The organism is Microbacterium sp. (assembly GCF_036823965.1).
Taxonomy (GTDB): Bacteria; Actinomycetota; Actinomycetes; order Actinomycetales; family Microbacteriaceae; genus Microbacterium.
The window spans coordinates 397,587-452,790 of the sequence record NZ_DAITBE010000001.1 but is presented as its reverse complement, the minus strand read 5'-3'; the positions used below and the strand labels follow the sequence as shown (position 1 = coordinate 452,790).

Annotated in this window: 56 protein-coding genes, 1 tRNA gene and 1 other RNA gene (2 of these 58 only partly in view); 21 read left to right on the top strand and 37 right to left on the bottom strand. The window is 67.3% G+C overall.

Annotated elements, in window-relative coordinates; translation table 11 throughout:
* Positions 1–776: the 5' portion of a CoA transferase subunit A gene (locus V7Z82_RS02135; protein ID WP_334147507.1), read on the bottom strand. The gene continues 13 nt to the left of window position 1, outside the view; only the first 776 of its 789 coding nucleotides appear in the window; the start codon lies at positions 774–776; its stop codon lies off the left edge, out of view.
* 102 nt (positions 777–878) lie between these two features.
* On the opposite strand from V7Z82_RS02135, the gene V7Z82_RS02130 reads away from it, so the two are divergent.
* The 6 genes from V7Z82_RS02130 to V7Z82_RS02105 all read left to right on the top strand — a co-directional run bounded on the left by V7Z82_RS02130 (position 879) and on the right by V7Z82_RS02105 (position 7,874).
* Positions 879–1,664: an IclR family transcriptional regulator gene (locus V7Z82_RS02130; RefSeq protein WP_334147505.1), complete on the top strand. Its 786-nt coding sequence runs from the start codon at positions 879–881 to the stop codon at positions 1,662–1,664.
* Positions 1,665–1,720: 56 nt separating this feature from the next.
* Positions 1,721–2,158, top strand: coding sequence for a MarR family winged helix-turn-helix transcriptional regulator (locus V7Z82_RS02125; RefSeq protein ID WP_334147503.1), 438 nt, complete (start codon positions 1,721–1,723; stop codon positions 2,156–2,158).
* Positions 2,155–3,384 carry an MFS transporter gene (locus tag V7Z82_RS02120; RefSeq protein WP_334147501.1) on the top strand — a complete coding sequence of 410 codons (1,230 nt, stop codon included), beginning with the start codon at positions 2,155–2,157 and terminating at the stop codon, positions 3,382–3,384. Before V7Z82_RS02125 ends, V7Z82_RS02120 begins: the two co-directional genes overlap by 4 nt.
* A gap of 99 nt (positions 3,385–3,483) precedes the next feature.
* Positions 3,484–3,556, top strand: a tRNA-Lys gene (locus V7Z82_RS02115).
* Between the two features lie 285 nt (positions 3,557–3,841).
* Positions 3,842–6,835 (top strand): SIR2 family protein, encoded by a 2,994-nt coding sequence (locus tag V7Z82_RS02110; protein ID WP_334147499.1) that lies wholly within the window; start codon positions 3,842–3,844, stop codon positions 6,833–6,835.
* Positions 6,836–7,031: 196 nt separating this feature from the next.
* Positions 7,032–7,874 carry a hypothetical protein gene (locus tag V7Z82_RS02105; RefSeq protein WP_334147497.1) on the top strand — a complete coding sequence of 281 codons (843 nt, stop codon included), beginning with the start codon at positions 7,032–7,034 and terminating at the stop codon, positions 7,872–7,874.
* A gap of 631 nt (positions 7,875–8,505) precedes the next feature.
* On the opposite strand, the gene V7Z82_RS02100 is transcribed toward V7Z82_RS02105, so the two are convergent.
* A complete protein-coding gene (locus V7Z82_RS02100; protein WP_334147495.1) occupies positions 8,506–8,724 on the bottom strand; it encodes a hypothetical protein in 219 nt (72 codons plus the stop codon).
* Between the two features lie 95 nt (positions 8,725–8,819).
* Between V7Z82_RS02100 and V7Z82_RS02095 the strand changes: the two genes are divergently transcribed.
* Positions 8,820–9,629, top strand: a complete 810-nt coding sequence (locus tag V7Z82_RS02095; protein ID WP_334147493.1) for an inositol monophosphatase family protein — start codon at positions 8,820–8,822, stop codon at positions 9,627–9,629.
* 19 nt (positions 9,630–9,648) lie between these two features.
* A complete protein-coding gene (locus tag V7Z82_RS02090) occupies positions 9,649–10,215 on the top strand; it encodes a hypothetical protein (protein WP_334147491.1) in 567 nt (188 codons plus the stop codon).
* A 31-nt stretch (positions 10,216–10,246) separates the two neighbouring features.
* Here V7Z82_RS02090 and V7Z82_RS02085 read toward each other — a convergent pair whose 3' ends face one another.
* Genes V7Z82_RS02085 through V7Z82_RS02070 form a run of 4 tightly spaced genes read right to left on the bottom strand, consistent with a single transcriptional unit; the run spans position 10,247 to position 14,189 of the window.
* On the bottom strand, positions 10,247–11,059 hold the full coding sequence (locus V7Z82_RS02085; protein ID WP_334147489.1) for an ABC transporter ATP-binding protein: 813 nt from the start codon (positions 11,057–11,059) through the stop codon (positions 10,247–10,249).
* Entirely contained in the window at positions 11,056–12,099 is a 1,044-nt protein-coding gene (locus V7Z82_RS02080; protein ID WP_334147487.1) for a FecCD family ABC transporter permease, read from the bottom strand. The genes V7Z82_RS02085 and V7Z82_RS02080 overlap by 4 nt, the downstream gene beginning before the upstream one ends.
* Positions 12,096–13,103 (bottom strand): FecCD family ABC transporter permease, encoded by a 1,008-nt coding sequence (locus V7Z82_RS02075; RefSeq protein ID WP_334147485.1) that lies wholly within the window; start codon positions 13,101–13,103, stop codon positions 12,096–12,098. The genes V7Z82_RS02080 and V7Z82_RS02075 overlap by 4 nt, the downstream gene beginning before the upstream one ends.
* A 39-nt stretch (positions 13,104–13,142) precedes the next feature.
* The gene (locus V7Z82_RS02070) at positions 13,143–14,189 is read right to left on the bottom strand and encodes an ABC transporter substrate-binding protein (protein ID WP_334147483.1); all 1,047 of its coding nucleotides are present in this window, start codon (positions 14,187–14,189) and stop codon (positions 13,143–13,145) included.
* 161 nt (positions 14,190–14,350) lie between these two features.
* Between V7Z82_RS02070 and V7Z82_RS02065 the strand changes: the two genes are divergently transcribed.
* Positions 14,351–15,136 carry an AraC family transcriptional regulator gene (locus tag V7Z82_RS02065; protein WP_334147481.1) on the top strand — a complete coding sequence of 262 codons (786 nt, stop codon included), beginning with the start codon at positions 14,351–14,353 and terminating at the stop codon, positions 15,134–15,136.
* A gap of 43 nt (positions 15,137–15,179) precedes the next feature.
* The gene (locus V7Z82_RS02060) at positions 15,180–15,695 is read left to right on the top strand and encodes a GNAT family N-acetyltransferase (RefSeq protein WP_334147477.1); all 516 of its coding nucleotides are present in this window, start codon (positions 15,180–15,182) and stop codon (positions 15,693–15,695) included.
* Positions 15,696–15,765: 70 nt separating this feature from the next.
* Here V7Z82_RS02060 and ssrA read toward each other — a convergent pair.
* Positions 15,766–16,135: a transfer-messenger RNA gene (gene ssrA / locus V7Z82_RS02055) on the bottom strand.
* A 136-nt stretch (positions 16,136–16,271) separates the two neighbouring features.
* Here ssrA and V7Z82_RS02050 point away from each other — a divergent pair.
* Entirely contained in the window at positions 16,272–16,937 is a 666-nt protein-coding gene (locus V7Z82_RS02050) for an SIMPL domain-containing protein (protein ID WP_334147475.1), read from the top strand.
* Positions 16,938–16,989: 52 nt separating this feature from the next.
* Here V7Z82_RS02050 and hflX read toward each other — a convergent pair whose 3' ends face one another.
* Positions 16,990–18,495: a GTPase HflX gene (hflX, locus tag V7Z82_RS02045; protein ID WP_334147473.1), complete on the bottom strand. Its 1,506-nt coding sequence runs from the start codon at positions 18,493–18,495 to the stop codon at positions 16,990–16,992.
* 68 nt (positions 18,496–18,563) lie between these two features.
* Between hflX and V7Z82_RS02040 the strand changes: the two genes are divergently transcribed.
* Entirely contained in the window at positions 18,564–19,205 is a 642-nt protein-coding gene (locus V7Z82_RS02040) for a class I SAM-dependent methyltransferase (RefSeq protein WP_334147471.1), read from the top strand.
* Between the two features lie 82 nt (positions 19,206–19,287).
* Here the strand turns inward: V7Z82_RS02040 and dapF are convergent, their stop codons facing one another.
* The 16 genes from dapF to V7Z82_RS01960 form a co-directional block, all read right to left on the bottom strand.
* Positions 19,288–20,160 (bottom strand): diaminopimelate epimerase, encoded by an 873-nt coding sequence (gene dapF / locus V7Z82_RS02035; protein ID WP_334147469.1) that lies wholly within the window; start codon positions 20,158–20,160, stop codon positions 19,288–19,290.
* A 22-nt stretch (positions 20,161–20,182) separates the two neighbouring features.
* Positions 20,183–20,629 carry a GNAT family acetyltransferase gene (locus V7Z82_RS02030; RefSeq protein WP_334147467.1) on the bottom strand — a complete coding sequence of 149 codons (447 nt, stop codon included), beginning with the start codon at positions 20,627–20,629 and terminating at the stop codon, positions 20,183–20,185.
* Between the two features lie 47 nt (positions 20,630–20,676).
* Positions 20,677–21,207, bottom strand: a complete 531-nt coding sequence (locus tag V7Z82_RS02025; RefSeq protein WP_334147465.1) for a dihydrofolate reductase family protein — start codon at positions 21,205–21,207, stop codon at positions 20,677–20,679.
* Positions 21,208–21,243: 36 nt separating this feature from the next.
* A complete protein-coding gene (gene miaA / locus V7Z82_RS02020; RefSeq protein WP_334148321.1) occupies positions 21,244–22,173 on the bottom strand; it encodes a tRNA (adenosine(37)-N6)-dimethylallyltransferase MiaA in 930 nt (309 codons plus the stop codon).
* 5 nt (positions 22,174–22,178) lie between these two features.
* The gene (gene miaB / locus V7Z82_RS02015; RefSeq protein ID WP_334147463.1) at positions 22,179–23,726 is read right to left on the bottom strand and encodes a tRNA (N6-isopentenyl adenosine(37)-C2)-methylthiotransferase MiaB; all 1,548 of its coding nucleotides are present in this window, start codon (positions 23,724–23,726) and stop codon (positions 22,179–22,181) included.
* A gap of 115 nt (positions 23,727–23,841) precedes the next feature.
* Positions 23,842–24,558, bottom strand: coding sequence for a regulatory protein RecX (locus V7Z82_RS02010; RefSeq protein WP_334147461.1), 717 nt, complete (start codon positions 24,556–24,558; stop codon positions 23,842–23,844).
* Between the two features lie 134 nt (positions 24,559–24,692).
* Positions 24,693–25,745 (bottom strand): recombinase RecA, encoded by a 1,053-nt coding sequence (recA, locus tag V7Z82_RS02005; protein WP_334147459.1) that lies wholly within the window; start codon positions 25,743–25,745, stop codon positions 24,693–24,695.
* Between the two features lie 273 nt (positions 25,746–26,018).
* On the bottom strand, positions 26,019–26,243 hold the full coding sequence (locus tag V7Z82_RS02000) for a DUF3046 domain-containing protein (protein WP_334147457.1): 225 nt from the start codon (positions 26,241–26,243) through the stop codon (positions 26,019–26,021).
* 19 nt (positions 26,244–26,262) lie between these two features.
* A complete protein-coding gene (locus V7Z82_RS01995) occupies positions 26,263–26,571 on the bottom strand; it encodes a helix-turn-helix domain-containing protein (RefSeq protein WP_045280478.1) in 309 nt (102 codons plus the stop codon).
* A gap of 137 nt (positions 26,572–26,708) precedes the next feature.
* A complete protein-coding gene (locus tag V7Z82_RS01990; protein WP_334147454.1) occupies positions 26,709–27,200 on the bottom strand; it encodes a CinA family protein in 492 nt (163 codons plus the stop codon).
* Positions 27,197–27,772 (bottom strand): CDP-diacylglycerol--glycerol-3-phosphate 3-phosphatidyltransferase, encoded by a 576-nt coding sequence (gene pgsA / locus V7Z82_RS01985; protein ID WP_334147452.1) that lies wholly within the window; start codon positions 27,770–27,772, stop codon positions 27,197–27,199. Before pgsA ends, V7Z82_RS01990 begins: the two co-directional genes overlap by 4 nt.
* A complete protein-coding gene (locus V7Z82_RS01980; protein ID WP_334147450.1) occupies positions 27,772–30,519 on the bottom strand; it encodes a DNA translocase FtsK in 2,748 nt (915 codons plus the stop codon). The genes pgsA and V7Z82_RS01980 overlap by 1 nt, the downstream gene beginning before the upstream one ends.
* 74 nt (positions 30,520–30,593) lie before the next feature.
* Positions 30,594–31,088: a GNAT family N-acetyltransferase gene (locus V7Z82_RS01975; protein ID WP_334147448.1), complete on the bottom strand. Its 495-nt coding sequence runs from the start codon at positions 31,086–31,088 to the stop codon at positions 30,594–30,596.
* Between the two features lie 76 nt (positions 31,089–31,164).
* Positions 31,165–32,841 carry a ribonuclease J gene (locus tag V7Z82_RS01970; RefSeq protein WP_334147446.1) on the bottom strand — a complete coding sequence of 559 codons (1,677 nt, stop codon included), beginning with the start codon at positions 32,839–32,841 and terminating at the stop codon, positions 31,165–31,167.
* Between the two features lie 54 nt (positions 32,842–32,895).
* Positions 32,896–33,873, bottom strand: a complete 978-nt coding sequence (dapA, locus tag V7Z82_RS01965) for a 4-hydroxy-tetrahydrodipicolinate synthase (RefSeq protein ID WP_334147444.1) — start codon at positions 33,871–33,873, stop codon at positions 32,896–32,898.
* A 28-nt stretch (positions 33,874–33,901) separates the two neighbouring features.
* A complete protein-coding gene (locus tag V7Z82_RS01960; protein WP_334147442.1) occupies positions 33,902–34,336 on the bottom strand; it encodes an EF-Tu/IF-2/RF-3 family GTPase in 435 nt (144 codons plus the stop codon).
* Positions 34,337–34,381: 45 nt separating this feature from the next.
* Here V7Z82_RS01960 and V7Z82_RS01955 point away from each other — a divergent pair, with 45 nt between their 5' ends.
* On the top strand, positions 34,382–34,930 hold the full coding sequence (locus V7Z82_RS01955) for an NUDIX hydrolase (protein ID WP_334147440.1): 549 nt from the start codon (positions 34,382–34,384) through the stop codon (positions 34,928–34,930).
* 23 nt (positions 34,931–34,953) lie between these two features.
* Here the strand turns inward: V7Z82_RS01955 and V7Z82_RS01950 are convergent, their stop codons facing one another.
* From V7Z82_RS01950 to V7Z82_RS01940, 3 genes are read right to left on the bottom strand one after another with little or no spacing between them, the layout of a single operon-like run.
* Complete coding sequence (locus tag V7Z82_RS01950) at positions 34,954–35,715, bottom strand: SDR family NAD(P)-dependent oxidoreductase (RefSeq protein WP_334147438.1); 762 nt, start codon at positions 35,713–35,715, stop codon at positions 34,954–34,956.
* A complete protein-coding gene (locus V7Z82_RS01945) occupies positions 35,715–36,212 on the bottom strand; it encodes a dihydrofolate reductase (RefSeq protein WP_334147436.1) in 498 nt (165 codons plus the stop codon). The genes V7Z82_RS01950 and V7Z82_RS01945 overlap by 1 nt, the downstream gene beginning before the upstream one ends.
* Entirely contained in the window at positions 36,209–37,018 is an 810-nt protein-coding gene (locus V7Z82_RS01940) for a thymidylate synthase (RefSeq protein WP_334147434.1), read from the bottom strand. Before V7Z82_RS01940 ends, V7Z82_RS01945 begins: the two co-directional genes overlap by 4 nt.
* Positions 37,019–37,135: 117 nt before the next feature.
* Here V7Z82_RS01940 and V7Z82_RS01935 point away from each other — a divergent pair, with 117 nt between their 5' ends.
* From V7Z82_RS01935 to V7Z82_RS01925, 3 genes are all read left to right on the top strand, one after another.
* The gene (locus V7Z82_RS01935) at positions 37,136–37,549 is read left to right on the top strand and encodes a thioredoxin family protein (RefSeq protein WP_334147432.1); all 414 of its coding nucleotides are present in this window, start codon (positions 37,136–37,138) and stop codon (positions 37,547–37,549) included.
* Between the two features lie 22 nt (positions 37,550–37,571).
* On the top strand, positions 37,572–38,150 hold the full coding sequence (locus tag V7Z82_RS01930; RefSeq protein WP_334147430.1) for a DUF4395 domain-containing protein: 579 nt from the start codon (positions 37,572–37,574) through the stop codon (positions 38,148–38,150).
* 84 nt (positions 38,151–38,234) lie between these two features.
* Positions 38,235–38,660 (top strand): OsmC family peroxiredoxin, encoded by a 426-nt coding sequence (locus tag V7Z82_RS01925; RefSeq protein WP_334147428.1) that lies wholly within the window; start codon positions 38,235–38,237, stop codon positions 38,658–38,660.
* A gap of 43 nt (positions 38,661–38,703) precedes the next feature.
* Here V7Z82_RS01925 and V7Z82_RS01920 read toward each other — a convergent pair whose 3' ends face one another.
* The 5 genes from V7Z82_RS01920 to V7Z82_RS01900 form a co-directional block, all read right to left on the bottom strand.
* On the bottom strand, positions 38,704–39,141 hold the full coding sequence (locus V7Z82_RS01920) for a hypothetical protein (RefSeq protein ID WP_334147426.1): 438 nt from the start codon (positions 39,139–39,141) through the stop codon (positions 38,704–38,706).
* Positions 39,138–39,878 (bottom strand): 4-hydroxy-tetrahydrodipicolinate reductase, encoded by a 741-nt coding sequence (gene dapB / locus V7Z82_RS01915; protein WP_334147424.1) that lies wholly within the window; start codon positions 39,876–39,878, stop codon positions 39,138–39,140. Before dapB ends, V7Z82_RS01920 begins: the two co-directional genes overlap by 4 nt.
* Positions 39,879–39,937: 59 nt before the next feature.
* Positions 39,938–40,540, bottom strand: coding sequence for a histidine phosphatase family protein (locus tag V7Z82_RS01910; RefSeq protein WP_334147422.1), 603 nt, complete (start codon positions 40,538–40,540; stop codon positions 39,938–39,940).
* Between the two features lie 69 nt (positions 40,541–40,609).
* The gene (locus tag V7Z82_RS01905) at positions 40,610–41,638 is read right to left on the bottom strand and encodes an aldo/keto reductase (RefSeq protein ID WP_334147420.1); all 1,029 of its coding nucleotides are present in this window, start codon (positions 41,636–41,638) and stop codon (positions 40,610–40,612) included.
* Between the two features lie 218 nt (positions 41,639–41,856).
* The gene (locus V7Z82_RS01900) at positions 41,857–44,133 is read right to left on the bottom strand and encodes a polyribonucleotide nucleotidyltransferase (RefSeq protein WP_230113604.1); all 2,277 of its coding nucleotides are present in this window, start codon (positions 44,131–44,133) and stop codon (positions 41,857–41,859) included.
* Between the two features lie 365 nt (positions 44,134–44,498).
* On the opposite strand from V7Z82_RS01900, the gene V7Z82_RS01895 reads away from it, so the two are divergent.
* Positions 44,499–45,809 (top strand): UDP-glucose dehydrogenase family protein, encoded by a 1,311-nt coding sequence (locus V7Z82_RS01895; RefSeq protein WP_334147417.1) that lies wholly within the window; start codon positions 44,499–44,501, stop codon positions 45,807–45,809.
* Positions 45,810–45,842: 33 nt separating this feature from the next.
* Here the strand turns inward: V7Z82_RS01895 and V7Z82_RS01890 are convergent, their stop codons facing one another.
* Positions 45,843–46,562, bottom strand: a complete 720-nt coding sequence (locus V7Z82_RS01890) for a nucleotidyltransferase domain-containing protein (RefSeq protein ID WP_334147415.1) — start codon at positions 46,560–46,562, stop codon at positions 45,843–45,845.
* A gap of 28 nt (positions 46,563–46,590) precedes the next feature.
* Complete coding sequence (locus V7Z82_RS01885) at positions 46,591–48,531, bottom strand: GDSL-type esterase/lipase family protein (protein ID WP_334147413.1); 1,941 nt, start codon at positions 48,529–48,531, stop codon at positions 46,591–46,593.
* 208 nt (positions 48,532–48,739) lie between these two features.
* Here V7Z82_RS01885 and V7Z82_RS01880 point away from each other — a divergent pair, with 208 nt between their 5' ends.
* Both V7Z82_RS01880 and V7Z82_RS01875 read left to right on the top strand, forming a co-directional pair.
* A complete protein-coding gene (locus tag V7Z82_RS01880; protein ID WP_334147409.1) occupies positions 48,740–49,270 on the top strand; it encodes a DedA family protein in 531 nt (176 codons plus the stop codon).
* A gap of 38 nt (positions 49,271–49,308) precedes the next feature.
* Complete coding sequence (locus tag V7Z82_RS01875) at positions 49,309–49,485, top strand: DUF5302 domain-containing protein (protein WP_197072143.1); 177 nt, start codon at positions 49,309–49,311, stop codon at positions 49,483–49,485.
* 69 nt (positions 49,486–49,554) lie between these two features.
* Here the strand turns inward: V7Z82_RS01875 and V7Z82_RS01870 are convergent, their stop codons facing one another.
* The gene (locus V7Z82_RS01870) at positions 49,555–50,994 is read right to left on the bottom strand and encodes a cation:dicarboxylate symporter family transporter (protein ID WP_334147407.1); all 1,440 of its coding nucleotides are present in this window, start codon (positions 50,992–50,994) and stop codon (positions 49,555–49,557) included.
* A gap of 145 nt (positions 50,995–51,139) precedes the next feature.
* Here V7Z82_RS01870 and V7Z82_RS01865 point away from each other — a divergent pair, with 145 nt between their 5' ends.
* Both V7Z82_RS01865 and V7Z82_RS01860 read left to right on the top strand, forming a co-directional pair.
* Entirely contained in the window at positions 51,140–52,423 is a 1,284-nt protein-coding gene (locus tag V7Z82_RS01865) for a sensor histidine kinase (RefSeq protein WP_334147405.1), read from the top strand.
* Positions 52,420–53,118: a response regulator gene (locus tag V7Z82_RS01860; RefSeq protein WP_334147403.1), complete on the top strand. Its 699-nt coding sequence runs from the start codon at positions 52,420–52,422 to the stop codon at positions 53,116–53,118. The genes V7Z82_RS01865 and V7Z82_RS01860 overlap by 4 nt, the downstream gene beginning before the upstream one ends.
* A 17-nt stretch (positions 53,119–53,135) precedes the next feature.
* Here the strand turns inward: V7Z82_RS01860 and V7Z82_RS01855 are convergent, their stop codons facing one another.
* Positions 53,136–54,488, bottom strand: a complete 1,353-nt coding sequence (locus V7Z82_RS01855; RefSeq protein WP_334147402.1) for an FAD-binding oxidoreductase — start codon at positions 54,486–54,488, stop codon at positions 53,136–53,138.
* 76 nt (positions 54,489–54,564) lie between these two features.
* On the bottom strand, positions 54,565–55,204 hold the 3' portion of the coding sequence (locus V7Z82_RS01850; protein WP_334147400.1) for an FMN reductase. Its footprint extends 5 nt past the window's final position; 640 of the gene's 645 nt are visible here — the last part of the coding sequence; its start codon lies off the right edge, out of view; it ends in the stop codon at positions 54,565–54,567.

The following is a 55,204-nucleotide window of genomic DNA, read 5'->3' as shown; positions in this document are numbered from 1 at the left end:
GTTGCGGCTGCGAGGTCGGAGATCGTGCGCCGCTCGATGCGTTTGGGGATGTCGCCGCCCACCTCGACGATCCGGTGCACGAAGACGCCGGGGAGGTGGATGCGGTCGGGGTCGAGCTCACCGGGGTCGACGAGCTGCTCGACCTGGGCGATGCAGACGCGCCCTGCCATGGCGGCGAGCGGGTTGAAGTTGCGTGCCGCCTTGTTGAAGATCAGATTGCCGTGCCGGTCGCCGACCAGGGCGTGCACGAGCGCGTAGTCCGTGGTGATGGCCTCTTCCAGCACGAACTCGCGGCTCTCGCCGTCGACGTCGAAGGAACGCACGTCCTTGGCCGGAGATGCGACCGCGATCGTCCCGTCTGGGCTGTATCGGCGCGGGAGTCCGCCCTCGGCCACCTGCGTGCCGACGCCGGTCTGCGTGAAGAAGGCCGCGATGCCGGAGCCGCCCGCCCGGAGCTTCTCGGCCAGCGTGCCCTGCGGGGTGAGCTCGAGTTCCAGCTCGCCGCTGAGGAACTGCCGCTCGAACTCCTTGTTCTCGCCGACGTACGACGAGGTCATCTTCCGGATCCGCCCGGCGCCGAGCAGCACACCGAGACCCCAGTCGTCGACGCCGCAGTTGTTGCTGACCACGCTCAGATCGCTCGTGCCCTGCGCGAGCAGTGCCTCGATCAGCGCGATCGGGTTGCCGGAGAGACCGAACCCGCCGACCGCGAGCGACGCCCCATCCGAGATGTCGGCGACAGCATCCGCCGCCGTTGACCATTCCTTGTCGATCACGCGCACTCCTTCGAACCGTGTGATCCCAGCCTCGCTCCTGCGCGTCGGTGAGCGGTAGGCGGTTCTTGCGATGTGGTCGATCCGAGGACTAGCGTCCACATTATGGAATCGACGCGAAGCATCCCGGGCGCTCAGGCGATCGCCCGAGCCGCCCGCCTGCTGCGGCTCGTGACCGCTAGCGGTGCGAACGGTGCAGGGCTCCAGGAACTCGCACGGGACGCCGACCTCTCCCGCTCCACGGCGCATCGCCTGCTGACCGCGCTCAAGGCGGAGGGACTGGTCGATCGCGACGACGACAGCACGCGCTGGATGCCGGGGCCTGAGCTGTTCCTGATGGGCACCGCGGCCGCAGCGCGCTATGACGTCACGGCGCTCGCGCGCGATCTCGTCCGCTCGCTCGCGGTCAAGACCGAGGAGAGCGCGTTCTTCTCCGCCAGGCGCGCCGATGAGACCGTCTGCCTGCTCCGCGAGGAGGGATCGTTCCCGATCCGTTCGTTCGTGCTGAGCGAGGGCGTGCGCTTCCCGCTGGGCGTCGCGAGTGCGGGACTGGCGATCCTGGCCTTCCTGCCAGACCACGATGTGGATTCCTATCTCGAACGCCATCCCGAGCTCGAGGAGCGCTGGGGCGGCCCGCACGGCGAACGTCCGCTTCGCACCCGCCTGGCCGAGACGAAGGAGCGCGGGTACGCGATCAACCCGGGTCTCATCGTCGAGGGCAGCTGGGGCATGGGCGCCGCCGTGTTCGATCGCGCCGGCCGTCCGGAATGGGCGCTGAGCCTGACCGGCGTGGAATTCCGCTTCGGCCCTGAGCGCATCGCGCAGCTCGGCCGCACCCTGCTGGCGCACGCTCACGAGCTCTCCGCGCGCATCGCGAACGCTCGGCGCTGACGGCCCCGTCGCGGAGCGGGCGACAGGTTCATACCAACAGGTATATACTTGCTGGTATGAAACGTGTGGATGTGATCCCCTCCCTCGTCCTCTCCGCCTATGCGCTCGCTCGCATCGCCGCCCAGGATGCAGGGAACGAGGCGCCCGCCGCCCAATGGCGCGTGCTGAGCCTGCTCGAACAGCAGGGCGGTCGGCGAGTGGGCGAGCTCGCTGCAGCGGCGCGCACGACGCAGCCGGGCATGACGCGCCTGATCGGCACGCTCGAGCGTGACGGCCTGGTCGAGCGCTCCCCCGACGCAGCCGACTCCCGCGGGATCGTCGTCGACATCACGGCTGCCGGGGCATCCGCACTCACCGCATGGCGGGCGGAGTTCCGCGACACGCTGGCCCCCCGCTTCGCCGGACTCGGCGACGAGGACTGGGCCGCCATCACCCGCGCTGCGGAGATCCTCGCAGCGCACACCGACACCGAACGAGATGGAGCACACCGATGAGCGGCACCCCGACCGCATCCCCCTGGAAGCAACCGGCACAGGTCTGGGCGGTCGCATTCGCGTGCGTCGTGGCCTTCATGGGCATCGGTCTGGTCGACCCGATCCTTCCTGCGATCGCGGAATCCCTGCAGGCCAGTCCGGTCGAGACCGAGCTGCTCTTCACGAGCTACCTGCTGGTGACCGGACTCGCGATGCTCGTGACGAGTTGGATCTCGAGCCGCATCGGCGCGAAGTCGACCCTGCTCATCGGCCTCGGCCTGATCGTCGTGTTCGCCTTCCTGTGCGCGATCAGCGGCAGCGTCGACGCGGTGATCGGCTTCCGGGCGGGCTGGGGTCTCGGTAACGCACTCTTCATCTCGACCGCACTCGCCACCATCGTCGGCGCGGCATCCGGCGGCAGCAGCGCCGCGATCATCCTGTACGAGGCAGCACTGGGTCTCGGCATCGCGATCGGACCGCTCCTCGGCGGTCTGCTCGGCGAGCAGAGCTGGCGCGGACCGTTCTTCGGCGTCGTCGTGCTGATGGCGATCGCCTTCGTCGCCGTGCTGGTGCTGCTTCGTGGACCACGGGAGGAGCGGAAGCCGATCGCGTTCTCCGCACCGTTCACGGCACTGCGTCGCCCGGCGCTCGCGATCCTCGCGGTCGCCGCGCTGTTCTACAACATCGGCTTCTTCGTGCTGTTGGCGTTCTCGCCGTTCCCACTCGGCTTCGGCGCGATGGGCATCGGCCTCACGTTCTTCGGCTGGGGCGTCGCACTCGCCGTCACGAGCGTCTGGGTCGCGCCGGTGCTGATGCGTCGGATGCCGCGCACGCGCATCATCCTGCTCGTGCTGCCGCTGCTCGCCGTCGACCTCGTCGTCGCCGGACTGGTCGTCGGCAACGCCGGAGCGCTCGTCGCGTGCATCGTCGTCGGCGGTCTGCTCCTCGGCGTGATGAACACCGTGCTCACCGAGGCTGTGATGGAGGCGACGGATCTCCCCCGCTCCGTGGCATCCTCGTCCTACTCCGCGGTTCGCTTCCTCGGCGGCGCGATGGCTCCCCCGATCGCCGCGCTGCTGTGGCACGCGACCAACGCGACGGTCCCGTACCTGTTCGCCGCAGCCGCCGTCCTGATCGCCGCCCTGACGGTGTTCCTCGGCCGCAGGGTGCTCTCGCACATCGACGATGAGCCGGTCGATGCCACCGTCGAGGACGCCGAGGCGATCCTCGTCGGAGACGCTGGCTGAGCCGCGACGCGCCCGGGAGGCGCACAGGCCGAGCTCGATTTCACATGCCGTCGATCGACTGGTAATGTAATTCCTCGGCCGGGGTTCTTCCCGGGCCACGCACCTCTAGCTCAATCGGCAGAGCAACTGACTCTTAATCAGTGGGTTCTCGGTTCAAGTCCGAGGGGGTGCACGGATCAGCCTCGATGACTCTCGCCAGTCATCGAGGCTTTTCTGCTTTCCCGACAAGTTCTCGTGCGATGCACTAGAGAAGGACCGTTCAGGATCCAGTCAGGACCGCTCGTCACTCATCCGCTAGGTCGAGCTGCGCGTCGAGCCCACAGAAAGCGGGTGGGGCGACCTCAGCACCGGCCCCCAAGAGACCCGACGTTAGAGCGAATCAGCAAGAAGCAACAGTTCGCTAGTGTCAATATATTGGGTTGCAATGAACGCATCGCCATGGGTCCAGGGGGAAACAGTGGAGATCAAGGAACGTCTCGCGACCGAGCTTGCCAACGGGCGGCTCGTGATCATTGCGGGCACAGGCGTCACAACCGGGATTACGGACGGAGCGCCAACGAGCGGATGGGGCGGCCTGATCGATGATGGGATTCGCCACGTCGAGAAGCGCGATCCGGACACCTCTTCCCTGCTCCAGCTGCGCATGGAGAAGGCGACGAGCGCAGAAGACCTGGTCGGTATCGCTCACGACTTGAAGCGGTATCTCGGAAAAGACTTCGGCCGCTGGATCGCACAGTCTGTGGGCGAACTCCCATGTGTGAAACCCGACGTCCCGACAGCGCTGGCCGCGCTTGGGGCTCCGATCCTGACCACCAACTATGACGACCTGCTAGAGAAGATCCTGAGCCGGCCATCGGCAACTTGGCACCGTCCGAGCGATATGCGGCGTGTGCTGTTGCAGGAGTCTGTAGCCATCGGTCACCTGCACGGCGTTTGGACCGACATAGATTCCGTGATCTTCTCCCAGGGCGACTATCAGACGATTACGGAGAACGCCGACGCTCAGAGCGTCCAGACGGGGGCGTTCGCGTTGAAGACGTTTCTGTTCGTTGGGGTGGGCGACGGCCTTACTGATCCGAACTTCAGTCCGATGATCAAGGCCTTTGGTGATCGCTTCCCGACGAGCGCACACCCCCACTATCGGCTCTGTCTCAACTCGAAAGTCGACCCGACGACTGAGCTGAAGACGGTGGTCGACGTTGGCTTCGGGGATACCCATGACGATCTGGCAAGTTTCCTCCTGTCTCTCGCACCGACCGCTGACCATACTCCATCCGGCTTGGGGCCGAAATCACGCAGCTTAGTTCTCGACGCCTTACGCGATAACTCAACGCTATGGCGCGACAACGAGACGCTGAGCGAAAAGTCAGTCGCGGACCTCGTTGTTCCGCCGATCTTCCTCCCCGAACCCCACGACCAGTACGCAACAAACGCAGTTCTCAACGCCGAGAAAGATAAGCCCGGACCAGTCGACTTGTCCGAGAAGATACGCGACGGCGGGATCATTCTCATCGCTGGTGAGGAGTCTTCGGGTGTCTCGACAGCTGTGAACTATTGCCTCACGCGAGCCCTCGACCTGCGTGCGAACGCACATGTCCTTCTCGCTGCTGATCCGATGGTCTCCGGGGCGAACCCCATTGGTCGAGTCATCGAGCGCTCGTACCGGTCATGGGGAGTGGAGTCGCCCTCCGACGAAACCAGGAAGCTCATGGCACTTGGTGTCGACAACCTTCGTTTTGATGGCTCAACTCGCTTCGACCGGGCAATGGACGACATCGCTGAGTCAGTGGCTGGACTAAAAGTCGTGGGAGTTCGGCAGAACGATGCCGTGGACATCGCGAACCTACTGAAGGAACGTACTGGCGAAGACGTCACAGTTGTGTACCTCGGACGATTTAGCAACGTCGAGGCCCGCGAACTGGCGCGTCGCGTCGCGCCTGGACGCGAGGCCAAAGTCGCAGAATACGTGATGGTGGTCATCCGCGAGAAGAACCTCCCGCGAACCCCGTTCACGATCACCCTGCTAGTCGACCTCGTGCAGAGCGGCATCCTGCTCCAGAAGCAGGAATCTGAGATCGCCGTCCTCGATCAGTACTTGGATCTCCTTCTAAACGCTGACCTCCCTCGAACCCGGGACGAGCTGTCCATGACGCTTCGCAACAAGCGGCTTGTCTTGGAGATACTTGCGCGACGTCTGGTGCAGGATCGTGAGGACAAAGCTCCTGAGTCTGACGTCCTCGATTGGCTGAAGGTTCAGTTCGAGGAGCTGGGCTGGGATTACAACGTGACCCAGTGCGTGAACGACCTCGTCGCTCGCCGAGTGCTCGCTCGCTCCTCCGATAATACGATTCGATTCCAGCGCTCTGCCTACTTGGAACTGATGGCTGGCATCGCAGCTCGTGACGACGCCGAGTTCAGACAACTCGTATTCGAGTCTCCAATCCAGCTGGCTTCAATCGTGCGTTCTTACGCTGCGATGACGCGGAACGCCAAAGACGTTCTGGACGTTGTCGAGAGAGAGATTGAGCGCATCGCGGTTTCGGAGCCGTCGGGCGCCATCTTCTCCAGCGTGCGCAAAGTTGAAGCTCGAAAGGAGCTGTTCTCCGACGAACGCGAAACGGAAGCGGAAGGCGATAACGATGAGGCTGACAAGGCCGACAACTCCGTAGAACGTGAGGGGTTGACCGGCCATTACTACGACGACTCCGATGATTCCGACACACCCGCGTTCCTCGTCGCTCGAATCGAAGACCTTTCGCAGTCCCGTGTCGCGATGTTGGTTGTCGACCTGGCTTCGCGCGTGCTGCGTGACTCTGACGAGGTACGAGACCAGGGGATGAAGGACCGCATCCTTCGCAAGTTGCTTGTCGCGTGGGTGGGCTTCACTGACCTACACGAGACTGAGATCTCATCCCTGCCCGACCTGGACGACATCATTAGCTCTCTCCTGGACGAAGAAGACGCTCGCACTCCGGAGGACATCGAAAAGCTCAAACACTTCCTCACACGCATGATCCCCACAGTGATCACGGCAAGCGGGGTCCGCTATTGCCTCAGTGGGCCCTCTCTAGTGACACGTCTCGTCGAGGTCGACATGACGCAGGAAGAGAACGGCTCATACGGGAGCATGATTCGCACCCTCGCGCTCTACGGAACGAAGAGCAGACGGTGGATCGAGACCCTGAAGCTCATCGACGATGATGCGGTGAAGACGTTCTTCAGCGCATCCTTCCTCGCGAGCATCGCTCGCTACGCCTACATCACTGATAAGTCGCTGGAAAAGGAGGAGCGAGTAGAGATCCGCAACTTCCTTCGGCGCGTGATCAGCGCGAGGTACAAGTTCGATGGGGTCAAACACCGCTCTGATGTTTTGAGCAAGTTTGAAACGAAGTTGAATCGCGACCGCCTGGAGAAGGGCCGACGGAAGCAGGGGATTGAAATCGAGGCCTAACGCGATCTCGCGGCCAGTGCCTTGTCTCGGGGCTTCGTCATCTTCTACGTTCCGGAACTCTGTGGAACGTGCTTTCGGAACGTTGACTATCCTTCCGTGAGAACCGAAATCCTCACAGCGTTGGACTCAACCGAACCGTCAGCAGTCCAGTGTGTCTCAACAGCGCAACGTCAGAAGCGTCGGCCAGGATAGGGATATGACCTGGACGCCTCTCGGATCCGACCCAGCCGAACATGGTGCGCTAGCTGACGGCGTGCCCGACTGGATGCGTTCTTCCCTGCGATCTTGGTTTGCAAAGAACTTCCCGGTGTACGACGCTATGGGCGGTCGCACGGACTACGGGTTCGAGAAGATGCGCCGCTTCGATCTCGCGGCCCGGCGATCGCCCCTTGCCGATCGCCTCAACACCAATGGGCCTGAACGAACCTTCGACAGCCTGGAGGGCGACGTCATTCTGAGGATCATCGACTGGATGATCATGGACACGCATGTCAACAAGTTGAATGAAAAGCACGAGGGCGTTGATCGGATCCTTCGCGACGGCGGGTCAAAATGGAAGGTTGGTCTCCGTGATGGCGTCCCGGGATTGGAGACGCGCGTTCCGGAAGGCGTACAAGATGCCGCGGACGCCGTCATATCGACACCGGGTCACGCCGGCACCCTGCTGTCGGAGGCATGGCACGCAGTCTTCGGCGTGAACCCGAAGCCTGAGACAGGTTATCGCCAGGCGGTTCTTGCAGTCGAGGCCGCTGCTATCCCGGTCGTGATCCCGACCGACCCGACGGCGACCCTCGGCAAAGTCTTCGCGGCGATGCGTGATCAGAAGGACTGGGCGCTCGACATCAAGAAGCAGCATAAGGACTACCCGAGCACAGCTGTGATCCTGGGCATGGTGCAGATGCTCTGGGCAGGTCAGGGTCGTCATGCGGGCCAGCCGAACTGGGCGCCGAACACGCAGGCGGAGGCCGAGGCAGCAGTGATGCTGGCCGTACCGCTGGTGCAGTGGTTCTCGTCTGAAGCTATCGCGCGTCGCCCCTAGATCGCCCGCCGTAGAGGAGTTACGTTCGCGGCGTGCGCCTCAGCTGGGCGGGTGTCGGCGGGCTCGGTGCACGACAATCTCCGGATCTCGTAGCTGACCGGGGGGTACCTCCGGTACCGGAGAGTCGTTCAGAGCGTGGTCAGGATGCGTCCTGCTGAGAACGGTCGAGTCGAGTAGGCCAAGCAAGCGACGCACCCCTGATTATGAGCACCCAACCGAGGAAGAAGACGGCGAAGCCACCGAGATGAGCAAGCACGGGCCAGAAGAAGTCATACGCCGGGATTTGCCTCGAATTCGGTTCGGCCAGGATCGGTACGTAGCTGAACCACGCCCAGAGCACCCTGCACCCCCATGCCGATGATCTGAGACCCCTTGATGACGGCGAGCACAGTGCCCCCGAGGAGCATGGCTGCACCGCCGAGTATTAGGCCGGTCGCAGCCCAGCCCCGCTGCCAAACGTTCATGTGCCCCTCCAGTGGGTTCGCGTGGGGCGATTCTGGCACGTACCGCATGCGTTATCACGTACGCGACTTCCGAAGGGCCTCGTCGCGTGCTCTCGTGGGCGAACAGCTGCATTCTCGGTTCAAGTGCGAGGGTTGCACGGATCAGCCTCGCAGACTCTCACCGGCCTTTAGGGCTTCTCTGCTTTCGAGGTGAACAGAGCCACCAGATTCGTCGCGGACTCCCGCGCACCGACCTCCTGACCGCGTCGCCTTCCGGCCGCGATCCGACCCAACAGCATCGCGATCAAGCTGCCGACGACGACGGTGCCGAACGCGACCAGCGCCAGCGCGAGCAGCGGTGGCGGCAACACGATGACGGCCATAAAGAGGAACGCCCCGTTGTCCATGCGCCGACTCTAACCCGCGGGCCGCTCTGCCCCTCCCGCTTCTCCCTGTGACATCGCCGCATGCTGCCGGCACAGGGCTGACGTATCCTGATTGCGTGACCGCCTCCCCCAGCGCCGATGCCGTTTCCCCAGTCCATGACGCCGACCTCGCGCTCGCCCTCCGCCTCGCGGATGCCGCCGACGCGCAGTCGTTCCCGCGCTTCGACGCGGCCGATCTCGTCATCTCGACGAAGGCCGACAACTCGCACGTGACGGATGCGGATCTCGCCACCGAGCGCGCCATCCGCGAGATCCTGGCCGTCGAGCGCCCGGATGACGGCATCTTCGGCGAGGAGTTCGGCGCCGAGGGCGATACGCATCGTCAGTGGATCATCGACCCGATCGACGGCACGGCGAACTTCCTCCGCGGCGTCCCGCTCTGGGGCACCATGATCGCCCTCGCGATCGACGGCGTGCCGCAGGTCGGCGTCGTCAGCATGCCGGCGCTCGGACGCCGCTGGTGGGCGTCTGCCGGCGCCGGCGCCTGGACGAACACGCAGACGGAACCGCGCCGGCTGCAGACCTCCGCTGTCTCGTCGCTGGACGACGCGAGCGTGAGCTTCCAGAGCATCGGACAGTGGACCTCCTCCGGCCACCGCGACCAGCTGCTCACCCTGTCCGACCGGGTCTGGCGCGACCGCGCGTATGGCGACGTCTACGCGTACATGCTGCTCGCCGAGGGACGGGTCGACATGGTCGCCGAGTTCGACGTCAAGGAGTACGACATCGCAGCCGCGGTGGCGATCGTGCACGAGGCCGGCGGTCGGATGACCTCGTTCGACGGTGTCGAGACGATCTCGGCGCGCTCGACACTCGCAACCAACGGCGTCCTCCACGATGCCTTCCTGACGCTCCTGCACGAGTGAACCGACCCAGAGGCCGACGATGAGAATCCGCACCCTGTCAGCAGCTGCCGGAGCCCTGCTCCTGCTGGCCGCGCTGACCGCGTGCTCGGCCCCCGCCGCACCCGACGCGTCAGCGTCGCCGCCAAGCTCCCCACGCGCAGAGCCGAGCGCAGAGCCGGCCACCACGCCGACGCCGCGGGCGACCGACGCCCCGATCTCGTGCGAATCGATGATCTCGGCTGGCACGGTGCAGGCGCTGACGGATGCCGGCTGGAGCGCCAAGCCCACCCCCTTCGTGATCGGCGACGTGGAGCTGACGGAGGGCCTGCTGTGCTTCTGGGCGGACTACTCGGTCGGCTCCGACCACGGCCAGCTCTACGGCTGGTCGGAGATCAGCGCCGACGACGCCATGGAGGCACAGTCGTCGCTGCTCTCGTCCGGCTGGACCCGGGAGGACGGCCCTGAGGGGACGTACTTCACCGAGGACCCCCGCTTCTCGATGGGCACCGACGATGACGGGTACGGCATGACCTACCTCTTCGGCGACGGCTGGGTGAAGCTCGCCGACACCAAGCAGAGCCTCGTCCTCATCGGCTGGGCCGGGTGAGGGCTGGGCCGGCTGAAACCGGACTCGCGCCTCAGTCCTGGCGCTGAGCGCGGACCCGCCCGACCGGGACGACGCTCGGCTTGCCGGTGATCGGATCGGGGACGACGACGCACGGCAGGCCGAACACCTCCTCGACCAGATCGGCCGTCACGATCTCGTCCGGACTCCCCTCGGCGACGACCTGTCCGTCCTTCATCGCGATGAGATGTGTGGCGTAGCGGGCAGCATGGTTCAGGTCGTGCAGCACGGCGACCAGGGTGCTGCCCGCCTCATGCAGATCGGTGAACAGCTCGAGCAGCTCGATCTGGTGAGCGATGTCGAGGAAGGTCGTCGGCTCGTCGAGCAACAGCAACGGCGTCTGCTGGGCGAGGACCATGGCGACCCAGACGCGCTGCCGCTGACCACCCGAGAGCTCGTCGACCAGGCGTCCGGCGAGTTCGGTGACGCCCGTGGCGGCCATCGCCTCGTCGACAGCGACCTCATCGGCGTCCGACCATGGCCGCAGCATCGTCTGGTGCGGGTAGCGACCACGGGCCACGAGGTCGGCGACACGGATGCCGTCAGGGGCCAGCGAGCTCTGCGGGAGCAGTCCGACGCGACGGGCGACCTCCTTGGCGCGGTAGCCATGGATATCCTTTCCGTCAAGCAGTACGTGACCCTTCTCCGGGTCGATGAGTCTGGAGAGCGCACGCAGCAGTGTCGACTTGCCGCAGGCGTTCGGACCGACGATCACGGTGAAGGATCCGTCCGGGATAGCAACCGACAGATCGGCGGAGATGACCCGTCGGTCGTAGCCGATGGTGACATCTGCTGCGCGGAGACGTGCGGTGCGCGGTTCGGTCATCGACGGAATCCTTCTCTGATGAGCAGCCAGGCGAAGTAGCCTCCGCCGACGACGACGGTGACGAGCCCGACGGTGATGTCGATCCGCTGGCCGATGAAGTCGGCAGACAGCAGGAGCAGCGCACCCGTGATGCCCGCGCTGACCAGGTCGAGGCCAGGGGCGCGGACCAGCCGACGTGCGACCTGCGGTGCGACGAGCGCGACGAAGGCGATCGGTCCGGCTGCGGCGGTCACGATCGCTGTGAGGGCCACGCCGAGCACCGTCATCGCAAGGCGGGTGCATTCGACGTCGACGCCGACGGCTTTGGCGGCGTCATCACCGAGCTCCAGCTGCGCGAACCCGCGCCGCGCGAACATGACGAGCGGCAGGATCACCAGGAGCACGAGGACGAACGGCAGCAGCTGTTCGTACCCGAGTCCCGAGAACGATCCGAACCCCCACGCGACCGCGGCCCGCGCCTCCTGGATACCCGTGCTGATGAGGAGGTAGCTGTTGATCCCGACGAGGAACGCGGACACACCGATGCCGACGATGATGAACCGGAAGCCCTGGATGCCGCGGCGGTACGCCAGGAGGTAGACGAGGAGCGCAGTGACCACCCCGCCGAGCACCGCTCCCGTCGCGATCACCGCATACGAGACGCTGCCGAGGACGAGCATCACGATCAGAGCCCCTGTGTACGAACCGGCATCGAAGCCGATGACGTCGGGGCTGCCGAGCGGATTCCGGGTGAGCGACTGGAAGATCGCGCCGCTGATCCCGAGCGCGAGACCACCGAGCACTGCGAACAGGACCCGCGGCAGGCGCCACTCGAGGACCAGCTTCCGGATGGTGCCCTCACCGCCGCCGGAGAGTGCCGCCAGGACCTGCGAGGTGTCGAGCTGATATGTGCCGATCATGAGAGCGGCGACCCCGAGGGCGAGCAGCAGCACGAGGAGCACGATCCTGATCACGAGCGTGCGCAGCTCGAGGCGCCAGATGCCACCGCCGAGCCGGAGCGAGAGCATCCGGGGAGCTGCGTCGGGAAGGACGACGCTCACAGTCCACTCACCCGCCTTCGACGAGCGAGCGCGATCAGCACTGGCGCCCCGATCACGGCGGTCACGATGCTCACCTGCAGTTCGCCCGAGGGGAGCACGACGCGACCGACCACGTCGGACAGCAGCAGCATGCTCGGCGCGACCACCGCGGAGTACGCGATGATCCATCGCTGATCCGGTCCGGTGAACCAGCGGACGGCGTGCGGGACCATGAGGCCGATGAAGGCGATGGGTCCGGCAAGCGCGGTCGCCCCGCCCGCCAGGATGGTCACGCCGATGATCGCGATCACGCGTGTGCGGACCAGGCCGGCGCCGAGCGTGCGCCCCAGATCATCGCCGAGGGCGATCGCATTGAGCGGGCGGGCGATCAGGAACGAGACCACCAGGCCGAGTGCGATGAACGGCGCGATGATCGCGACGGCACTGTCGTCGCGGCCGCCGAGGCTGCCGAGACCCCAGAACCGCAGCGTGCTGAACACTTCGATGTTCTTCAGCATCACGATCGAGGTGATGCCGCTGAGCACTGCGCCGATCGCGACGCCGGCGAGCGTCATGCGCCCAGCCGACGGTCCGCCGCGACCGGTGGCACCGATGAGATACACGACGAGCGTCACGAGAAGCGCGCCGATGAGCGCGAACCAGACGTAGGCGTTGGGGCCGCGCACCCCGAGAAGTCCGACGCCGATGGTGACAGCGAAGGTCGCGCCGGCATTCACCCCGAGGATGCCGGGATCCGCGAGCGGGTTCCGCGTGAATGCCTGGATCAGCGCACCGCAGACGCCGAGCGCCGGACCGACGACCAGTCCGACCACGGTCCGCGGGAGCCTCGAATCACGGACGATCGCCTGAGCGTCGGAGCCGTCGAAGTCGAAGACGGCTGCGATGACCGTCGCCGGTGCGAGCGCCTTGGCTCCGACCATCAGGCTCAGCAGCACAGCGAGCACGAGCACCACGAGTGCGATGACGAGTCCCCCGGTGCGCGCGCCAACGCCGCGGGACGTCACAGGACGCTCCGCGGCGCGGCTCACCAGCGTCGACACCGATCAGTTCGCGGCAGGAACCGCGCTCGCGAGCGCGTCGGCGAGGTCATCGATGGTCGACGGGATGCTCAGCACGCTCGGCGCGGTCGTCGCCCACGCCAGGCGCTGGTCTTCGAAGAAGTAGTACGAACCGGCGGCGATCGGCGCCCACCGAGAGATCAGCGGATCCTCCAGCGTGTGGGTGACGTCGGCCGGCGTGTTCGCCCAGCCGACGTGGAACTGCGATTCGATGTCACCGAGCTCTTCGAGGCTGATGTTCGCGTAGAACTCCTTCGTCGTGTCCTCGAGCGCTGCGATGTCGGGTGATCCCGTGAATCCGAGTTCTTCGAGGAGCGGGACACGAGGGTCGCGCGGAAGGTACAGGCCCAGCGAGGTCTCCCCCTCCCCGAGGAACCAGCCATAGCTGAAAACGATGCCCTGGAACTCGGGGTGGGCTTCGGCGGCAGCGGCGACCGCGGCATCCGCATCGTCCAGCAGCTGCTGCGCCTCGTCCTCCTTGTCGAGCACAGCGCCGACCGTGAGGGTGAGCTGGTCCCGATCAGAGGCCCAGGTCGACTCGGCGAACGCCACTGTGGGCGCGATCTCCGTCAGGCGCTTGTAGTCCGTCTCGGTGATGCCGGAGTGGTTCGCGAGGATCACGTCGGGCGCGAGCGCCAGAATCTGCTCGAAGTCGTACTCGCCGGCATCCGTGAACTGGATGATCTCGGGAAGGTCCCCGCCCAGCTCCTCCACCTTGTCGACGAACCAGGGCAGGTAGGTGTCGACGTTGCCCCAGCTGAAGTCCTCGACGCCGACCGGCACCTCGCCGAGCGCTGCCACGACGTCCTGCGAGTACCAGCCGAGCGTCACGATGCGCTCCGGCTTCTCGTCGATCGTCGTCTCGCCGTACACGTGCTCGACGGTGACGGGATAGGCACCGGAGGAAGCTCCGGATCCGGTGTCGCTCCCATCGGCGTCGGTCGGGACGCAGGCCGACAGGGCGGACGCAGCGACGATGAGAGCTGTGAGCACGACGAGCGTGCGCTGGGCGCGCCGGACAGGGCGGGACATGGAACTCCTCGGGTGGGATGCGTGGGTGACGAGGCACCAACATAGTAAAGGCTTACCTAATCCGCTATCGTTCTCACAGGACATGAATCTGCGTCGAGGGCAGTGTCCGTGTCCGTTCAGTTCGATTGAGACCGGAAATCGGCATCCCGAAACGAGAACCTGTGCCTGGATCGACATCCGAGAAATTCGAAGCGCATCACGAGAGCGTCGCGCCGGACCAGTACTTCGAGCCCCACGTGCACGCCGCCGATCAGCTGGCGCTGATTCCTGGAGGCGCTCGGGTGCGCGTCGCCGACTCGCGGTGGCATCTGCACGGCGACCACTTCGCGTGGGTGCCAGCACTCGTCGAGCACGAGATGCAGATGGTGGGTGCCGAAGACATGTTCAGCCTCTACCTCGATCAGAGCATCCGACTCCCTCAGCAGCGCTGGGGTCGACCGCTCGTGCTCCCTGCCGACCCGGTCGGCATCGCGATCGTGCAGAGCCTCTGTGCGCGGCAGCTCCACCAGGCCAGGTCGGATGCCTCGCTCGCCCTGCTGCTCGAGATCCTGGCATCGACCGAAGAGAGCTACGATGCCCTCGCGGTGCCTGCGGATCCCCGCGCGCGGCAGGTGGCAGAGGCGATCCTCCACGATCCTCAGGAGCAGCGCGACCTCGAGGGCTGGTCAGCCGTGCTCGGGGTCAGCAGCAAGACGCTCCACCGCGCGTTCCTCGCCGACACGGGCCTGTCGTTCACCCAGTGGCGGACCCGCGCGCGCGTCTATGCGGCGGAGCGGCTGCTGGTCGAGGGGGCCTCGGTACAGGAGACCGCCGAGAGCATCGGCTACGGCACGACCACCGGATTCATCAAGGCGTTCCGACAGGTGTTCGGCTCGACGCCTGCGGTGTACATCCGCGCCAAGCGGCGCTCGCGCACCGGCATCCCTGCCCGGCGCGGCCTGGTCTGAGGACCCAGACGGCGGTGTCCGTGGCCTGTGTCACGCTGAGGGCATGTCATCCTTCGCTCTCCGGCTCTGGCGCGACGACGATCTCCCATTGCTCAGTCGTGCGAACACGCCAGAGATGACCGCACACCTGAACGGACCTGAGACCGAGGAGTTGCTGCTCGATCGCCACGCCCGCTATCTCCGCCTGATCGAGACGGGTGAGGCTCGGATGTTCGTGATCGAGTCCGATGGGCAGCCGCTCGGCTCGATCGGACACTGGACGACGCGCTGGCGCGAGGAGGATGCGCTCGAGACCGGATGGTTCGTGCTGCCGGAGGCGCAGGGACAGGGCGTCGCCGGCCGGGCCCTCGGGCTGCTGATCGAAGATGCGCGGGAACACGCGGGTGGTCGGAACCACCTCGTCGCGTTCCCGCAGACCACGAATCCGCCGTCGAACGCGCTCTGCCGGAGCGCCGGCTTCCGACTCGCCGGCACCATGACCGCGACCTTCCGCGGCGCCGATCTCACCATGAACGAGTGGGTGCTCGAGCTTGAGGAGACGCCGTCGCGCGTTGGTTGATCCCGGGCACGAAGAAGGCCCCGATCCCGCTGTTTCAGGGTTCGAGGCCTTCGTTCTCGCGACAGCAGCTTGGTGGAGCTGGGGGGAATCGAACCCCCGTCCAACGCTGAAAATCCACGCCTTCTCCGGGCGCAGTCTGTAAAGACGTTCTCCTCGGCTCCGACCTTTGTCACAGACACCTAAGTCGACGAGCCCAGCCTGGGAAGAGTCCCGCGTGACGTCCAGACGCCATCACACAGCAAGATTCCTAGATGACGCCAGGGTCCGTGACGGAATCACACACGGTCTGACGGACTATCGGGCTCGCTTATGCAGCGAGGGCGAAGTCGTTGCGCTTGGTTTCGGCAACTATTTTTTTGCAGAGAGCGTTTACGAGATAACTCTGCATCCTCGGCCCGCTTCTCGTGGATACACAGACGCTGTCGAAACCGATCAGCCCCGTATTCCTTCTTCCGAAGGAGCCGCTGTCGCACTGTTGAATTGTCACTGCCCGGGATTCAGGAACCCCAGCATCACAGGATACAACGGATGCCGCGGTCATGCCATTCCCGAAGGACGCTGGCGTAGAGTCGGCCCATGAGCGAAGTGACTGTCACCGTCCGCGGCCAGCATGAGGCCAGGGTCTCCCACGAACGAGCCACGATCACCATGAGCGTCCGTACAGAGGGTCCCGAGCGTGCCGCTGTGGTCGACGCGGTGATGCGCCTGGCCGAGCCGGTGCGCACGAGCATCACGGAACGATCGGATGCCGGCACGGTCGTCGATTGGACGAGCAAGCGCCTGTCGGTGCGCGCCGAACGCCCATGGAACGCGGAGGGCAAGCGCCTCGCGCCGGTCTACTACGCCAGCATCGACCTCACGGCGACGTTCACCGAGGCGTCCGAGCTGTCGGTCTGGGTATCCGATGTCTCCGCCTGGGACGGCGTCGAGGTCGGCTGGGTGGACTGGCACCTCACGCCCGAGACACGCACCCGCGTCGAGGGCGAGGTCGCCGCTGCTGCCGTCGGTGTCGCGGTCGCCCGCGCCACCGCCTACGCGAACGCCCTCGGCCTCACGGAGGTCACCCCGAAGGAAATCGCCGACGTCGGCCTCATCTCCAGTGCCCAACCGAGCGCTGCCGCTCCCATGATGCTGAAAGCACGCGGCGCGGCATTCGCCGCGGACTCTGCCCCGGCCATGGACTACGAGCCGGAGGAGATCGTCGTCTCGGCGACCGTTGAAGCCAGGTTCCTCGCGCGCTGAGCGAGCGCGCGATCGACGAGCGTCGGGCGCGAGACAGCGCGCGAGAACGTGATCAGCGAGCGTACGGCGCGAGTTCGGCTGCCAGACGCTCGGAGACCCTGGCGTGCACCGCGGTGCCGTCTTCCTGGTGCTCGACGGCCAGGAGCATGCCTGTCTCGTGGATCGCAGCGACGAGGTCACCACGGTCGTACGGCACCACGGCGTTCACCTCGACGGCGGGCTTCGGCAGCGCGTCCTCGATGGCGGCGCGCAGTTCCGGCACGCCCTCGCCCGAACGCGACGACACGAAGTGCGCATTCGGCTGGAGTCCGCGGAGCACGAGACGCTCGTCATCGGGGATCAGGTCGGCCTTGTTGAAGACCACGATCTCCGGCAGGTCGCGAACGCCGACATCGCCCATCACATCGCGAACCGTCTGCAGCTGACCCGCGGGGTCCGGGTGCGAGCCGTCGACGACGTGCAGCACGACGTCAGCCTCGCCGACCTCTTCGAGCGTCGAGCGGAAGGCCTCGACCAGCTGCGGGGGCAGATTGCGCACGAACCCGACCGTGTCGGTGATCGTGTAGACGCGACCGTCAGCGGTCTCGGAACGACGGACAGTCGCATCGAGCGTCGCGAACAGCGCGTTCTCGACCAGGACGCCGGCGCTCGTCAGCGCGTTGAGCAGACTGGACTTCCCGGCGTTCGTGTATCCGGCGATCGCCACGGAGGGGATCGTGTTGCGACGTCGCTCGGCGCGCTTCGCCTCACGGGCAGGCCCGAAGTCGCGGATCTGCCGACGCAGCAGCGCCATCTTCGTGCGGATGCGGCGGCGATCGAGCTCGATCTTCGTCTCACCAGGACCACGCGAACCCATACCGGCGCCGCCGGCGCCGACCTGGCCACCGGCCTGACGGCTCATCGAGTCACCCCAGCCGCGCAGGCGCGGGAGGAGGTACTCGAGCTGGGCGAGCTCGACCTGCGCCTTGCCCTCGCGGCTCTTCGCGTGCTGGCTGAAGATGTCGAGGATGACGGTCGTACGGTCGATGACCTTGACCTTGACGACATCTTCCAGGGCACGACGCTGGCTCGGAGCGAGCTCCGTGTCGGCGATCACCGTGTCGGCGCCGACAGCGGCGACGATGTCCTTGAGTTCCTGCGCCTTGCCGCGCCCGAGGTAGGTTGCGGCATCCGGATGCGGGCGCCGCTGCAGCACGCCATCGAGCACGACGGCTCCGGCGGTCTCGGCGAGGGCGGCGAGTTCGCGAAGCGAGTTCTCGGCATCCTCCTGCGCACCCTGCGGATACACGCCGACGAGGACGACGTTCTCGAGGCGCAGCTGTCGGTACTCGACCTCGGTGACGTCTTCGAGCTCGGTCGACAGGCCGCCCACGCGTCGAAGGGCGTGCCGGTCCTCCAGGTCCCACTGGTTGCCGTCCGAGGAGGTGTGCGCCGCGGTCGAGCTGTCCTGCAGCGCCTGTGCTGCACCGAAGACTCGAGCCTCTGTGCGCGTCTCCGCATTCGCGAGTACGCGATCGAGTGCCTCATCGCCGGTGTGGGGTGTACTGGTGTCCGTCATCCGTCCCTTGTCTCTGCCTTCTGTTACGAGCCTTAACCTTATCCCCCGGTGTCCGGTACGCTCACCGTATGGGGTCTGACCACTACTTCACTGCGACCCCGGCAAGTCCCGAGAACCTGCGCGCGATCCGTGTGACGCTCGCGGGCCGCGAGCTGGACCTCACCACCGCTGGTGGCGTCTTCAGCCCGGATCGCCTGGATGCCGGCACTGCAGTGCTTCTCGCCAACACGCCTCCGGTACCGCCGGGAGGTCATCTTCTCGACCTCGGCAGCGGCTGGGGACCGATCTCGCTCTCGATGGCGCTCGCGTCGCCGCACGCCACCGTGTGGGCCGTGGACGTGAACGAGCGGGCGCTCGATCTCGTGCGCCGCAATGCCGCCGCGCTCGGCCTCACCAATATCAACGCTTCGCTGCCCGACGATGTTCCCGCCGACGTCACCTTCCGGACGATCCGCTCGAACCCGCCGATCAGGGTGGGCAAGAACGAGCTGCACGGGCTGCTCGAACGCTGGATCCCCAGGCTCGACGACCGCAGCGACGCGTGGCTCGTCGTGCAGCGCAACCTCGGCGCCGACTCGCTGCAGCGATGGATCGGTTCGACGTTCCACCCCGGGTTCAGCGTCTTCCGCACCGCAACCGGCAAGGGCTATCGCGTGCTGAAGGTGCGCAAGCACGGCACGCCGCCGACCGAACCCATCTCGATCGCCTGAGCGGCACCGTTTCCGCTCGGATCGGCGGCTCTCGTCGTAGCCTGACAGCTCGGCGTGGCCGCGTCCAGCACGACCGTGCCGCTCAGATCAGGTCGACTTCGCCCTGGAACACGAGCTGCGCCGAACCGGAGAGTGCGACGTGCTCCCCGTCCTCAGCCGGGAACATGCGCACGCCGAGCGTGCCGCCGGGGACCTCGACGCGCCAGTGATCCGGCGCCTGCTCGCCTGCCCAGTACCGCACGGCCAGTGCAGTGGCCGCGACGCCGGTGCCGCAGCTGAGCGTTTCGCCGACGCCGCGCTCGGACACTCGCATGCGCACGTGGCCGATACCGTCACGGACGAGCGGGTCACCGGGGACGACGAACTCGACGTTCGCGCCCGCGGGGAGCACGGGGTCGAGTTCGGGCGCGCGGTGCAGTTCGAGCGACGCCAGTTCGACGTCGGAGGCGAGAGCGACCACGACATGCGGGTTGCCCACATCGATGCCGAGTCCGGGACGCGCGACGGGCAGGCCGTCTGTGGTCACGAGCGGATCTGTGCCGGTGAGACGCCAACGACCGAGATCGACCTGGTAGCCGGACTGACTGCTGGTCACATCGCGCACACCCGCGCGAGTGCCGATCGGCAGTGTCGATCCCGGCTCGATGGTCGCGAGTCCGGATCGCACGAGGTAGTGCACGAAGACGCGGATGCCGTTGCCGCACATCTCGGCGATGGAGCCGTCGGCATTCCGATAATCCATGAACCACTCAGCTGCAGGCTCCTCAGCAAGGCTCGCAGCGCCGTCGTCGATCGCTGCGGAGCGGACGACGCGCAGCACTCCGTCGGCGCCGATCCCGAAGTGCCGATCGCACAGCGCGGCGACCTGCTCAGCCGTGAGGTCGAGTTCACCGTCAGGGTCCGCGATGATGACGAAATCGTTGCCGGTGCCGTGACCTTTGGTGAATGCGACCATGCCCTCAGTCTAGGGAACGGGATCAGGCATCGACGACGAGACGCTTGCCGGTCTGCGACACCGAGAACCGCTCGTAGCCGAGCGCATCGTAGAACCCCAGGACCGCTTCGTTGCCCTCCCGGACCATGAGCTGCACCTTGGGGCAGCCCATCTCGGCGAGCAGGCGCTCTGCGGCTTCGACCAGGCTCCGTGCGACGCCGCGACCCCGATGCGAATTCGCGGTGGCCAGATAGTACAGCCACCCACGATGACCGTCGTAGCCGGCCATCACCGATCCGACCACGGTCTCGGCGTCGGCTCCATCGGACGCTGGGGCGACGGCGACGAGGAACGACTCCGGCTGCACGGCCTGCTTCCGCTGGATGTCGAGGCGGGGGTCGTTCCACGGACGCGTCAACCCGGCTTCTTCCCAGAGCGCCACGACTGCCTCGGTATCGGCATCATCGAACGCCCGAATGCTCCACTCCATGACCGGTTCCTCTCCTGCTCCAGCCTTCGAGTCTAGGAGCGTGCAGCTCAGTCCTTGTTCACCCGATAGCGCCCGCAGAGGAAGTTGCGGTTCCGGGCGACGTCGAGCAGCTCGAGGTCGAGGGGACGCGGGAGCAGCGGCTGACCGGCGCCGAGCGTCACCGGGGCGTACTGCACCCAGATCTCATCGAGCAGGCCGGCATCCGCGAACTGCCCGACCAGATCTCCCCCGCCGACGATCCAGATGTCTTTCCCGCCCGCTGCCGTCGCCATCTCGACGTGCACGGACGTCACGTCGCCCTGGACGAACCGGACGTCTGCCCCCTCGGGAACAGGCAGCTCACGGTGGGTGAAGACCCAGATCGGCTGCGAGTACGGCCACGGGTTCCCGGTCTCGTTCCGCAGCACCCATTCGTAAGTCGAGGCTCCCATCGCCAGCGCGCCGATACCGGCTTCGAAACCGCCGTAGGACATCGGACCGTCCTGGTCGATGTCCTGCTTCAGCAGCCAGGCCAGCGAGTGGTCGGTCGTCGCGATGAATCCGTCGAGGCTCGATGCCGTGTAGTAGTGCGTGGTCATGCAGCGAGCATGGCACCGACCACCGACATCGTGGAGTCAGTCCGCGAGCAGGGTGCGGGCGTCGACCGGCGGCTGGTGCCAGGTGAGGTCCTGATAGCGCTTGAACCAGGAGACCTGTCTGCGGGCGTAGCGCCGCGTGAGGGCCTGCGTCTCTGCGATCGCCTCCGCCTCACTGAGCCTGCCCTCGATCTGCCCGAGTGCCTGCGCGTAACCGATCGCCTTCCGCGCCGTCACGCCGTCATCGAGCCCCTGGCCGCGCAGGCCGTCGACCTCGTGGACGAGGCCGTCTCGCCACATCCGCTCGACGCGGGCATCCAGCCGCTCGACCAACGCGGCACGGTCGACGTGCACACCGATCAGTCGGGTCTGCGGATGCCAGAGCGTCGGTTCTTCAGGGAGCGCCGCGCCATGTGTGCCGCTCCCCTGTTCCAAGACCTCGAGGGCGCGGATCACCCTCCGACTGTTCTGCGGGTCGACGCGCGCCGCCGTCGCGGGATCGAGGCCGCGCAGTCTGGCGAGCAGGACGTCGATGCCGTCCGCCGCGAGTTCTGCTTCGAGCCGGGCACGCAGCGCCTGGTCGCGCGGCGGGAACTGGAAGTCGTAGATGACGCTCGACACGTAGAGCCCGGAACCGCCGACCAGGATCGCGTCGCCGCCGCTCGCATGGATGCCGGCCACCGCAGCTCGCGCGAGTGGCTGGTACCAGGCGACGGCGGCCTCCTCTGTGACCTCCCTGACGTCGAACAGGTGGTGCGGTATGCCGCGACGTTCGTCCAGCGGCAGCTTCGCGGTTCCGATGTCCATGCCGCGGTAGAGCTGCATCGCATCAGCGTTGACGATCTCAGCAGGGTTTCCCCGGGCCCGAAGTGCCGCAGCCAGATCGAGCGCGAGGTCGCTCTTCCCCGTGCCGGTCGCCCCGACGATCACCCACAGCCGCGGCACCGCGCGCGCCCCTGATTCGGAGATGTCGTTCACACACCGACGCGCAGCGTCGGGAGACCGAGCGAGACGGCCCGCTTCGCTCCGTCAGCCGCAGGAGCGGGCACAGCGCACGACTCGGACTGCGCGCGATCCCAGGCATCGCCGCCGCGAGTCCGACGGATACGCAGCGGGCTGCCGCTCGGGTCGTCGGCGAGCAGGTGGAACGGCGCCGCGTGGGTGATCGTGACGGTCACGACATCGCCTGGACGCGGCAGGTCCGATCCGGGAGTGACCTCGAAGTGCACCAGACGATTGTCCTCGGCGCGACCCGTCAGGCGGTGCGTCTCTGCATCCTTCTTGCCCTCGCCGGTGGAGACGAGCACCTCGACCTCGCGGCCGATCTGCTTCTGGCTCTCTTCGAGCGAGATGCGCTCCTGCAGTGCGATCAGGCGGTTGTAGCGCTCCTGCACGACCGCTTTGGGGATCTGATCCGCCATGGTCGCCGCGGGTGTGCCCTCACGGATCGAGTACTGGAACGTGAATGCGCTCGAGAACCGCGCCTGCTCGACGACGCGCATCGTGTCTTCGAAGTCCTCGTCGGTCTCGCCGGGGAAGCCGACGATGATGTCGGTGGTGATGGCGGCGTTCGGCATGCGCTCGCGCACACGATCGAGGATGCCGAGGAACCGCTCGCTGCGGTACGACCGACGCATCGCCTTGAGGATGCGGTCGCTGCCGGACTGCAACGGCATGTGCAGCTGCGGCATCACGTTCGGCGTCTCGGCCATCGCATCGATCACGTCGTCAGTGAATGCGGCCGGGTGCGGGCTCGTGAAGCGCACACGCTCGAGGCCGTCGATCTCGCCGGCTGCGCGGAGCAGCTTGCCGAATGCCTGACGGTCGCCGAACTCGACACCGTAGGAGTTCACGTTCTGTCCGAGCAACGTGACCTCGATCGCGCCGTCTTCGACCAGCAGCCGGATCTCGTTCAGGATGTCGCCTGGGCGACGGTCCTTCTCCTTGCCACGCAGGCTGGGGACGATGCAGAAGGTGCAGGTGTTGTTGCAGCCGACCGAGATCGAGACCCAGCCGCTGTGCGCGGCGTCGCGCTTGGTCGGCAGGGTCGAGGGGAACACCTCGAGCGACTCGAGGATCTCGAGCTCCGCCTCGCCGTTGTGGCGCGCGCGCTCCAGGAGACCGGGCAGCGAGCCCATGTTGTGAGTGCCGAACACGACATCGACCCATGGCGCCTTGTCGAGCACCGCCTGCTTGTCCATCTGTGCGAGGCAGCCGCCGACGGCGATCTGCATGCCGTCCTTGCGCCGCTTCACGCCGGCGAGCTGTCCGAGTGTGCCGTAGAGCTTGTCGGACGCGTTGTCTCGGACAGCGCACGTGTTGATGATGACGACATCGGCTTCGTCGCCGGCGGTCGCACGGACATAGCCCGCACTCTCGAGCGAGCCGGAGAGCCGCTCGGAGTCGTGCACGTTCATCTGGCACCCGAAGGTGCGCACTTCATAGGACCTGTGTCGTCCGTCGACGTCGACGGACGCGGACGACGCCGTGATGATCGTCGGTTCGCTGCGAGGGATAGTCATGATCGTCCCATTCTACGAGCGCTTTCCCCGGCCGATCTCGGAGCTCGCACTGCGACCTGCGTCAGGCGCCGACCTGCTTCGGATTGCGAGGTGGATCAGACCACGACGACCCAGATCAGTCGGAGTCGACGAACCGCACACCCGTCGGCCGACCGCCGCCGAACGTCGCCTCGGCCAGCGCGGTCTTCGCAGCCGTCATCGCGATGGCCCCGCCGTAGCCCCGTCGTGCCAGCTGCCCCATGAGTCGCCGGAGCGCGGTGTCGCCATCGAGGCGGCTGAGCGAACGGGCCTTGGTCCTCGCGAAATCGAGTGCGCGCTCGGCGTCATCGTCGGGGAGCTCGTCGAGCGCCGCGTCGACCACGTCGCGCGGAATGCCGCGCTGCGCGAGGGCACGCGACAAAGCCACACGCCCCTGCCCCTTGCGCTGGGTGCCCGACTCGACGAGCTGATTGGCCAGCATCGCATCGTCGAGGTAGCCGCGGCGACAGAAGTCGTCGATCACATCGTCGATCTGCGTCGCATCGAGGTGGTGCCCTCGCAGCACCTGCCGTGCTTCGGAGATCGAGAGCGACCGGGTGCGGAGTTTGCGGACCAGGCTCTCGGAACCGAGCTCGCGCACCTTCTCCGGATCGGGAACGTCGTTCTCATGGTCCGACCTGTCGTCGTCCGGAGCAAGCGCACGAAGCTTCGGAGCCGGAGCCCCTGCTCCCCCACGTGCGGGGTGCCGTTCGCTCGGCGTACCGCTGAGCTCAGCATCCGCGATGTGTGGCAGTGTCTCTGACGCGGCAGCGATCCGAGACACCGTCTTGGGCGCATCGACGATCGGAGGCACAGCCGCAGACGCTTCAACCGCTGCGGCCGACTCGGGACGCTCCGGTCCCTTCCGGGCGCCGCCGAACAAGGGAATGACGGGGGCGAGTCGCTCGTCGGACGAGTTCGACCCGCCCCCGCTCGTGCCAGTCATGATCAGGCCGGGCGACGCTCAGCGAGCTCGTCAGCCGCCACCGGAACAGCAGTCGCCTGCGGACCGATGCCGAGCTTCTGCTTGATCTGCGTCTCGATCGCGAGTGCGACATCCGCATTGTTCAGCAGGAAGTTGCGGGCGTTCTCCTTGCCCTGGCCCAGCTGGTCGCCGTCGTACGTGTACCAGGACCCCGACTTCTTCACGATCGCGTGTTCGACGCCGAAGTCGATCAGGCTGCCTTCACGCGAGATGCCGATGCCGTACAGGATGTCGAACTCCGCCTGCTTGAACGGCGGGGCCATCTTGTTCTTGACGACCTTGACGCGCGTGCGGTTACCCACAGCGTCGGTTCCGTCCTTCAGGGTCTCGATACGGCGGATGTCGAGTCGCACGGAGGCGTAGAACTTCAGCGCCTTACCGCCCGCTGTGGTCTCGGGAGAACCGAAGAACACACCGATCTTCTCGCGCAGCTGGTTGATGAAGATCATCGTGGTGTTGGTCTGGTTGAGCCCACCGGTGAGCTTTCGCAGTGCCTGCGACATCAGTCGAGCCTGCAGACCGACGTGGGAGTCACCCATCTCACCCTCGATCTCGGCGCGCGGCACGAGCGCGGCCACGGAGTCGATCACGATGAGGTCGATAGCACCGGAGCGCACGAGCATGTCGGCGATCTCGAGCGCCTGCTCACCCGTGTCGGGCTGCGAGACGAGGAGTGCATCGATGTCGACGCCGAGCTTCGCCGCGTAGTCGGGGTCGAGCGCGTGCTCCGCATCGATGAAGGCGGCGATGCCGCCTGCGCGCTGGGCGTTGGCGATCGCGTGCAGCGTGAGCGTCGTCTTACCGGAGGACTCCGGCCCGTAGATCTCGACGATGCGGCCTCGCGGCAGGCCTCCGACGCCGAGTGCGACGTCGAGCGCGATGGAACCGGTGGGGATCACGGCGACAGGAGCGCGCTCATCGCTGCCCAGACGCATGACGGAGCCCTTGCCGAACTGACGATCGATCTGGGCGAGTGCTGTCTCGAGGGACTTCTCGCGGTCGGCGGGTGATGGCATGGTGGTGCTCCTTCTGCTCGCGTGATGCCGCCTGTAGGCTGCCGCGGCACTCCCGATTGGGAGCAACTCTCCGGCAAGGCGTATGGCTCCTCGGCCATGTCTTCACCGTAGGAGGGGCCACCGACATCGCGTCGTGCGGTCCCTCAAACGGTGGAGAACATGTTCTCCGAACCACTTGTGCAGAAGACTACGCCCGCTTCGAACAGATATTCGACGACACGCCGTCAACGGCGTGTCGTCATTTGGATGTTTCGAACGTCGCGTCGACGGCTATCAGCGCTTGCGCGGCTCGAGCCGGCCCGCGCCGTGACGGCGCGCTTCCGGGACATCCATCTCATCGCACAACGCGAACCAGATCTGGCGCGGCGGCGTGCCGTCGGCCAGCGCCTCGGCTGCTGTGCGCCCCGCGAGCGGCGAGAGCACGAGATCGTTCACCAGAGCAGGAGCACGACCGTCGAACTCCGCTTCGACGGCTCGGAGGAACTCGCTTCGACGCATTCGAGAGTTCGAGGTGCGTTCAGCGGAGCGAGAGCTCGGGCTCGACCGAGGCGACGAGGTCGTCGGGTACGACGTCCGGGAAGACCTGGATGCCCTCGAGGACGGAGATGCGATCGCCGACCTCACGCATGATCGTCGAGATGGGGACATCGAGAGCGTCAGCGACCGAAGCGAGGATCTCGCTCGATGCTTCCTTCTGACCGCGCTCGACCTCACTGAGGTAACCGAGAGCGACAGACGCCTTGCTTGCGACCTGCCGGAGGGTGCGCCCCTTCTGCAGGCGGAAGTCCCTCAGCACATCGCCGATTTCCTGTCGTACAAGAATCATCGGAACCTCCTCCCAGTTACCGTTGCCGGGATATCCCCCAGCGAGATCGCCAGTCTAGTCCTCCTGGCATACACAGAATCTACCGTTTCACTCTGTGGTTTGAATGTGAACACATCACGGATAACGGCACCGGGCGCTCAGCTATTCCCGAGCACTTCGAGCAGCGCGGAGAGGACCGCCTCGACCGACGCCGCACGGATCTCGGCGCGGTCGCCGTCGAGATGCAGCTCGACCGCGACCGACACGTCCGGCGTGACGATGCCGACGTGCACGGTCCCGACGGGCTGACCGTCCGGCGAGTCCGGTCCGGCGATCCCGGTGGTCGAGATGCCGACGTCGGCGGGACGGCCGTCGACCGCCACCACTCTGCGGACGCCGTCAGCCATCTGCAGGGCGACGTCGGGGTGCACGGGACCGGTGCGGGCGAGCAGGTCGGCTTCGACGCCGAGGAGCGACTCCTTCACCGACGTGGCGTACGCCACGACTCCGCCCAAGAGCACGGCGGATGCCCCAGGCACCGACACCAGTTCGGCACTGACAGCGCCACCGGTGAGCGACTCGGCGACGCCCAGCGTCCACCCCCGCAGATGCAATGCGTCCAGGGCGGCGGCGGCCTGCGATGAGGTCATGACTTCTGTCTGGATCCGCGAACCTGCGCGAGGATGTAGTCGATTCCGCTGGCGACCGTGAGAATCAGGACGATGACCATCAGCACCGCCGTGATCGCGGTCCAGACCGGCAGCCCGATGAGCTCGTGGAGCGGCAGCAGCGCCCACCCGAGCGCCACGCCCTGGAAGGCCGTCTTGATCTTGCCCATCCAGGCTGCGGCGACGACATGCTCCTTCGCGACGACGAGGCGATGGACCGTGATCCCCCACTCACGCACCAGGATGATGATGACGATCCACCATGGCACCTCGCCGAGGATCGCCAGGCCGATGAAGCCCGATCCGGTGAGGAGCTTGTCGGCGATCGGGTCCCACAGCTTGCCGAAGTCGCTGACGATGTCGTAGCGGCGGGCGAGATAGCCGTCGACCCAGTCCGTCGAGATCGCGATGATGAACAGGATGCCGGCAGCCCAACGGACGCCGGGCTCCGGAATGCCGTACATCCCCCCGATGAGGAGGAGCACGAAGAACACGACTGCCAGCGGGATGCGGGCGATCGTGATCGCGTTCGGCAGCTGCCGGGGAATGGCCATCAGTCGCGTCCCGTCAGGCCCCAGGCGTCGTCATCGCCCTCGGCCTCGACCACCGGCAGTCCCTCGAACTGCGCCTCGATCGGATCAGCCGATGCGACCGGGGCGGCGGGAGCCGCCGGCGCAGCACCCGGTGCAGGCGGAGCGTCTTCACCGCGGAGCTTCGCCATGACCTGCGGCAGCTGCTCAGCGGTCGCGAGCACGTCGCGGGCCTTGGAACCTTCGGATGGGCCGACGATCTCGCGCGATTCGAGCAGATCCATCAGACGTCCTGCCTTGGCGAAGCCGACACGCAGCTTGCGCTGCAGCATCGACGTCGAGCCGAACTGCGAGGAGACGATGAGCTCTGCGGCCGCGAGCAGCAGCTCGAGGTCGTCTCCGATGTCCTCGTCGACCTCCTTCTTCTTGGCCGGCTCCATGGCCTCCTGGACGTCAGAGCGGTACTCGGGCCTGGCCTGACGCGTGACGTGCTTGACGACCGCGTCGATCTCCTTCTCATCCACCCAGGCACCCTGCAGGCGGAACGGCTTCGACGACCCCATCGGCGAGAACAGGGCGTCACCCTGACCGATCAGCTTGTCGGCGCCCGGACTGTCGAGGATGACCCGGCTGTCGGTGACGCTGGTCACGGCGAAAGCGAGACGGGACGGGACGTTCGCCTTGATCAGACCGGTGACGACATCGACGCTGGGTCGCTGCGTCGCGAGCACCAGGTGGATGCCGGAGGCTCGGGCGAGCTGCGTGATGCGCACGATCGAGTCCTCGACGTCGCGCGGTGCCACCATCATGAGGTCGGCGAGCTCGTCGACCACGACAAGCAGGTACGGGTACGGCTTGAGCACGCGCTCACTGCCGACGGGAAGATCGATCTCTCCCGCGCGGACCGCACGGTTGAAGTCATCGATGTGGCGGAAGCCGAACGACGCCAGGTCGTCGTACCGCATGTCCATCTCCTTCACGACCCACTGGAGTGCCTCTGCGGCCTTCTTCGGGTTCGTGATGATGGGGGTGATCAGGTGCGGCACGCCCGCATAGCTCGTGAGCTCGACGCGCTTCGGGTCGATCAGGACCATCCGCACATCGGCAGGCCGAGCGCGCATGAGCAGGCTCGTGATCATGGAGTTCACGAAGCTGGACTTACCGGAACCGGTGGAACCGGCGACCAGCAGGTGGGGCATCTTCGCGAGGTTCGCGATCACGATGTTGCCGCCGACGTCCTTGCCCACGCCGATCGTCATGGGGTGCGTGCTCTTCTGCGCGGCCTGGGAACGCAGCACGTCGCCGAGCGCCACCATCTCCTTGTCGGCGTTGGGGATCTCGATGCCGATCGCGCTCTTGCCGGGAATCGGCGAGAGGATGCGGACGTCGTTCGATGCGACGGCGTAGGCGAAGTTGTTGCTCAGCTGCAGGATCTTCTCGACCTTGACACCGTGGCCGACCTCGACCTCGTACTGCGTGACCGTCGGACCGCGCGAGAAGCCGGTGACCTTCGCGTCGACCTTGAACTGCGACAGCACGCTCGTGATCTGCTCTATCACCTTGTCGGTCGCCTCGGAGCGCTCGACCGGGGCCGGCCCTTCGACCAGCAGACCGGGAGACGGGAGGATGTACGGTGCGACCGGCGCCTGCGGTCCACGATCCCCAGGCCCCTCGGTGCCGAATCCGTCGAGACCCGGGAGCTCCGGCACCTCGCCGGTGTCGGACTCGTCGTCGAGCAGCGCGGTCGTCTGCTGACCAGCCAGCGACTCGGTGACCGAGCGGACCTCGGACAGGATCTCCGTCGCGGCCTCATGCGCATTGGCCACGATCACCGCCTGGTCGTAGGCGGGAGTGGGCTCCTGCGTCGAGAGCAGTGCGGTGATGTCGTCCGAACCGAGGGTCCCCTCGTCGGGGTCCTCCTCGCGGCCGGTCTTGTTGCGCCGCCACCAGGGAAGCACATCAGGGTCGTCGACCTTGTCGGACTCGTCGACCGCCGCCGAGCCCTTCGCGGCAGCATCCTTCGCCGGCTTCTCCGTGCGCTCCGCGTCGAACATCCAGGCGTAGAGGTCGCCGAGGCGCGCACCGATCCGGTTCGGCGGTGTCTTGGTCAGGATCAGCACCGCGAGAACCGCGAGCAGCGAGAGGACGATGTACGCCACGATCGGCGTGAGGAAGGCGAGCGGCTCACCGAGCATCCAGCCGAACAGTCCGCCGGCCTCGCTGAGTGCAGGCATGCCGTCTTTGGGCTGCGCGCGAACCATGGCGCCGGAGCTGCTGACCTTGCCCGCCGCGACGTGGCAGAACCCCGCGAGCGTGAGGACGAACAGGCCGAAGCCGATGCCGATGCGACCGTTGTCGTGCACGGACGACGGATGCCGGAACAGCCAGCCGGCGAGCAGGAGCAGCAGCACCGGCATGACGAACGCGATACGACCGACCAGCAGCCCGACCGAGTATGCGCTGATGTTCGCCGCGACCTCGTTGCCGATGAAGAACCATTCGTTGACCGCGCCGGCGATCGCGAGCAGCACGAGCAGGAACGGGAAGCCGTCGCGACGGTCGTCCTTCTCCAGCGTCTCCGGGCCGAACGCACGGAAGAGTCCGCCGACGCCGTGCGCCAGCCCGTTCCAGGCGCGGACGACCACCGGTGGCTTGTCGATCTCGTCGATGTACTTCTTGGGCGCGGGCTGAGCCTTCGGAGCGGCCTGCCGCTTGGGGCGAGCCGGTGCGCTCTCAGACGCGCGCGCGGATTTCGTGGTGCTCCTGGCCATGCTCTCACGTTACGCTCAGGCGCCGACATTCCCCCGCAATGACGCGGCTTTCCGGCGATCCGGAACCGCGGAGTTCACGTGGTGCTGCGCACCATCGTGTCGCGCAGCAGACCCTGTGCCGACACAGTGAACCCCTCGGACCGGTAGAGATTGCGCGCGAAGTTGTCGCGCTCGACGCTCAGCGCGATGCGGGCATGGCCCTGCGCGCCGGCCAGCTGCACGACGCCGCGCACGAGCATCCGTCCGACGCCCCGCGCCCGCCACAGCGGATGGACGCCCACGATGAGCTCAGGCACCGCGACGGCGACGAATCCGAATCCCGGTTCGTTCTGCGGCAGCATCCGATACCACGCCGCACCGATCGGGATGCCGTCGCTGTCGATCGCGACCAGCCCGTCATCCGCCGAGCGCTTCCACCCCGCGATGTACCGACGGTGGTCAGGCGAGGTCAGCACCTCATGCCGCGGACGCGCTCCCCCGGCCCTCCAGTTGGCGGCCTCGACCAGCATGTCGCCGAGGAAGACGGCGTCGGACTGCGCGGCCGGCCGTGTCGAGAATCCCGTCAACATGACGCGAGCATAGGCCCGCGGTGTTACACCCCGATGTCGGTCAGCCGTGAAAGGCCGACCGACCGGCGCGGAACGATCAGGCCTCGATGACGAGCGGCACGATCATCGGACGACGACGCAGGCGCTGGTTGACCCAGCGACCGATCGTCCGGCGGACGACCTGCGAGAGCGAGTGCGTGTCGCGGACGCCGTTGCCCGCAGCCTCCTTGAGCGCTGCGACGATCTTCGGAGTGACATCGTCGAAGACCGAGTCGTCCTCCGCCACACCCCGTGCGTGGATCTCCGGTCCGGAGATGATGCGCCCGGTCGCGGCATCCACCACCACGATCACGGAGATGAAGCCCTCCTCCGCGAGAATGCGGCGGTCCTTGAGGTCGGCGTCAGTGATCTCGCCGACCGTGGAGCCGTCGACATACACGAACCCGAGATCGAGCTGCCCGACCACGCGCGCATCGCCGTCCTTGAGGTCGATCACGGTGCCGTTCGAGGCGATGATCGTGCGCTCGGCCGGAACACCGGTGTCCTGCGCCAGCTTCGCGTTGGCGATGAGGTGCCGGTACTCGCCGTGCACCGGGAGCACGTTCTTCGGCTTCAGGATGTTGTAGCAGTAGATGAGCTCGCCGGCGGCGGCGTGCCCCGACACGTGCACCTTCGCGTTCGCCTTGTGCACGACGTTCGCGCCGAGCTTGGTGAGCCCGTCGATCACGCGGTAGACCGCGTTCTCGTTGCCGGGGATGAGGCTGGACGCCAGGATGACGGTGTCGCCCTCGCTCACCTCGATCGCGTGGTCCATATTGGCCATGCGGCTCAGCACGGCCATCGGCTCGCCCTGCGAACCGGTGGACATGTAGACGATCTGGTCGTCGGGCAGATCGCGCGCCTTCTTGTAGTCGATCAGCACGCCGTCCGGGACCTTCAGGTAGCCGAGCTGCTCGGCGATGGTCATGTTGCGGACCATGCTGCGCCCCAGGAACGCCACCCGTCGTCCGTTCGCGGACGCGGCGTCGATGACCTGCTGCACACGGTGCACGTGGCTCGAGAAGCTCGCGACGATCACTCGTCGTGGCGCCTTCGCGATGACCTGATCGAGCACAGGCCCGATCGAGCGCTCGGTCGGCGTGAAGCCCGGCACGTCGGCATTGGTCGAGTCGACCAGGAACAGGTCCACGCCTTCCTCGCCGAGACGCGCGAAGGCACGCAGGTCGGTGATCCGACCGTCGAGCGGCAGCTGGTCCATCTTGAAGTCACCGGTCGCGAGCACCATGCCTGCGGGCGTGCGGATCGCGACGGCGAGAGCGTCGGGGATCGAGTGGTTGACCGCGACGAACTCGAGGTCGAACGGCCCGACCCGCTCCTCCTGGCCCTCCTTCACCGTCAGCGTGAACGCCTTGATCCGGTGCTCCTTGAGCTTCGCCTCGACCAGAGCCAGGGTGAGACCGGACCCGATCAGCGGGATGTCGCTCTTGAGACGGAGCAGATACGGCACGGCACCGATGTGATCCTCGTGACCGTGCGTCAGCACGACACCGACGATGTCGTCGAGCCGGCCGCGGAGGGGCTCGAAGTCCGGAAGGATCAGGTCGACACCGGGCTGGTGCTCCTCGGGGAACAGCACGCCGCAGTCGACGATCAGGATCTTGCCGTCGTACTCGAAGATGGTCATGTTGCGACCGATCTCGCCGAGACCGCCGAGCGGTGTGACGCGCAGCGTCCCGTCTTCGAGCGCGGCGGGATCTGCAATGGGGATGGACATGGTGTCTCCTCAGTCGGACACTGTGCGCGTCCGTTCGTTCTTTGGGACGCGCGCTCAGCGCGTCGTACCGTGCACCTTCGGCAGGGCGCCACCCGCGGCCGCGTTTCGGTCGGGGCGGAAGTTCGAGAAATCGGCACCGGCGACACCGGCGACGAGGTCGAGCTCGTCCTCGATGAGCGCGGCTTCCCACTCTTCGGGACCGACGAGCGGCAGGCGCACGCGGGGGCTCGAGATACGGCCGAGGCCGTGGAGGATGTACTTCGCTGCGACCGTTCCCGGCACATGCGTCATCACCGCGCGCACCAGCGGCTCGAGCCGCTTGTGCTCAGCGGTCGCCGTCGCCAGATCGCCGGCGTTCACGGCGTCGATCATCGTGCGGTAGGGCGCAGCGGCGACGTTCGCGGTGACCCCGATGAGGCCGGTCGCACCGATCGCGAGGTGCGGCAGCGCATTCGCGTCATCACCGGAGAAATACATCAGATCGGTCTGGTTGAGCACGCGGCTCACCTCGGAGAAGTCGCCCTTGGCGTCCTTCACGGCGAGGATGTTCGGGTGCTTGGCGAGGCGCAGGATCGTCTCGTACTTGATCGGCACGCCAGTACGGCCGGGGATGTCGTACAGGATCACCGGCAGGTCGGTCGCATCGGCGACGAGACGGAAGTGCGTGAGGATGCCGGCCTGCGTCGGCTTGTTGTAGTACGGGGTGACGATCATGATGCCGTCGGCGCCGGCCTTCTCACTGGCCTTGTAGAGCTCGATCGCGTGGGCGGTCTCGTTCGAGCCACCACCCGTGATGATCTTGGCCCGGCCTGCTGCGACGGACTTGCCGACCTCGACCAGCTTGAGCTTCTCGGGGTCGGTCAGGGTTGAGGTCTCGCCGGTCGTTCCCGTCACGACGATGCCGTCCGCGCCAGCGGTGATCACGTCATCGATGTGCTTCTCGACGGCGGGCCAATCGACTTCACCGTCGGCCGTCATCGGAGTGACGAGCGCGACGAGAACCTGTCCGAATGGGTTGCCCGAGTGCGTCATGCACCCAGCGTATCGCCTCGGATGCCGCTCACGCGGACGCAGCAGCACGGATGGCGTCGCCTCGGATGACGTCGACCGTGTCGCGCAGCAGCAGGCCCGCCATGGCGCCGACCGTCACCTCGGTCGCGCGCGTGCGGAACATCTCGATTCCGGTGATCTCCGTCTCGGCGATCGGCGACCCTGCGCGCACGACCATGATGCGGTCGCCGACGCGGAGGGCACCACCGGTGACGTGTCCCGTCGCGACCTGTCCGCGCCCGGTGATCGTGAACACGTCCTCCACCTCGAATGCCACAGCGGACGTCGGCACGGTGACGATGGTGGGTGGCTCGACCGTGCCGGGCGCCGAAGCCGAGCTGCGGCCCTGCACGACGCCGGCCAGTCGTGCGGTTTCGGCCTCGTTGTACCTGCGAAGCACCTCGTTCGCGTCCTGCGGATCGCGCTTCCTCCCGAACCAGCCCATGCGGTCGATCCTAGGGATCCGGCGCGCGGTGTCTAGGCTCGACCCATGAGCTGGGTGACGCACGGGTCCGAGACGAAGTACGCCAACGCCTGGATCCACGTCCGCGAGGATCAGGTGACCGGACCGGGAGGCGACGGGATCTACGGTGTCGTGACGATGCGGCATCCTGCGGTCTTCGTGGTGGCGATGGACGCCGACGATCGCGTGTGCCTCGTGACGCTCGACCGCTACACCACCGGCGTCTCGCTCGAGGTTCCAGCCGGCGGCAGCGACGGCGAGGAGCCGCTCGTTGCCGCGCAGCGCGAACTCCTGGAAGAGACCGGCTTCGAGGCGTCCGACTGGACCGACATCGGCACCATGCATGCGCTGAACGGGATCGCGGATGCGACGGAGCATGTCTTCCTCGCGCGTGGACTGCGACGAGGGTCATCGAACGACGATGCCGCCGAATCGCAGGCCGAGGAGGGGATCCAGGCGGTGGCGTGGGTGCCGTTCGCCGAGGTGCTCAGGATGATCGCGGACGGCGAGATCACCGACGGTGAGACGATCGCAGCGATCGCCCATGCGGGGATCCGGCTCGGGCGCTTCCGCTGAGCTCGCGCTCCCGCTCTCCTCGGTCAGACGCGACCGCGGCGCGCCACTCCGGCGGTGAGCGAGCTCGGAAGCACCGTGGTGAGCGCGACGAGCGCCTTGTAGCGGAGCGACGGCACCGACACGGACTTGCCCAGCGCGGCGTCGCGGAGACCTGCGCGGACGACGTCTGCGGCGTTCAGCCACATCAGCGTCGGAACGCCCTCGTGGCCGACCGCGAGACCCATGCGCTCGTGGAAGCTGGTGTGCGTGAACCCGGGGCAGAGCGCTGTGACGCTGACGTTGTCGCGGGCGTACTCGGCATTGGCCCAGCGACTGAAGCCGATCAGCCAGGCCTTGCAGGCGGAGTACGTGGATCGGGAGATGAACCCCGCGACCGAGGCGACGTTGATGATCCGCCCGCCGCGACCTCGCATGGTCTGCAGCGCAGCGTGCATCAGCCGCATCGAGGCCTCGACGTGCACACGCAGATGGCGGACCTCGTCGTCGATGTCGTTGTCGGCGAACTGCAACGGCAGTCCGAACCCCGCGTTGTTGATCAGCAGATCGATCGGGTCGGCGGCGTCCCTGAGACGGGCAGCGACGAGTTCGACGCCGGCCTCCTCCGCGAGATCAGCCGTGACGACCTCGACGGCGACGCCGTGCGCGCCGCGCAGCTCGGCGGCCAGTGCTTCGAGTGCATCCGCCGACCGCGCGACGAGGATCAGGTCGGCCCGACGCCGTGCGAGCTGGCGTGCGAATTCGGCGCCGAGGCCGGCGCTCGCTCCGGTGATCAGTGCGGTGGGCATCAGCGCTCGTATCCGAGGAAGCGGTAGCGCACACCCGAACGCGAGGTCTGCCACTCCCCCTCATCGATCAGACGCCAGCCCGCCTTCGACGGCGCGTAGGCGTCACCGTCGACCTCGAGGTCGAGCTCCGTGACCTCGAGGCGGTCGGCGTCGCCGATCACCTGGCGGAAGATCTCAGCACCGCCGATGATCCAGACCCGGTCGAGTCCGCGGACTGCCTCTTCGACGGTCGCAGCGCGGCGCGCGCCACCTGCGGACCAGTCCTGCTGGCGCGTGATCACGATGTTCTCGCGGCCGGCGAGCGGTCGAAACCGTTCGGGCAGCGAATCCCAGGTCTTCCGGCCCATCACGACGGGTGAGCCCAGCGTGACCTCCTTGAAGTGGGCGAGGTCCTCGGGGACATGCCAGGGCATCCCGCCCTCGGCACCGATGACGCCGCCATTCGCCTCGGCCCAGATGAGACCGACCAACATGGTTCCGTCCGGGGCCGTGCTCATACCGCCACCACCGCGCGGATCGCCGGGTGGTGCTGGTAGTCCTCGATCACGAAGTCATCGAAGCGGTAGTCCAGGATCGACTCCGGCGTGCGCGCGAAGCGCAGCGTCGGAGCCGGGTACGCGTCGCGTGTGAGCTGCTCGCGCACCTGGTCGACGTGGTTGTCGTAGATGTGGCAGTCGCCACCGGTCCAGACGAAGTCGCCGGGCTCGAGCCCCACCTGCTGCGCGACCATGAGGGTCAGCAGCGCATAGGAGGCGATGTTGAAGGGGACGCCGAGGAAGAGGTCTGCGCTGCGCTGGTAGAGCTGGCAGGAGAGCTTGCCGTCGGCGACGTAGAACTGGAACAGCGCGTGGCACGGCGCGAGCGCCATGTCGGGGATGTCCGCCGGGTTCCAGGCCGAGACGATCAGACGTCTGGAGTCGGGGGTCTGCCGGATCTGTTCGATCACGTCGGACAGCTGGTCGATGCTCTCGCCGTCAGGTGTCGGCCAGGAGCGCCACTGCACACCGTAGACCGGACCGAGGTCTCCGGATGCGTCCGCCCACTCGTCCCAGATCGTCACGCCGTTCTCCTGCAGCCAGCGCACGTTCGAGTCGCCACGCAGGAACCAGAGCAGCTCGTAGGCGATCGACTTGAAATGCACGCGCTTCGTCGTGATGAGCGGGAACCCCTGCGCGAGATCGAAGCGGATCTGTCGGCCGAACACGCTCGTGGTGCCGGTTCCAGTGCGATCGGACTTGTGCGTGCCGGTCTCCAGCACGTCGCGGAGGAGGTCTTCGTACGGCGTCTGGACGGCTGCGCTCATGACAGCCACGATACCTTCCCCCGCAGACGAACGGGCGCTCGGCGCGGCGGTGCGGTGCACCTCGTCATGCGGTGAAACATCGGCCCTCCGCGCTGCTGCGGCGCGTACTCTCGACGCATGTCTCCTCTGCTCGCCCTGGCGATCGCGACAGCACTCCTCGTGCTCGCCGCGGCGATCGGCGTGGTGCTGCGGCGACGCGACGGGCGACGGCGGGATGCCGGCGCGCTTCGGTTCGATCCGCAGGACGTCGAGGCAGGCAGCCTCGGCAGCCGCGCGACCCTCGTGCAGTTCAGCACCGAGATGTGCACGCGGTGCCCGCAGGTGCGGCGGATGCTGCACGGCTACACGGAGCACCACGACGGCGTGCAGCACGTCGAAGTGGACCTCACGCATCGACCGGATCTCTCGACGCGGTATCGCGTGCTGCAGACGCCGACCACGTTCGTCGTCGACCGCACCGGCGCGGTCCGCGCTCGATTCCACGGCGTCCCGCAGCGGGATGCCCTGACCGAGGCCCTCGCCGCCGTCTGAGGCGTGCAGACAGGAGCACACCATGAGCACTCCAGCAGGCATCGACCCGCGCGGGCCGCGGTTCGCGGCGACCATCACGACGGTGCTGCTGTTCGTCGCGACCTTCCTGGCACTCATCGGGATATCGACGCGGTCCGGCGCCGCATCCTTCGGCTGGTTCGCGTACCAACCGCTCGCAGACTCCACCTTCGTCCCAGGCAGCGGCTCGGCGATCAGTGCCGCGACGATCGACCAGCGCGCGCTCGATCCGGGCTTCCTCCTGACCGTCGTGATCGCGCTCCTCTTCCTCTGGAGCGTCGTCTCGCCGCGGACGGCGCCGTGGGGTGTCCTGTTCCGCAGCGTCATCCGTCCGCGTCTCGCACCGCCGACCGAGCTCGAGGACCCTCGTCCTCCCCGCTTCGCCCAGGGCGTCGGACTGTTCGTCGTGACGATCGGGCTCATCCTTCACCTGGCCGGCGTGCCGTGGGCACTGCCGATCGCGACCGCAGCGGCATTCATCGCCGCGTTCCTGAACGCCGCGTTCGCGTTCTGCCTCGGCTGCCAGATCTACCTCGTCCTGCAGCGGGCCGGAATCCTCGGTCGCGCCGCCTCGACGGCCTGAGGACGGTATCCGTCCACGGGTGCGGTCGCTAGGCTGGCCGGAACGCGCACCGCACACCGAGCGCGCGCGAGAACCGGAGGAATCATGCCCGTCACCAGCGAAGCCACCACCACCTGGACCGGATCCCTCGCGGAGGGCTCGGGTACCGTCGCGTTCTCGTCGTCGAACCTCGGCACCTTCCCCATCAACTGGAAGGCGCGCAGCGAGGGCAGCGACACCACGACAACGCCTGAGGAGCTCATCGCGGCGGCGCACGCGTCGTGCTTCAGCATGGCCCTCTCGCACGCGCTGAGCGAGAACGGCACCCCGCCGGAGCGCGTGAACACCAGCGCATCCGTGACCTTCAAGCCGGGCGTCGGGATCAGCGGCAGCCACCTGAACGTCAACGCCGTCGTTCCCGGGCTCTCCCCCGAGGCCTTCCAAGAGATCGCGAACGAGGCCAAGACCGGCTGCCCCGTCTCGCAGGCGCTCGCCGGCATCGAGATCACGCTCGAGGCAACGCTCGCCTGAACCGTGTCGGCCTGAGCGGCCACACGGCCGCGTCGTCGAGACGTCAGGAGCGGGAGAGGCGGATCGCCTCGCGGATGCTCGCCCTGGCGTCCTTTCGACGTCCGGCCGCATCCTGGACGACGCCGAGCCGGAACCGGGCCCGCCAGTCCTCCGGAGCGGCTTCCGCCTCCGCGGCGTAACGGGCGACCATCGGGTCAGCGTCCTCGCGGGCGAGACGGCCGCTCGGCGTCAGCTCGGTCTCGACCGCCGGCATGCCGCCCTCGGCATCCAGCGTCTTGCCGAGTCGGTCGGCCGCGAAACCGAACTGCATCTCCCTGATGAGGGCCCAGGCGCCGATCAACGGCATCACCAGCAGCGCCACACCGATCGCGATCGCGATCGGTTCACCGGTGGTGAGCATCAGGACGGCACGCTGACCGACGACGACGATGTACAGCGCGAGACAGAGCGCCATGATGCCGACGCCGATCCGAGGGATCATGAACCGATGCCGATGTCGATCATGTTCTCGAGCCCCACGACGACACCGCTCGCCTGTGCGGCGAACGGGACGGCGAGACGGATGCCCGGCGCGTAGGCCAGTGCAGGGTCGATCGTGTCGTGCGTGAAGGTGAGCGACTCGCCGGGCCCGGACAGGATGACCTCCTGCTTGGCGACGACGCCGGGACGACGCAGCGAGTGGATCGGCACGCTTCCGACCTGCTGACCGCGCGCACGCTGATCGGCGTGCGGAGCGCTGACGGGGCCCTGTTCTGCCCGGGCGGCAGCGAGCAGCTCGGCGGTGCGCACGGCGGTGCCACTCGGCGAGTCGATCTTGGTCTCGCGGTGGGCTTCGATGATCTCCGCTGACCCGAAGAATGGTGCGGCCGCGGCGGCCAGCGCCGAGCCGAGGACCGAGCCGAGCGAGAAGTTCGGGATGAAGACGACGCCGGTGCCGGCCGCGTCGACCAGCGGCCGCACGAGAGCGATCCGCTCTGCGGACCAGCCGGAGGTCGCGACGAGCACGTTCATCCCGTGCTCGACCGCCGTGCGCACCACGTCGATGCTCACCTGCGGCGTGGACGCGTCCACCACCAGGTCCGCACCGGCGAGCTCGGAGAGATCACTGCTCGAGGTCAGCACGCGGCTCACCTCGAACCCCTCGAGCTCGTCGATCACCGCGTGGATGATCGAGCCGAGCTTCCCAGTTCCGCCGACGAGTGCGACCTGCGTTGTCATGCGTCCAGTCTATTGAGCCGGGCAGGTGCGCCCGCCCGGGGCGCGCGGTGCCCGCTCGATCAGACCGGCATCACGTCTGGGATACCGGTCCGCAGCTCGACGGGCAGGTGTCCGGTGTCGTTGTGCGTCAGGAGCGTCCACGGGCGCCCCTGTTTCTGCGCGATGATCGTCAGACCGCAATGCGCCTGGTTGAGGGTCATCCATCGCCACTCGGGAGCGCCGAGCACCTCGCGCACGAACCAGGCGATCACGAAGTTGTGGGTGATGAGCACTTCGTGCACGTCGCCGTTCTTGCGCACCAGGAACTCGTTCACTGCGTCGTACATCTGCGCGCCGCCGGCCTCGATCTCCGCCTCCGTCACCGAGCCGAAGAACGGTTCGAACGCTGCTGGTGTGTCTTCCGTCATCCCCGTCGGGATGCAGTCGAACAGCAGCGCGCTCGGCTCAGGGTCGACGGATGGAAGACGACCGGCGATCGCACGGGCGGTCTCGTTGGCTCGCAGCAGCGGAGAATGCCAGACTGCGTCGAGCGGGAGTCCGGAGAGACGATCGGCGATCAGTTCAGCCTGCCGCTGCCCCCGAGGAGAGAGCGGACCGTCGGCAAGACCGTGCTCTGCATCCTGATGTTCACCGTGTCTGACCAGATAGATATAGTGCGTCACAACCTGCTCGCTTCATCGCCAGCATCCGCCGGACTTCTCTTCCACCCTATGCCACGGGTGCGACGTCGGTCAGTTGCCCGCACGGGTCAGCTCGGCGAGCTGCGCACGCGACAGCAGCACGCCGGCGCCCTGCATCAGCTCGTCCACGTGGTCGGTCGCGAACGTGTTCACGATGGGTGCCGCGATCGTGCGCTGCGCGAGCAGCCACGCGATCGAGACGGCGGCGACCGGGACCGACAGCTCTTCGGCGACCTGGTCGAGGGCGCGCAGGATCTTGATGCCACGACGGTTCAGATGACCGCGCAGCTGCTCGCCTCGCACACCCTGCGACGTCAGCGCCTTGCGGCGATGACGACCGGAGAGGAAGCCGTGTTCGAGTGCATGCGACGGCGTGACCGCGAGGTTCTGCGCGCCGGCGACGAGCCGAAGGTCGCCCTCGAAGGGCTGACGACGGAGCAGGTTGTACGGGGCGTCGATCACGTGGATGCGCGGGTAGCCTGCCGAGGCGAGGATACGTGCTTCCACGAGGCGTTCCGGTGCGAAGCCGAAGGCGCCGAGCGCGCCGATCTTGCCGGCATCCGTCAGCCATTCCACAGTCGCGAGCGTGTCCTCGAGGTTGGTGGTGCGGTCGAGCGTCGCGTCGAGGTGGAGCACGTCGATGCGCTCCACGCCGAGTCGTGTGAGCGAGCCCTCCACCGCACGGACCAGGTTCACCGAGCCGAGCCCCGGATTGTCGGCGTGAGAGCCGATGCGGACGCTCAGCAGCGAGCGGTCGCGGAGACCGCGCGAGCGCAGCCACTGGCCGATGATGTGCTCACTGCGTCCGCCGGAGAAGCCGTCAGCCGTGTGCACGGCGTTGCCGCCGAACTCGACGTAGCGGTCGAGGATGCCGTGGCTGGTCTCGAGATCGACGTTCCAGCCGAACTCCGCAGCTCCCAGCATGAGCGGGAAGGTCTCGAGTCCGGTCTCGCCGAGCGGGACGCGGATGGATTCTCCTATCCCCGGACCGACGATGGGGATGGGCGCGGAGGGATGCTCGGCTGCCTCCGTCTGGGCGCCGTCCTGCGGCGCTCCTGCGCCTACGCCGAACAACCGCATACTCTCACCCCCGCGTCGATCGGTGCGACCCGATCTGCGTACCTGCTCTTCATGCACCCCCCGGTGCGTACTTCGAGGGTAAGCGAGATCAGCGAACGCGCTGACCAATCCGGGGAACGGCGCGAAAACTTCCGATAACGGTTTGATCACATAGGGCACGACAGAGCCCGGGCGCCTCCAGACGAAGACACCCGGGCTCTGATCGAGCGATCTGGTGATTACTCGGCTGCGGACTCCTCGGCGGGAGCAGCGTCTGCAGCAGGAGCCTCGTCGATGACGGGCTCGAGCGACAGCTTGCCGCGGTCGTCGATCTTCGTGATCTTCACGAGGATCTTCTGGCCGACCGAGAGGACGTCGTCGACGTTCTCGACGCGCTTGCCACCGGCGAGCTTGCGCACCTCGGTGACGTGCAGCAGGCCGTCCTTACCGGGCAGCAGCGAGACGAACGCACCGAAGGTGGCGATCTTCACGACGGTTCCGAGGAACTGCTCGCCGACCTCGGGGTTGGTCGGGTTGGCGATCGCGTTGACCTGGGCACGGGCAGCCTCGGCCGAGGGGCCGTCGGTCGCGCCGATGTAGACGGTGCCGTCCTCCTCGATGGAGATCTGCGCGCCGGTCTCGTCCTGGATCGCGTTGATCGTCTTGCCCTTCGGGCCGATCAGCTCGCCGATCTTGTCGACCGGGATCTGCACGCTGATGACGCGAGGCGCGGTCGGCGCCATCTCGTCAGGAGCGTCGATCGCGGAGTTCAGGACGTTGAGGATCGTCAGACGAGCGTCGCGAGCCTGGGTCAGTGCACCGGCGAGCACCGACGACGGGATGCCGTCGAGCTTCGTGTCGAGCTGGATCGCCGTGACGAACTCGCTCGTACCGGCGACCTTGAAGTCCATGTCGCCGAGCGCGTCCTCTGCACCCAGGATGTCGGTGAGCGCGGCGTAGCGGGTCTCGCCGTCGACCTGGTCCGAGACCAGACCCATGGCGATGCCGGCGACGGCTGCGCGCAGCGGCACACCCGCGTTCAGCAGCGACAGGGTCGAAGCGCAGACGGAGCCCATCGAGGTCGAGCCGTTGGAGCTCAGCGCCTCGGAGACCTGACGGATCGCGTACGGGAACTCCTCGCGGCTCGGCAGCACCGGCACGAGTGCGCGCTCGGCGAGGAAGCCGTGCCCGATCTCGCGACGCTTCGGCGAACCGACACGGCCGGTCTCGCCGGTCGAGTAGGGCGGGAAGTTGTAGTGGTGCATGTAGCGCTTGCTGGTCGTGGGCGACAGCGAGTCGATCTGCTGCTCCATCTTCAGCATGTTCAGCGTGGTGATGCCCATGATCTGGGTCTCACCGCGCTGGAAGATCGCGGAGCCGTGCACGCGCGGGATGACCTGCACCTCTGCGTCGAGCGGACGGATGTCCGCCAGACCACGGCCGTCCATGCGCACGCTCTCCGTGAGGATGCGTCCGCGGACGATCTTCTTCGTGACGGACTTGTACGCCGCGGAGAACTCGAGGGGCGCTCCAGCGGGCAGGTTGCCGGCCTCGACCGCTTCGATGAGCTGCGCCTTGACGCGATCCTTGACTTCGTCGTCCTTGCCCTGACGCTCCTGCTTGTCGGCGATCTGGTAGACGTTCACCAGGTCGTCGTAGGAGCGCTCGGCCACGAAGTCGTAGACCTCGCTGGAGTACGGCGGGAAGACCGGGTAGACACCCGGCTCCTTCGACGCCGTGGCGGCGAGCTCGGCCTGAGCCTTCACGAGCTGCGCGATGAACGGCTTCGAAGCCTCGAGACCCTGTGCGACGACGGCCTCATCGGGCTTGGTCGCGCCGGCCTTGATCAGGTTCCAGCTGTGCTCGGTGGCCTCAGCCTCGACCATCATGATCGCGACGTCTTCGGTGCCGTCGGACTTCGTGACGACACGACCGGCGACGATCAGGTCGAACACGGCCTCGGAGACCTGCTCGGCGGTCGGGAACGCGACCCACTGGTCGGCGTGCTCGCCCTGGCCGGCGATGAACGCGAGGCGCACACCGGCGACGGGGCCGGAGAACGGCAGACCCGAGATCTGGGTCGACGCGGATGCCGCGTTGATCGCGAGCGCGTCGTAGAACTCGCCGGGAGCGATCGAGAGGACCGTGATGACGATCTGGACCTCGTTGCGCAGACCGTCGACGAACGACGGACGCAGCGGGCGGTCGATCAGACGGCAGACGAGGATCGCCTCGGTGGAGGGGCGACCCTCACGACGGAAGAACGAGCCGGGGATCTTACCTGCGGCGTACGAGCGCTCCTCGACGTCGACCGTCAGCGGGAAGAAGTCGAAGCCCTCGCGCGGGTGCTTGCCTGCGCTGGTGGCCGAGAGGAGCATGGTCTCGCCGTCGAGGTACGCGGCGACTGCGCCCTGAGCCTGCTGCGCGAGGCGGCCGGTCTCGAAGCGGATGGTGCGGGTGCCGAAGCGGCCGTTGTCGAGAACGGCCTCGGTGGCGGTGATTTCAGGACCTTCCAAGAGGTCTCTCCTTCTTTGTTTAGACTCGCGAATCCGTATGACGCGCGAGCGCATTCATGAAGGAGCGGATGCGGCCGGATACGGGCGCGCGGGCATTCCCGCGAATCTCACCTGCGCTGGCCACCAGTAGAAAGCCACCCGACATCGCTAGCCGAGGAACCCACCACAGGGGACCAGCTCTCCGCCGATCGCTCCATGAGTCGATATGAAATTGGTTCGGTTGGCAGAACGCAACCTCGTCCACACTACCAGCGCAGGCCGGAAATCCGGCGTTCCCGGCACCCACGCGATTCTGTCACCGCCCGGTCATCCGCCGTTCAGACGTTCGTTGACACCGCGTGCGGCGCATCCGCTGTGCTGTGGCGATGCGCATGTCAGTGATCGGATGCGGGTACCTCGGTGCCGTGCACGCCGCGGCGATGGCCTCGATCGGGCACGACGTCATCGGAATCGACGTCGACGATCGGAAGGTCGCCGCGCTCTCGGACGGCACCGCGCCGTTCTTCGAGCCGCAGCTCGTGGAGCTGCTGCGACAGGGACTGGAATCAGGACGACTGCGATTCAGCAACAGCATGGCGGATGCCCGTGGCGCTCGCGTGCATTTCGTGGCCGTCGGGACACCGCAGGTCACAGGCGGCCACGCCGCCGACCTCCGCTTCGTCGATGCGGCGATCCGGGAACTGCTCCCCCACCTCGGTGACGGCGACGTGGTCGCCGGGAAGTCGACGGTGCCGGTCGGGACGGCCGCGCGGCTCTCCGAGATCATCGCGCCGAGCGGGGCGACGCTGGTGTGGAACCCCGAGTTCCTCCGCGAAGGGTGGGCGGTGCACGACACGCTCACGCCGGATCGCATCGTGGTCGGGGTGCCCGCAGGGCCAGACGGCGCCGCCGCCGCGGATGTGCTGGCAGAGGTCTACGCACCGGCGATCGCCGGCGGCACCCCGTATCTCGTCACCGATCTCGCGACGGCTGAGCTGGTGAAGGGCGCCGCGAACGCGTTCCTCGCGACGAAGATCTCGTTCATCAATGCGATGGCGGAGATCGCCGAGGCATCGGGCGCCGACGTCGCGCTTCTCGCCGACGCGCTCGGCTATGACTCTCGGATCGGTCGCCGATACCTCGGTTCAGGCATCGGCTTCGGCGGCGGGTGCCTGCCGAAGGACATCAGGGCGTTCGCGGCACGGGCCGAAGAACTCGGTCGAGGCGAGGCCGTCGGCTTCCTCCGCGAGGTCGACAAGATCAACCTCCGGCGCAGGGATCGCGCGGTGCAGCTGGTGATCGACGCGCTCGGCGGGATGGTGTTCGGACGCCGGATCGCGGTGCTCGGCGCAGCGTTCAAGCCGTTCAGCGACGACATCCGCGACTCCCCGGCGCTCGAGGTCGCGGTTCGACTGCGTGGACTCGGCGCCGACGTCGTGGTGACGGACCCTGCAGCGATCGACAACGCCCGCAGGATGCATCCGCAGCTCGGCTATGCGCAGGGTCGCGACGAGGCGCTGCAGGATGCGGATGCCGTGGTCGTCGTGACCGAGTGGGACGAGTACCGACGAGAGATGTCGCCGGTGCATGCCGCCGGTCTGGTGCGGCGGCAGATCATCATCGACGGCCGCAACTGCCTGGACTCGGCGGCATGGCGCGCTGCCGGGTGGGACTACCGCGGTATGGGGCGCCGCTGAGCGATCGCGTGACAGAGCCGCCCGTTCCGGGGTTCAGCGCACGAATCCTGCCTGCACCCGTCCACCGGCGAGATCGAGCTCGCGTTCGACCATCGTCGCGAACGTCTCGAAGTCGCGAGCGAGCAGAGGCTGCGCCAGTGCGTCGGTGCGCTCGACGCTCAGCTCGCGCAGCCGGCGAGGAAGGTAATTGCCGGCGCCGATCCACCGTCGCTCGACGAGCAGCATCAATTCGGCGATCCGCTCGAAGAGCAGTCCCGCGACGACCTGCCGCTCCAGCGGGTCCGCCGAGTCGCGCAGGTCGTCCAGCTGATCCGTGATGATGTAGCGGCGCAGCTCCGATGCATGTGCATCCACGACCGGCCCAGCGGCGAGCGCACGAGCCCACTGCAGTCGAAGAGCGGCGAGGGCTGCCCCTCCCCTGACCTCGACGCCTTCCACGAGCATGTGCACGATCACCGGCCGGAACTGCGCGAGCCCCCGATCGGCCCATTCCTCGTACCCCTGCGGCGTGTACGCGAACACCTCGAAGAACTCGTCCTCGAACTCGAACCCACCGGCGAACCCCCGGCGATCCTCGCCGGGCGGGTCCTCACTGAATCGGCTGCCCGTGAACACGTCCTCGCCGATGAGGAGCAGGTCGATGTCGCTGGTGCGCGTTCGATTCCCTCGGGCTGTGCTTCCGCCCACGACCGCGATCGCCGCCGCAGGGAAGTGCGCCTCGATGAACCGTTCGACGACCTGCCTGTGCTCCATGCTTCACAGCATAGGAAGCGCACCGGGCTCAGCTCACCGACACACCCTTCGCGGCCGACGAACGGCCGAGGTACACGTAGTCGTCATGCTTCGCCGACCTGCCATCGCCAGCGGCGCGACCATGCATCCGTCGCCAGACCCACGGCAGCGCATGCCGGCGCCACCACACGCCGGTGCTGATCGCCTCGTGCTCATGCATCGCCGCATCCAGCAGACCGAGCGCGTCGGCGTGCGGCACGCCGAGCACCTCACCCACCCGGTAGGCGAGGAACCGGTGCCCTCGGCTGCTGAGGTGCACCAGGTCCTCACCCCAGTTCGGCCGATCACGCAGCGTCGGGTGCAGGTCGGTGTCGATCAGGATCGCGCCCGTCCGTGCAGCCACTCCGGCGAGCGCGGTCGCGAACGCCGCGAACCGCGCGGTGTAGATGCCGGCTGCCCGCCGTCCTGGGAGGAACGGGGTCACCAGCACGACATCGGCGCCGATGGCACGCAGCCGTGCGACTGCGTGCTCGACCTGCAGCGCGAGAGCGGGGATGTCTGCACGGTGCTTCACCAGGTCGTTCGCACCGATCAGGATCGAGACCAGATCCGGCCGGAGCTCCACGGCCCGATCGAGCTGCGTGCCGCACACATCCGATACCCGCTTCGAACGGATCGCGAGGTTCGCGTAATGCAGTCCGCCTCGCGCCGCGAGCAGCATCGCCAGGCGATCGGCCCACCCGCGGAGCGCACCATCCGGTGCCGGATCGCACAGTCCCTCGGTGAGCGAATCCCCCAGGGCGACGTATCGGTGCCACCGGCTCGCCGTCGGGGGCTGCGCAGGCTCGGGCCGCACACTGCGGCGAGCGCGGAGAGACCCGTCGACCTCATGCAGGGCGCGCGCCTCCTCGTAGTGCCCGAGGAGCTGGTCGCACACACTCGCCCACGATCGGTCCTGCACGGCGGCATGCCCCGCCTGTCCGAACGCACGTCGCTTGCGTGCGTCGCCCGCGAGGTCCGCCACTCGCATCCGCAGGTCTTCCAGGTCCCCCGGTCGGTACAGCCAGCCGTCGATCCCCATGCGCACCAGGTCCAGCGGGCCCCCGCGCCCGGTGGCGACGACGGGAACGCCACTGGCATGCGCTTCCTGCAGCGTCTGCCCGAAGGTCTCGCTCTCCCCGGGGTGCACGAACACGTCGAAGGACGCGATGGCCGCGGCGAGCGCGTCTCCGCTCAGCTGTCCGAGGAACAGGGCCTGTGGCAGCAGTGACTCCAGGCGCCCTCTGCTCGGTCCGTCTCCGACGATGACCAGCCGGACACCGGGGATCGACTGCAGCACCGCGAGATCCTCCACCTGCTTCTCGGGTGCGAGCCGGCCCACATACCCGATCACGACGTCACCGCCCCGCTGACCCGCTCGCCATTCGGCGCGGAGCGCATCGTCCCGACGCGTCGGCTGGAACCGCTCGGCGTCCACGCCTCTCCCCCAACGGCGAAGCCGATCGACGCCGAGGCGTTCGAGCTGCTGCGCGGATTCCGTCGACGGGGCGAGGGTCATCGTCGCGCGTCGGTGCAGTCGCGCGATATGCGTCTGGGCGATGCCGGTGGTCGCGGCGACGCGGTAGCGCTCGGCGTAGGCCGCGACATCGGTCTGGTAGGCCGCCACCGACGGCACCGAGAGGCGCTCGGCTGCCAGCACGCCGCGCCAGCCGAGCGCGAAGGGCGAAGCGAGGTGCACGACATCGGGTCGGAACCGATGCAGCGATGCAGCGACTCGGTACGCGGGAGACGTCCCCACCCTGACATTGCGGTATCCCGGAAGCGCGAGGCTCGGGATCGGCTCGATCCCGGCACCGGTGACCTCGCTCGGCATGCCGACGGCGGCTGGCGCGATGACATGCGCCTGATGCCCCGTGCGTTCGAGGTGACGCAGGATCTGCAGCACGGATCCGGTGACACCGTTCATGTGGGGAAGGAAGGACTCCGTCACGATGGCGACTCTCACATCCCCAGGATGACGGCGGCCCCAGCCCCGGACACGCGATTCGACTCTCCTGCACCAGATGTTCACCGGATGCTGGATCGCCCGTCACCGGTTATCCGCCGGTTGGTTCCCGTTCACCCGCGGACGGCACTGTGTGCGTGTGCCAGTCGACCTCTTCGCCGCCATCCCGACGGGTCCCTGGAGTCTCGCGCTGATGGCGCTCCTCGTACTCGGTGACGCGTTCTTCGTCGTGATTCCAGGAGAGATCGCGGTCACCGCCCTCGGCGCGCTCGCCGTGAGCACCGGCTCCCCTCCGCTGTGGGCCGTCATCCTCTGCGCTGCCGCTGCTGCGATGCTCGGCGACACCGCCTGCTACCTGATCGGACGCTTCGTCGGCGTCGAACGCTGGCGCTGGATGCGCGCAGCGCGTGTCCGGCAGGCACTGGCATGGGCGCGACGACGCCTCGACACCGGCACGGCGACGGTGCTGTTCACGGCACGATTCGTGCCATTCGCGCGGCTGGCGATCAATCTGGTCGCCGGTGCATCCCGCATCCATCCCCCTCGCTACCTCGCGCTGGTGGCGCTCGCCGCGACCGGCTGGGCCGTCTACCAGGCAGCGGTCGGCGCAGCGATCGCCGCGATCATCCCCGGCGGTCCGCTCGTGGCGATCCCCGTGTCCATCGCGGTCGCGGTCGGCATCGGACTGCTGATCGACGTCGGCACCCGTCGTGCCCGCAGGTGAAGGCCCTCGCACAAGCGGCGTGCTCTAGGCTGGCGAACATGAGCACCGAAGAAGGCGCCACCTCCTCCGAGGAGATGAAGCGCAAGTTCAAGGAAGCGCTCGAGAAGAAGAACGCGCACCACCGGCAGGGCGAGTCCCACCTCGACGGCGACTCCGCCGTGCACGGTGCCGCAGCCCCGCAGACGCGGCGCGAGTTCCGACGCAAGAGCGGTTGACCACACGGATGCGGGAGCCGAACTGCTTCGGCTCCCGCATCCCTCATCGGCTTCTCCCTGGCGAACCGGTCACCGCTGTGCGGCGCGAGCGCGAGCCCTCGCCTCCTTGGCCTCCATCTCGGTCAGTGCCGAGTCCTTGAGCTCCTGCACGTCCGCAGCGTCATGCTCCGTGCTCATGCCGTGCTCGTCGACGCCGTCGAGCTGCGCCTCGTCGAACGGCAGCGCACCGCTGAGCACCTGACGCACCCGATCACGATCGATCTGCTTCGTCCAGGTCCCGATCAGCAGCGTCGCGACCGCGTTCCCGGTGAAGTTGGTGAGCGCGCGTCCCTCGGACATGAAGCGGTCGATGCCGACGATCACGCCGACTCCGTCCACCAGGTCGGGACGGTACGCCTGCAGACCACCGGCGAGTGTGGCGAGTCCGGCACCGGTGACACCGGCAGCCCCCTTGCTCGCGATGATCATGAACACGAGCAGTCCGATCTGCTCGCCGATCGACATCGGCTGGCCCATCCCCGTCGCGATGAACAGCGAGGCCATGGTGAGGTAGATCGCGGTGCCGTCGAGGTTGAACGAGTATCCGGTCGGGACCGTGATTCCGACGACGGGCTTGGAGACACCGACGTGCTCCATCTTCGCGATCAGCCTCGGCAGCGCCGACTCCGACGACGACGTGCCGACGATCAGCAGGTACTCGCGACCGAGGTACTTGATGAGGCTGAAGATGTTCACCCTGGTCACCGCCCAGAGCAGCGTCCCGAGCACGGCGACGATGAACAGGATGCAGGTGATGTAGAACGCGATCATCAGGGTGCCGAGGCTCCAGATGGCGGCGATGCCGGTCTTTCCGACGACAGCGGCGATGGCACCGAACGCACCGATCGGGGCGAGCCAGAGGATCATGCCCAGGATGCGGAACACGAGCTTCTGCAGGTTCTTGACCGCATCCATGATCGGGGTTCCGCGGTCGCCGAGGCCCTGCAGCGCGAAGCCGACGAGCAGTGCGATGAACAGCACCTGCAGCACGCTCTCGCCCGTGAACGCGGAGAAGAACGTCGTCGGGATGATGCCGAGGATGAACTCCTGCGTGGTCTTCGCCTCTGTCGCCGTGGCGTCGTACGTCGACGAGGCCATGTCGAGTCCGGCGCCCGGGTGGATGATGTTGCCGACCACGAGGCCGATCGCGAGGGCGAAGGTCGACATGATCATGAAGTACAGCAGCGCGAGACCACCGATCTTGCCGACCGTCGCCGCCTTGGCGATCGAGCCGACACCCACCACGATCGTGCAGAAGATGATCGGTGCGATCATCATCTTGATGAGGGCGACGAAGCCCTTGCCAAGTGCTTCGAAGCCCTGGCCGACCTCCGGCCAGATGAGTCCGACCAGTGCGCCCAGCACGACCGCGATCAGCACCGACACGTAGAGCCAGGTGTGGCGGTCCCAGGACTGCTTGCCCCGCCGCCAGTTGAATCCGGGAAGTGCGAACCCCGTGGTGATGGCCATGTCTCCTCCTTGAATCATGAACGTCTTCGTCTCATGCCCGTCAGCGTCAGCGCTGCCCGGTGCACCCACGGTCGTCGACTTCACATGTCGGCACCATTTGTGGTCGTATTGGTCACGACCGCGACCAATGACGATCGGAGCTGCGATGGCGTCTGCCAGGACGACCCGCAGCGCCGCGTCCCGCGTGTTCCTGGTGCTGCTGCTCGTGTCGCTGCTCATCGGCGCACTCGTCGCGGTGTTCCTCGTCGTCGAGGCGCAGCGGGCGACGCATGCGGAGGCGGAGCGCGTGACCGCCGCCACCGCCGTCACCATCGCGGCTTCGCCCGCCGTCGTCGCGGCACTCGGGGATGCAGACGACGATGCCGCGTCGCGGGTGCTGGAACCCTACGCGCTCGACGTGATCGATGCAGCGGACCTCGACTTCGTCACGATCATGACCGTGGACGGCATCCGCGTCACCCATCCGGACGTCGACCAGATCGGTGAGCCGTACCTCGGGACGATCCCGAGCAGCCCGAGGATGCTCACTGAGGTGTTCACCGGGACGCTCGGCCCATCGGTCCGCAGCATCGTCCCCGTCACGGACGACGGCGGCGACCTGATCGGCTGGGTCGCAGCGGGTGTGACCACGGAGACCATCTCGGACACCCTGGTGCGTCGACTGCCGCTGTCACTCGGCATCACGGTGGGACTCGTCGCGGTCGGTGCGCTCGGCGCCTGGGTGGCGCGGCGGGTGACCCGCCGCATCGCAGGCGACCTGCCACCGGGTCAGGTCAGAGACGCGGTCTCGTCGTACGAGTCGATCCGCACGCTCGGCGAGGCGCTGCGAGCACAGACGCATGAGCACGGCAACCGGATGCACACCGCAGTGGCGCTGCTGGAGCTGGGACGAACCGGCGAGGCGATCGAGATCCTCACCGAGACGTCACGGCAGAGCCAGTCGCTGGTCGATCAGGTCACGGCACGGCGGCACGGCGACCCGGTCGTCGGCGCGCTCCTGCTCGGCAAGGCGTCCCAGGCGAAGGAGCGCGGCATCGACTGGCGCGTGCGCATCGAGCCGGAGACCCCGCGTTCGCCGCTCTCGACGGTCGACAGCGTGTCGGTGCTCGGGAACCTGATCGACAATGCGATGGATGCCGCAGCCGACGCACCCGAACGGTGGGTCTCGGTGGTCCTGCACCCGGCGGACGACGGAGGCGTCGTCCTCGAAGTCGCCGACAGTGGCGCTGGGGTGCCCGAGCACCTGCGCGAGCAGATCTTCGATCCCGGATTCTCGACCAAGCCCGCAGGTGCGGATGGACGCGGCGTCGGATTGGCGCTCGTCCGTTCGGTCGTCACCGACGCCGGCGGGTCCGTCACGCTCGCGTCTGCGCCGACCACCTTCCGGGTCGTCCTGCCCGCGGCTACCGGACATCGGAGGCGGCCATGATCCGAGTGCTGCTGGTCGATGACGATGCGCTCACGCTCGAGCTGCACCGTGACTACATCGCACGACTCGACGGCTTCGAAGTGACCGGCGAATGCACCGGTGCCAGAGCCGCATTGACCGCGGTGCTCGAGAAGCCCGGCGCCGATGCCTTCGATCTCATGCTGCTCGACATGACGATGCCGGACGGGTCCGGTCTCGACGTGCTCCGCGCCGTGCGCGGGCACGCGGCAGCCGTCGACGTGATCGCGATCACGGGGGTGCGCGATGCCGAGACCGTGCGGCAGATGGCGGCACTCGGCGTGTTCCAATACCTCGTCAAGCCGTTCCCGTACGCGGTGTTCCAGGAGCGGATGGAGCACTACCGTGCGTACCGGAGCCAGGCGAGCTCGACCGACGGTGACGCGACCCAGGCCGAGATCGACGCCCTGCTCGGACGCAGCACGGGTTCGATCCTGTTGCCCAAGGGACTCTCCGCGGCATCGCTGGAGCGGGTGACGGCCGAGATCCGCGCTGCGGGTCCGCTCTCCGCGAGCGCGGCCGCCACGCGCCTCGGCATGTCACGCGTCTCGGTGCGCCGCTATCTCGAGCACCTCACCGCTGAAGGACTGCTCATCCGGAGCGCTCGGTACGGCGCGCGTGGTCGCCCCGAGACGGAGTACGACTGGAAACGCGCCCCGGCACCGGGCGTCGGCTGAGACACGCGCTCATCGCGTCAGCGCGGCAGGCGTCCCTCATGCAGCAGCCGCTCCGGATCCATCAGCTCACGCACCGCACGGAGGCGTGCGACGTCGTCGGGCGATGCGCAGAGCTCGAGCGTCTGCTGCGGCGCGAGGAACGTCGGCAGCGTGTTGCTCGCGGCGGACGGCGAGAGCAGCTCTCGGAAGCCCGCGAGACTCGCGTCGCCGGCTTCGATCGGGGCGCCCGGAAAGAGCGGCGCCAGCGCGTGCAGCATCCATCCGGCGGAACGCAGCGAGGCGAATCCGGGCCTGCGCGGCGCATCGAGTGCTCCGCCGAGCATCCGGATGTCGATGCCCACGACCGGCCATTGCTCCGGTCGGGCGTGGAACTCGGTGAGCGCCTCGATCGTCGCGTCGTCGAGTGCCGCGACCGCGATCGCGGCACCACGACTCGGCGACGGATCGGTCGGCTCGTTCGATTCCTGGCTGAGGGTCAGCGGCGAGGTCGGTCCGGTCTGCTCGCGACGCAGGGTGCCCGCTCGTCTCACCGGATCGAGCAGCGCTTCCGCCGGGCCGTCCACCGACAGCGCCTGGACGGAGAGGAAGCTCTGGCCCCGGATCTCCTCTGGCAGCTGCGGTGCGTCCGGCATCCGCATCGAGTTCGCGAAGACGTTGAGCGTCGCAGGCGCGCGGGTCGCGAGGTCGCGCACCGCGCGGAGCACCGCGGCGGAGTCGGCGGCATCGAAGACGAACGAGGCACCCCACAGGTCAGGTGCGCGCACGAGGTCGATCTCGAGCGCGGTCACGATGCCGACCAGTCCGCCAGCACCGCGCAGCGCCCACAACAGGTCAGGATCGGTGTCGTCATCGACGCGTTCGTGCCTGCCGTCGGTCCGCAGCACCCATGCTGCGCGGAGGTTGTCGGACCCGAGGCCGCCGGTACGGCTGAACCACGAGTGGCCGCCGCCGAGCGTGTACCCGGTCGCCGACACCACCGGGCTCGTGCCGGCGGGCGCTGCCCACCCCGTGCCTTCGAGCGCCTCGACCACTCGACCCCACGTGACGCCGGCGCCGACGACGGCGACGCCCTGATCGACGTCGATGTCGAGCTCGTCGAACGCCGTCATGCGCACGATGATCGCGCCGGCGAGGTCGCCCGATGCGCCATGGCCGCTCGGCTGCACGGCGAGCGGACGCCCTGTGTCACGCGCCGCCTGCAGCAGCAGGCGGAGATCCTCGATGTCGGCCGGCGTCGCCACCGCCACCGGGCGCTGGTCGATCGCCCGGTTCCAGGGCAGCCGCGCCTCGTCGAAGGCGTCATCGGTGGATCGCAGCAGCGATCCGGTCAGAGAGCTCCGGAGTGCGTCGAGAGCCGTGTGCTGAGACATGACGACACCCTACGACTCGCCTCGGACATCGCACAGGGTGTCCGGGGAATCGCAGGGTGTCGTCAGGGTCTCGCGCTCACTCCCCCGCGAGGCCGCCGAGCATGTGGCCGAACGATCGACCCTCGCCGAGGTAGGTCGATGGATCGTACGGGTCGACGATCTCGACCGTGTCGCGGCGCGCGACCGCTTCGGCGAGCTCCTTGGCGCCCTTCTCGACGCGCTTCGCGAGCGGTGCCACGTCGTCGCCGTTGCCGCCCCAGTCGCTCGAGGCAGCGAAGACACCGGTCGACACGGCATCCGCGTGCAGGTAGGCGAACAGCGGGCGGATCGCGTAGTCGATCGCGAGCGAGTGCCGCGCCGTGCCGGCGTTCGCACCGATCAGCACGGGCTTCCCGGTGAGCGCGTCGGGGTCGAGCACGTCGATGAACGACTTGAACAGGCCCGAGTAGCTCGTGGAGAAGATCGGCGTCACGGCGATCAGCGCGTCAGCCGAGACCACGGTGTTGATCGCGGTCTCGAGTGCCGGAGGCGCGAATCCCGTGAGCAGGTTGTTCGTGATGTCGTGCGCGTAGTCACGCAGCTCGATCACGTCGACGCTCGCCTGGATGTCGCGGGCTGCGAGCGCCTTCACGGTCTCCGCTGCCAACCGGTCGGCGAGCATCCGCGTCGATGACGGGTTCGACAGCCCGGCGGAGACGACCGCGATGCGACGAGTG

Excerpts from the sequence above, each read along its gene's own strand:
- V7Z82_RS02130 (WP_334147505.1), top strand. The coding sequence starts at position 879 with ATGGAATCGACGCGAAGCATCCCGGGCGCTCAGGCGATCGCCCGAGCC.
- V7Z82_RS02125 (WP_334147503.1), top strand. The coding sequence starts at position 1,721 with ATGAAACGTGTGGATGTGATCCCCTCCCTCGTCCTCTCCGCCTATGCG.
- V7Z82_RS02120 (WP_334147501.1), top strand. The coding sequence starts at position 2,155 with ATGAGCGGCACCCCGACCGCATCCCCCTGGAAGCAACCGGCACAGGTC.
- V7Z82_RS02105 (WP_334147497.1), top strand. The coding sequence starts at position 7,032 with ATGACCTGGACGCCTCTCGGATCCGACCCAGCCGAACATGGTGCGCTA.
- V7Z82_RS02100 (WP_334147495.1), bottom strand. The coding sequence starts at position 8,724 with ATGGACAACGGGGCGTTCCTCTTTATGGCCGTCATCGTGTTGCCGCCA.
- V7Z82_RS02090 (WP_334147491.1), top strand. The coding sequence starts at position 9,649 with ATGAGAATCCGCACCCTGTCAGCAGCTGCCGGAGCCCTGCTCCTGCTG.
- V7Z82_RS02085 (WP_334147489.1), bottom strand. The coding sequence starts at position 11,059 with ATGACCGAACCGCGCACCGCACGTCTCCGCGCAGCAGATGTCACCATC.
- V7Z82_RS02070 (WP_334147483.1), bottom strand. The coding sequence starts at position 14,189 with ATGTCCCGCCCTGTCCGGCGCGCCCAGCGCACGCTCGTCGTGCTCACA.
- V7Z82_RS02060 (WP_334147477.1), top strand. The coding sequence starts at position 15,180 with ATGTCATCCTTCGCTCTCCGGCTCTGGCGCGACGACGATCTCCCATTG.
- V7Z82_RS02050 (WP_334147475.1), top strand. The coding sequence starts at position 16,272 with ATGAGCGAAGTGACTGTCACCGTCCGCGGCCAGCATGAGGCCAGGGTC.
- hflX (WP_334147473.1), bottom strand. The coding sequence starts at position 18,495 with ATGACGGACACCAGTACACCCCACACCGGCGATGAGGCACTCGATCGC.
- V7Z82_RS02040 (WP_334147471.1), top strand. The coding sequence starts at position 18,564 with ATGGGGTCTGACCACTACTTCACTGCGACCCCGGCAAGTCCCGAGAAC.
- dapF (WP_334147469.1), bottom strand. The coding sequence starts at position 20,160 with ATGGTCGCATTCACCAAAGGTCACGGCACCGGCAACGATTTCGTCATC.
- V7Z82_RS02030 (WP_334147467.1), bottom strand. The coding sequence starts at position 20,629 with ATGGAGTGGAGCATTCGGGCGTTCGATGATGCCGATACCGAGGCAGTC.
- V7Z82_RS02025 (WP_334147465.1), bottom strand. The coding sequence starts at position 21,207 with ATGACCACGCACTACTACACGGCATCGAGCCTCGACGGATTCATCGCG.
- miaB (WP_334147463.1), bottom strand. The coding sequence starts at position 23,726 with ATGACTATCCCTCGCAGCGAACCGACGATCATCACGGCGTCGTCCGCG.
- recA (WP_334147459.1), bottom strand. The coding sequence starts at position 25,745 with ATGCCATCACCCGCCGACCGCGAGAAGTCCCTCGAGACAGCACTCGCC.
- V7Z82_RS02000 (WP_334147457.1), bottom strand. The coding sequence starts at position 26,243 with ATGCGTCGAAGCGAGTTCCTCCGAGCCGTCGAAGCGGAGTTCGACGGT.
- V7Z82_RS01995 (WP_045280478.1), bottom strand. The coding sequence starts at position 26,571 with ATGATTCTTGTACGACAGGAAATCGGCGATGTGCTGAGGGACTTCCGC.
- V7Z82_RS01990 (WP_334147454.1), bottom strand. The coding sequence starts at position 27,200 with ATGACCTCATCGCAGGCCGCCGCCGCCCTGGACGCATTGCATCTGCGG.
- pgsA (WP_334147452.1), bottom strand. The coding sequence starts at position 27,772 with ATGGCCATTCCCCGGCAGCTGCCGAACGCGATCACGATCGCCCGCATC.
- V7Z82_RS01980 (WP_334147450.1), bottom strand. The coding sequence starts at position 30,519 with ATGGCCAGGAGCACCACGAAATCCGCGCGCGCGTCTGAGAGCGCACCG.
- V7Z82_RS01975 (WP_334147448.1), bottom strand. The coding sequence starts at position 31,088 with ATGTTGACGGGATTCTCGACACGGCCGGCCGCGCAGTCCGACGCCGTC.
- V7Z82_RS01970 (WP_334147446.1), bottom strand. The coding sequence starts at position 32,841 with ATGTCCATCCCCATTGCAGATCCCGCCGCGCTCGAAGACGGGACGCTG.
- dapA (WP_334147444.1), bottom strand. The coding sequence starts at position 33,873 with ATGACGCACTCGGGCAACCCATTCGGACAGGTTCTCGTCGCGCTCGTC.
- V7Z82_RS01960 (WP_334147442.1), bottom strand. The coding sequence starts at position 34,336 with ATGGGCTGGTTCGGGAGGAAGCGCGATCCGCAGGACGCGAACGAGGTG.
- V7Z82_RS01955 (WP_334147440.1), top strand. The coding sequence starts at position 34,382 with ATGAGCTGGGTGACGCACGGGTCCGAGACGAAGTACGCCAACGCCTGG.
- V7Z82_RS01950 (WP_334147438.1), bottom strand. The coding sequence starts at position 35,715 with ATGCCCACCGCACTGATCACCGGAGCGAGCGCCGGCCTCGGCGCCGAA.
- V7Z82_RS01945 (WP_334147436.1), bottom strand. The coding sequence starts at position 36,212 with ATGAGCACGGCCCCGGACGGAACCATGTTGGTCGGTCTCATCTGGGCC.
- V7Z82_RS01940 (WP_334147434.1), bottom strand. The coding sequence starts at position 37,018 with ATGAGCGCAGCCGTCCAGACGCCGTACGAAGACCTCCTCCGCGACGTG.
- V7Z82_RS01935 (WP_334147432.1), top strand. The coding sequence starts at position 37,136 with ATGTCTCCTCTGCTCGCCCTGGCGATCGCGACAGCACTCCTCGTGCTC.
- V7Z82_RS01930 (WP_334147430.1), top strand. The coding sequence starts at position 37,572 with ATGAGCACTCCAGCAGGCATCGACCCGCGCGGGCCGCGGTTCGCGGCG.
- V7Z82_RS01925 (WP_334147428.1), top strand. The coding sequence starts at position 38,235 with ATGCCCGTCACCAGCGAAGCCACCACCACCTGGACCGGATCCCTCGCG.
- V7Z82_RS01920 (WP_334147426.1), bottom strand. The coding sequence starts at position 39,141 with ATGATCCCTCGGATCGGCGTCGGCATCATGGCGCTCTGTCTCGCGCTG.
- dapB (WP_334147424.1), bottom strand. The coding sequence starts at position 39,878 with ATGACAACGCAGGTCGCACTCGTCGGCGGAACTGGGAAGCTCGGCTCG.
- V7Z82_RS01905 (WP_334147420.1), bottom strand. The coding sequence starts at position 41,638 with ATGCGGTTGTTCGGCGTAGGCGCAGGAGCGCCGCAGGACGGCGCCCAG.
- V7Z82_RS01895 (WP_334147417.1), top strand. The coding sequence starts at position 44,499 with ATGCGCATGTCAGTGATCGGATGCGGGTACCTCGGTGCCGTGCACGCC.
- V7Z82_RS01890 (WP_334147415.1), bottom strand. The coding sequence starts at position 46,562 with ATGGAGCACAGGCAGGTCGTCGAACGGTTCATCGAGGCGCACTTCCCT.
- V7Z82_RS01880 (WP_334147409.1), top strand. The coding sequence starts at position 48,740 with ATGGCGCTCCTCGTACTCGGTGACGCGTTCTTCGTCGTGATTCCAGGA.
- V7Z82_RS01875 (WP_197072143.1), top strand. The coding sequence starts at position 49,309 with ATGAGCACCGAAGAAGGCGCCACCTCCTCCGAGGAGATGAAGCGCAAG.
- V7Z82_RS01870 (WP_334147407.1), bottom strand. The coding sequence starts at position 50,994 with ATGGCCATCACCACGGGGTTCGCACTTCCCGGATTCAACTGGCGGCGG.
- V7Z82_RS01865 (WP_334147405.1), top strand. The coding sequence starts at position 51,140 with ATGGCGTCTGCCAGGACGACCCGCAGCGCCGCGTCCCGCGTGTTCCTG.
- V7Z82_RS01860 (WP_334147403.1), top strand. The coding sequence starts at position 52,420 with ATGATCCGAGTGCTGCTGGTCGATGACGATGCGCTCACGCTCGAGCTG.
- V7Z82_RS01855 (WP_334147402.1), bottom strand. The coding sequence starts at position 54,488 with ATGTCTCAGCACACGGCTCTCGACGCACTCCGGAGCTCTCTGACCGGA.